The 55,475-nt window shown below is 61.5% G+C and carries 57 protein-coding genes and 1 other RNA gene (1 of these 58 running past the window's edge); 36 read left to right on the forward strand and 22 right to left on the reverse strand.

Going from position 1 to position 55,475, the window contains the following annotated elements; genetic code table 11:
• Positions 1–277: 277 nt before the first annotated feature.
• Positions 278–484 carry a hypothetical protein gene (locus tag PMI03_RS04215; RefSeq protein WP_007690216.1) on the forward strand — a complete coding sequence of 69 codons (207 nt, stop codon included), beginning with the start codon at positions 278–280 and terminating at the stop codon, positions 482–484.
• A gap of 59 nt (positions 485–543) precedes the next feature.
• On the opposite strand, the gene PMI03_RS04220 is transcribed toward PMI03_RS04215, so the two are convergent.
• Entirely contained in the window at positions 544–1,899 is a 1,356-nt protein-coding gene (locus PMI03_RS04220) for an ATP-binding protein (protein ID WP_007690218.1), read from the reverse strand.
• Between the two features lie 3 nt (positions 1,900–1,902).
• Entirely contained in the window at positions 1,903–2,622 is a 720-nt protein-coding gene (locus PMI03_RS04225) for a response regulator (RefSeq protein ID WP_007690220.1), read from the reverse strand.
• A gap of 343 nt (positions 2,623–2,965) precedes the next feature.
• Between PMI03_RS04225 and PMI03_RS04230 the strand changes: the two genes are divergently transcribed.
• The 6 genes from PMI03_RS04230 to PMI03_RS04255 all read left to right on the forward strand — a co-directional run bounded on the left by PMI03_RS04230 (position 2,966) and on the right by PMI03_RS04255 (position 8,962).
• Complete coding sequence (locus PMI03_RS04230) at positions 2,966–3,802, forward strand: pseudouridine synthase (protein WP_007690222.1); 837 nt, start codon at positions 2,966–2,968, stop codon at positions 3,800–3,802.
• On the forward strand, positions 3,789–4,469 hold the full coding sequence (locus tag PMI03_RS04235) for a phosphoribosyltransferase (protein ID WP_007690224.1): 681 nt from the start codon (positions 3,789–3,791) through the stop codon (positions 4,467–4,469). Before PMI03_RS04230 ends, PMI03_RS04235 begins: the two co-directional genes overlap by 14 nt.
• 113 nt (positions 4,470–4,582) lie before the next feature.
• Positions 4,583–5,527, forward strand: coding sequence for a phosphoribosylaminoimidazolesuccinocarboxamide synthase (locus tag PMI03_RS04240; protein ID WP_034516994.1), 945 nt, complete (start codon positions 4,583–4,585; stop codon positions 5,525–5,527).
• 351 nt (positions 5,528–5,878) lie between these two features.
• Positions 5,879–7,333: an efflux transporter outer membrane subunit gene (locus PMI03_RS04245; RefSeq protein ID WP_007690226.1), complete on the forward strand. Its 1,455-nt coding sequence runs from the start codon at positions 5,879–5,881 to the stop codon at positions 7,331–7,333.
• 521 nt (positions 7,334–7,854) lie between these two features.
• A complete protein-coding gene (locus tag PMI03_RS04250; protein WP_034516897.1) occupies positions 7,855–8,052 on the forward strand; it encodes a hypothetical protein in 198 nt (65 codons plus the stop codon).
• Positions 8,042–8,962 carry an SH3 domain-containing protein gene (locus PMI03_RS04255; RefSeq protein WP_007690228.1) on the forward strand — a complete coding sequence of 307 codons (921 nt, stop codon included), beginning with the start codon at positions 8,042–8,044 and terminating at the stop codon, positions 8,960–8,962. Before PMI03_RS04250 ends, PMI03_RS04255 begins: the two co-directional genes overlap by 11 nt.
• A gap of 220 nt (positions 8,963–9,182) precedes the next feature.
• Here PMI03_RS04255 and PMI03_RS04260 read toward each other — a convergent pair whose 3' ends face one another.
• The 3 genes from PMI03_RS04260 to PMI03_RS04265 all read right to left on the reverse strand — a co-directional run bounded on the left by PMI03_RS04260 (position 9,183) and on the right by PMI03_RS04265 (position 10,078).
• Complete coding sequence (locus tag PMI03_RS04260) at positions 9,183–9,425, reverse strand: DUF982 domain-containing protein (protein ID WP_007690231.1); 243 nt, start codon at positions 9,423–9,425, stop codon at positions 9,183–9,185.
• Positions 9,426–9,679: 254 nt separating this feature from the next.
• Positions 9,680–9,802 carry a hypothetical protein gene (locus tag PMI03_RS31465; RefSeq protein ID WP_007690233.1) on the reverse strand — a complete coding sequence of 41 codons (123 nt, stop codon included), beginning with the start codon at positions 9,800–9,802 and terminating at the stop codon, positions 9,680–9,682.
• 87 nt (positions 9,803–9,889) lie between these two features.
• Positions 9,890–10,078 (reverse strand): hypothetical protein, encoded by a 189-nt coding sequence (locus tag PMI03_RS04265; RefSeq protein WP_007690234.1) that lies wholly within the window; start codon positions 10,076–10,078, stop codon positions 9,890–9,892.
• 357 nt (positions 10,079–10,435) lie between these two features.
• Here PMI03_RS04265 and PMI03_RS04270 point away from each other — a divergent pair, with 357 nt between their 5' ends.
• The 6 genes from PMI03_RS04270 (at position 10,436) to PMI03_RS04295 (ending at position 18,961) form a co-directional block, all read left to right on the forward strand.
• On the forward strand, positions 10,436–12,808 hold the full coding sequence (locus PMI03_RS04270) for a transglycosylase domain-containing protein (protein WP_039973621.1): 2,373 nt from the start codon (positions 10,436–10,438) through the stop codon (positions 12,806–12,808).
• Positions 12,809–13,101: 293 nt separating this feature from the next.
• Positions 13,102–15,021, forward strand: a complete 1,920-nt coding sequence (gene dnaK / locus PMI03_RS04275) for a molecular chaperone DnaK (protein ID WP_007690238.1) — start codon at positions 13,102–13,104, stop codon at positions 15,019–15,021.
• 83 nt (positions 15,022–15,104) lie between these two features.
• Positions 15,105–16,253, forward strand: coding sequence for a molecular chaperone DnaJ (dnaJ, locus tag PMI03_RS04280; protein WP_007690240.1), 1,149 nt, complete (start codon positions 15,105–15,107; stop codon positions 16,251–16,253).
• A 296-nt stretch (positions 16,254–16,549) separates the two neighbouring features.
• Entirely contained in the window at positions 16,550–17,677 is a 1,128-nt protein-coding gene (gene recF, locus PMI03_RS04285) for a DNA replication/repair protein RecF (RefSeq protein ID WP_007690245.1), read from the forward strand.
• A gap of 37 nt (positions 17,678–17,714) precedes the next feature.
• Positions 17,715–18,485, forward strand: a complete 771-nt coding sequence (locus PMI03_RS04290) for a molybdopterin-synthase adenylyltransferase MoeB (RefSeq protein WP_007690249.1) — start codon at positions 17,715–17,717, stop codon at positions 18,483–18,485.
• Entirely contained in the window at positions 18,482–18,961 is a 480-nt protein-coding gene (locus tag PMI03_RS04295) for a GNAT family N-acetyltransferase (protein WP_007690251.1), read from the forward strand. The genes PMI03_RS04290 and PMI03_RS04295 overlap by 4 nt, the downstream gene beginning before the upstream one ends.
• 9 nt (positions 18,962–18,970) lie before the next feature.
• Here PMI03_RS04295 and PMI03_RS04300 read toward each other — a convergent pair whose 3' ends face one another.
• A complete protein-coding gene (locus PMI03_RS04300; protein WP_012650708.1) occupies positions 18,971–19,783 on the reverse strand; it encodes a class I SAM-dependent methyltransferase in 813 nt (270 codons plus the stop codon).
• An 85-nt stretch (positions 19,784–19,868) separates the two neighbouring features.
• Positions 19,869–20,870: a D-glycerate dehydrogenase gene (locus PMI03_RS04305; RefSeq protein WP_007690255.1), complete on the reverse strand. Its 1,002-nt coding sequence runs from the start codon at positions 20,868–20,870 to the stop codon at positions 19,869–19,871.
• A gap of 190 nt (positions 20,871–21,060) precedes the next feature.
• On the opposite strand from PMI03_RS04305, the gene PMI03_RS04310 reads away from it, so the two are divergent.
• Positions 21,061–21,600, forward strand: coding sequence for an SH3 domain-containing protein (locus PMI03_RS04310; RefSeq protein WP_007690257.1), 540 nt, complete (start codon positions 21,061–21,063; stop codon positions 21,598–21,600).
• An 86-nt stretch (positions 21,601–21,686) separates the two neighbouring features.
• Positions 21,687–22,298, forward strand: coding sequence for a cadmium resistance transporter (locus PMI03_RS04315; protein WP_309574319.1), 612 nt, complete (start codon positions 21,687–21,689; stop codon positions 22,296–22,298).
• 80 nt (positions 22,299–22,378) lie between these two features.
• On the opposite strand, the gene PMI03_RS04320 is transcribed toward PMI03_RS04315, so the two are convergent.
• Positions 22,379–23,371 carry an adenosine kinase gene (locus PMI03_RS04320; RefSeq protein ID WP_007690259.1) on the reverse strand — a complete coding sequence of 331 codons (993 nt, stop codon included), beginning with the start codon at positions 23,369–23,371 and terminating at the stop codon, positions 22,379–22,381.
• A 406-nt stretch (positions 23,372–23,777) separates the two neighbouring features.
• Here PMI03_RS04320 and PMI03_RS04325 point away from each other — a divergent pair, with 406 nt between their 5' ends.
• Together PMI03_RS04325 and PMI03_RS04330 are read left to right on the forward strand one after the other, a co-directional pair.
• Positions 23,778–24,722, forward strand: coding sequence for an AEC family transporter (locus tag PMI03_RS04325; RefSeq protein ID WP_007690260.1), 945 nt, complete (start codon positions 23,778–23,780; stop codon positions 24,720–24,722).
• Between the two features lie 141 nt (positions 24,723–24,863).
• Positions 24,864–26,024: a patatin-like phospholipase family protein gene (locus PMI03_RS04330; protein ID WP_007690261.1), complete on the forward strand. Its 1,161-nt coding sequence runs from the start codon at positions 24,864–24,866 to the stop codon at positions 26,022–26,024.
• A 70-nt stretch (positions 26,025–26,094) separates the two neighbouring features.
• Here PMI03_RS04330 and PMI03_RS04335 read toward each other — a convergent pair whose 3' ends face one another.
• Positions 26,095–26,682 (reverse strand): cytochrome c family protein, encoded by a 588-nt coding sequence (locus tag PMI03_RS04335; RefSeq protein WP_007690262.1) that lies wholly within the window; start codon positions 26,680–26,682, stop codon positions 26,095–26,097.
• A 151-nt stretch (positions 26,683–26,833) separates the two neighbouring features.
• Here PMI03_RS04335 and PMI03_RS04340 point away from each other — a divergent pair, with 151 nt between their 5' ends.
• Both PMI03_RS04340 and PMI03_RS04345 read left to right on the forward strand, forming a co-directional pair.
• Positions 26,834–27,589: a 3-deoxy-manno-octulosonate cytidylyltransferase gene (locus PMI03_RS04340; RefSeq protein WP_007690268.1), complete on the forward strand. Its 756-nt coding sequence runs from the start codon at positions 26,834–26,836 to the stop codon at positions 27,587–27,589.
• A 23-nt stretch (positions 27,590–27,612) separates the two neighbouring features.
• Positions 27,613–28,467 carry a prephenate dehydratase gene (locus PMI03_RS04345; RefSeq protein ID WP_007690270.1) on the forward strand — a complete coding sequence of 285 codons (855 nt, stop codon included), beginning with the start codon at positions 27,613–27,615 and terminating at the stop codon, positions 28,465–28,467.
• 172 nt (positions 28,468–28,639) lie between these two features.
• On the opposite strand, the gene PMI03_RS04350 is transcribed toward PMI03_RS04345, so the two are convergent.
• From PMI03_RS04350 to PMI03_RS04370, 5 genes are all read right to left on the reverse strand, one after another.
• On the reverse strand, positions 28,640–29,008 hold the full coding sequence (locus tag PMI03_RS04350) for a VOC family protein (protein WP_007690273.1): 369 nt from the start codon (positions 29,006–29,008) through the stop codon (positions 28,640–28,642).
• A gap of 122 nt (positions 29,009–29,130) precedes the next feature.
• Complete coding sequence (locus tag PMI03_RS04355) at positions 29,131–29,352, reverse strand: hypothetical protein (protein ID WP_007690275.1); 222 nt, start codon at positions 29,350–29,352, stop codon at positions 29,131–29,133.
• Between the two features lie 84 nt (positions 29,353–29,436).
• On the reverse strand, positions 29,437–30,123 hold the full coding sequence (locus tag PMI03_RS04360) for a YafY family protein (protein WP_007690277.1): 687 nt from the start codon (positions 30,121–30,123) through the stop codon (positions 29,437–29,439).
• A gap of 13 nt (positions 30,124–30,136) precedes the next feature.
• A complete protein-coding gene (nudC, locus tag PMI03_RS04365) occupies positions 30,137–31,096 on the reverse strand; it encodes an NAD(+) diphosphatase (RefSeq protein WP_007690278.1) in 960 nt (319 codons plus the stop codon).
• A complete protein-coding gene (locus tag PMI03_RS04370) occupies positions 31,093–31,503 on the reverse strand; it encodes an HIT family protein (RefSeq protein ID WP_007690280.1) in 411 nt (136 codons plus the stop codon). The genes nudC and PMI03_RS04370 overlap by 4 nt, the downstream gene beginning before the upstream one ends.
• Before the next feature lie 91 nt (positions 31,504–31,594).
• Between PMI03_RS04370 and ffs the strand changes: the two genes are divergently transcribed.
• From ffs to PMI03_RS04380, 3 genes are all read left to right on the forward strand, one after another.
• Positions 31,595–31,691, forward strand: an RNA gene (gene ffs / locus PMI03_RS30690) — signal recognition particle sRNA small type.
• 47 nt (positions 31,692–31,738) lie between these two features.
• Positions 31,739–33,616, forward strand: a complete 1,878-nt coding sequence (locus PMI03_RS04375; RefSeq protein WP_007690283.1) for a DNA polymerase III subunit gamma/tau — start codon at positions 31,739–31,741, stop codon at positions 33,614–33,616.
• Between the two features lie 106 nt (positions 33,617–33,722).
• Positions 33,723–34,046: a YbaB/EbfC family nucleoid-associated protein gene (locus PMI03_RS04380; protein ID WP_007690284.1), complete on the forward strand. Its 324-nt coding sequence runs from the start codon at positions 33,723–33,725 to the stop codon at positions 34,044–34,046.
• A 21-nt stretch (positions 34,047–34,067) separates the two neighbouring features.
• Here PMI03_RS04380 and PMI03_RS04385 read toward each other — a convergent pair whose 3' ends face one another.
• The gene (locus tag PMI03_RS04385; RefSeq protein WP_007690286.1) at positions 34,068–34,541 is read right to left on the reverse strand and encodes an Lrp/AsnC family transcriptional regulator; all 474 of its coding nucleotides are present in this window, start codon (positions 34,539–34,541) and stop codon (positions 34,068–34,070) included.
• Between the two features lie 112 nt (positions 34,542–34,653).
• On the opposite strand from PMI03_RS04385, the gene PMI03_RS04390 reads away from it, so the two are divergent.
• Complete coding sequence (locus PMI03_RS04390; RefSeq protein ID WP_007690288.1) at positions 34,654–35,190, forward strand: alpha/beta hydrolase; 537 nt, start codon at positions 34,654–34,656, stop codon at positions 35,188–35,190.
• A 56-nt stretch (positions 35,191–35,246) separates the two neighbouring features.
• Here the strand turns inward: PMI03_RS04390 and PMI03_RS04395 are convergent, their stop codons facing one another.
• Complete coding sequence (locus PMI03_RS04395) at positions 35,247–35,873, reverse strand: MOSC domain-containing protein (protein WP_007690289.1); 627 nt, start codon at positions 35,871–35,873, stop codon at positions 35,247–35,249.
• Positions 35,874–35,930: 57 nt separating this feature from the next.
• Here PMI03_RS04395 and recR point away from each other — a divergent pair, with 57 nt between their 5' ends.
• The 12 genes from recR (at position 35,931) to PMI03_RS04455 (ending at position 50,186) form a co-directional block, all read left to right on the forward strand.
• Complete coding sequence (recR, locus tag PMI03_RS04400; RefSeq protein WP_007690290.1) at positions 35,931–36,536, forward strand: recombination mediator RecR; 606 nt, start codon at positions 35,931–35,933, stop codon at positions 36,534–36,536.
• Positions 36,537–36,550: 14 nt separating this feature from the next.
• Entirely contained in the window at positions 36,551–37,816 is a 1,266-nt protein-coding gene (locus PMI03_RS04405) for a lytic murein transglycosylase (RefSeq protein WP_007690291.1), read from the forward strand.
• Positions 37,817–37,976: 160 nt separating this feature from the next.
• Positions 37,977–38,582 (forward strand): ribosome maturation factor RimP, encoded by a 606-nt coding sequence (gene rimP / locus PMI03_RS04410; RefSeq protein WP_007690292.1) that lies wholly within the window; start codon positions 37,977–37,979, stop codon positions 38,580–38,582.
• A gap of 60 nt (positions 38,583–38,642) precedes the next feature.
• Positions 38,643–40,247 carry a transcription termination factor NusA gene (gene nusA / locus PMI03_RS04415; RefSeq protein ID WP_007690293.1) on the forward strand — a complete coding sequence of 535 codons (1,605 nt, stop codon included), beginning with the start codon at positions 38,643–38,645 and terminating at the stop codon, positions 40,245–40,247.
• Positions 40,244–40,933: an RNA-binding protein gene (locus PMI03_RS04420; RefSeq protein ID WP_007690295.1), complete on the forward strand. Its 690-nt coding sequence runs from the start codon at positions 40,244–40,246 to the stop codon at positions 40,931–40,933. Before nusA ends, PMI03_RS04420 begins: the two co-directional genes overlap by 4 nt.
• Positions 40,934–41,034: 101 nt before the next feature.
• Entirely contained in the window at positions 41,035–43,761 is a 2,727-nt protein-coding gene (infB, locus tag PMI03_RS04425) for a translation initiation factor IF-2 (RefSeq protein ID WP_007690297.1), read from the forward strand.
• Positions 43,762–43,836: 75 nt separating this feature from the next.
• Positions 43,837–44,256 carry a 30S ribosome-binding factor RbfA gene (gene rbfA / locus PMI03_RS04430; protein WP_007690299.1) on the forward strand — a complete coding sequence of 140 codons (420 nt, stop codon included), beginning with the start codon at positions 43,837–43,839 and terminating at the stop codon, positions 44,254–44,256.
• 12 nt (positions 44,257–44,268) lie between these two features.
• On the forward strand, positions 44,269–45,201 hold the full coding sequence (gene truB / locus PMI03_RS04435) for a tRNA pseudouridine(55) synthase TruB (RefSeq protein ID WP_007690301.1): 933 nt from the start codon (positions 44,269–44,271) through the stop codon (positions 45,199–45,201).
• A 97-nt stretch (positions 45,202–45,298) separates the two neighbouring features.
• Positions 45,299–46,150 (forward strand): alpha/beta fold hydrolase, encoded by an 852-nt coding sequence (locus PMI03_RS04440; RefSeq protein ID WP_007690303.1) that lies wholly within the window; start codon positions 45,299–45,301, stop codon positions 46,148–46,150.
• A 152-nt stretch (positions 46,151–46,302) separates the two neighbouring features.
• The gene (gene rpsO, locus PMI03_RS04445) at positions 46,303–46,572 is read left to right on the forward strand and encodes a 30S ribosomal protein S15 (protein WP_007690305.1); all 270 of its coding nucleotides are present in this window, start codon (positions 46,303–46,305) and stop codon (positions 46,570–46,572) included.
• A gap of 382 nt (positions 46,573–46,954) precedes the next feature.
• Complete coding sequence (gene pnp / locus PMI03_RS04450; RefSeq protein WP_007690308.1) at positions 46,955–49,087, forward strand: polyribonucleotide nucleotidyltransferase; 2,133 nt, start codon at positions 46,955–46,957, stop codon at positions 49,085–49,087.
• A gap of 82 nt (positions 49,088–49,169) precedes the next feature.
• Positions 49,170–50,186 (forward strand): class I SAM-dependent methyltransferase, encoded by a 1,017-nt coding sequence (locus PMI03_RS04455; RefSeq protein WP_007690310.1) that lies wholly within the window; start codon positions 49,170–49,172, stop codon positions 50,184–50,186.
• Between the two features lie 254 nt (positions 50,187–50,440).
• Here the strand turns inward: PMI03_RS04455 and PMI03_RS04460 are convergent, their stop codons facing one another.
• The 5 genes from PMI03_RS04460 to fabA all read right to left on the reverse strand — a co-directional run bounded on the left by PMI03_RS04460 (position 50,441) and on the right by fabA (position 54,494).
• Positions 50,441–51,022 carry a dienelactone hydrolase family protein gene (locus PMI03_RS04460; protein WP_007690313.1) on the reverse strand — a complete coding sequence of 194 codons (582 nt, stop codon included), beginning with the start codon at positions 51,020–51,022 and terminating at the stop codon, positions 50,441–50,443.
• Between the two features lie 225 nt (positions 51,023–51,247).
• The gene (locus PMI03_RS04465; protein WP_007690316.1) at positions 51,248–51,838 is read right to left on the reverse strand and encodes a GNAT family N-acetyltransferase; all 591 of its coding nucleotides are present in this window, start codon (positions 51,836–51,838) and stop codon (positions 51,248–51,250) included.
• Between the two features lie 53 nt (positions 51,839–51,891).
• The gene (fabI, locus tag PMI03_RS04470; protein WP_007690318.1) at positions 51,892–52,698 is read right to left on the reverse strand and encodes an enoyl-ACP reductase FabI; all 807 of its coding nucleotides are present in this window, start codon (positions 52,696–52,698) and stop codon (positions 51,892–51,894) included.
• Between the two features lie 4 nt (positions 52,699–52,702).
• Positions 52,703–53,926 (reverse strand): beta-ketoacyl-ACP synthase I, encoded by a 1,224-nt coding sequence (gene fabB, locus PMI03_RS04475; protein WP_007690319.1) that lies wholly within the window; start codon positions 53,924–53,926, stop codon positions 52,703–52,705.
• 52 nt (positions 53,927–53,978) lie between these two features.
• On the reverse strand, positions 53,979–54,494 hold the full coding sequence (fabA, locus tag PMI03_RS04480) for a 3-hydroxyacyl-[acyl-carrier-protein] dehydratase FabA (protein ID WP_007690321.1): 516 nt from the start codon (positions 54,492–54,494) through the stop codon (positions 53,979–53,981).
• Positions 54,495–54,789: 295 nt separating this feature from the next.
• Here fabA and irrA point away from each other — a divergent pair, with 295 nt between their 5' ends.
• On the forward strand, positions 54,790–55,209 hold the full coding sequence (irrA, locus tag PMI03_RS04485; RefSeq protein ID WP_007690323.1) for an iron response transcriptional regulator IrrA: 420 nt from the start codon (positions 54,790–54,792) through the stop codon (positions 55,207–55,209).
• 16 nt (positions 55,210–55,225) lie between these two features.
• Here irrA and PMI03_RS04490 read toward each other — a convergent pair whose 3' ends face one another.
• Positions 55,226–55,475, reverse strand: the 3' end of a protein-coding gene (locus tag PMI03_RS04490) for a trimeric intracellular cation channel family protein (protein WP_007690325.1). It continues 386 nt past the right edge of the window; only the last 250 of its 636 coding nucleotides appear in the window; its start codon lies beyond the right edge, outside the window; the stop codon is at positions 55,226–55,228.

The raw sequence follows: 55,475 nt of genomic DNA on the forward strand, positions 1-55,475 counted from the left end.
TACTAGGGGATTTGTCGGGGTGCGGAGATGCGAGCCGCTTCTCCCAGCCAATCCCGTGAAAAATCTTGTCCAACTGGTCAAAATTTTCGATTTTCAGCGGCAAATGAACCGTCCGCCGCCTTTAGCACGGTCGCAACACCCCTTCTTACCATCAAACCAAAGGCAATAGAGCTTTGCGATGGCGAAGCGCGGCTGGATCTCTTTGTTGCCATTCCCCCTATAAAATAGCGGTATTAGTTAAGGAATTTCTGTTATATAAATAAGGTGGGAGGACATCATGGATACAACAAGCTCAAAGAGCATCGTCGAAGTCAGTGTCGATAGCGCCGCCGGACGGAAGGCGCTCGGTATCATGAACATGCGTCAGGCATTGGACCTGCCTGACCTGCCGAGCTTCACCTATACCCATCCGGATCCGCGAAAAGCCGCCGCTGGCGTCGTCGTCAGCCGTGAGGAGCTAGCACGCTTTCTGACCTGCCATTGATCGCTCACGCATCAATGGCCTAAGTCGCGCATCGCGCGATCCCTTTGGTGTGCCCCGCTTCAGGCGGCAATCCGATCACTCACCGCAAGCGGCAGCAATATTATGGCGTCGAGCCCGCCGCCGCTGCGATCCTCCAGGCAGAGCGCGCCATTATGCGTATCGAGGATCTGCCGGACGATCGTCAATCCGAGACCACTCCCCCCGAGATCGCGATTGCGCGATTCCTCCAGCCGGATGAAAGGTTCAAGCACGTCCTTGCGCCGCTCCGCCGGAATGCCCGGACCACGATCGCCGATGATGACGGCAGCATGATCGCCGCGACATTCGACACGGACATCGGCGCTGGCGCCATAGCGCAGCGCATTGTCGATCAGATTATCGAGCACCCTCGCCAGCGCCGTCTGCGGTATCGTCACCTCCAGCTCCCGTCCGAGCGGTGAGAACGAGACAAGGCCTTGAGCATCCTGACGCTCGGCAACGAGAGTACGAACAGTGCCGTCGAGATCGGTGATATCCCTCCCCGCGGAAACGACCGTGCTGCGGGCAAAACCCAATGCCTCCTCGACCAAGCGCTGCATGGCCTCGACATCGGCGATCGCCCGCTCACGATGCGGCGTATCCGGCATCATCTCCATGCGCAGGCGAAAACGGGTCAGATAGGTCCTCAGATCATGAGAGATGGCGCCGAGGATCAGGGTGCGGTTGTTGACCAAGGCGGCGATGCGCAACTGCATGCCGTTGATGGCACGGATCAGCAAGCGCAGCTCGCAGGCACCGCGCTCGGGAATATTGATCGGCTGCAGGCCCTTGCCGATGGAATTGACCGTGCGTGACAGCCGCGTCAGCGGCCGGGTCTCGCGCGCCACCGCAACAATGGCGATCACCGCCACCAGCACGCCGAGAAGTCCGGCCATGAAGCCCACGGGCATTCCGTACAATCGCACGGTCGGCGTATCGGCCAGGTTGAAGACCGCGACCTTGCCGCTGGTAAGACCGATCGAGACTTCGATGGTCCGGTCGGATGCACCGACCGAAAACCAGCTTCCCTGCGGCCGTTCGGGAAGCGCGCGCAGGCGGAAATAACGGTTGCCGAGCGCCATGCTGGCATAGTCGCGCGCCAGTTTGCGGTCGAGAGCCGGATCGGTAGCCGCATCGTTTGGCGCTGGCGTGACGATATCGGCCAGGCGCAGATCCAGACCGGCGGCATTCAGTGCTCGCACGGCCTGTTCCTGCGTTTCCGGCGGAATGGCATCAAGGAGGCGCAGCGTCGACTTGATCTGCGTCGCCGGCGAAAACTCGTGGCTGAGCGGCGTGTCCGGCTTCAGGCTGGCGGCAACGAAAGCGGCGAGCTGGATGATGAACAGCGCCACGGCGACGATCATGATGATACGCGAAACTAGACCGAGTTTCAGCATGGCTCAGACATCCCTTACATCAGCGGTCAGGAGATAGCCGGCATTGCGCACCGTGGTAATGATCTGCGCGCCGTCCGGCAAATACTGCGCGAGCTTGGTGCGCAGGCGCGACACCGTTACGTCGATGGTGCGATCGAACGGGTCGGCGCCCCGCCCGCGCGTCCAGTCGAGCAACTGATCACGCGACAGCACCCGGCGCGGCCGCTCGAGGAAGCAGACGAGCAGGTCGAACTCGGCGGTCGTCAGGCGCATCGGGCCTTCGCCTTCCACCTCGATCGCCCTGCCGTCGAGATCGACGATGAGGCCGGCAAAGCTCTTGCGCCGTCGCGAACCGACCACCTCCTCCGGGCGCTCCGGCCCGGCACGGCGCAGAATGGCGCGGATGCGCGCCAAAAGTTCGCGCGGATTGAAGGGCTTGCCGAGATAATCATCGGCGCCCATCTCCAGGCCGAGAATGCGGTCGATATCCTCCGACTTCGCCGTCAGCATCAGGATCGGCACGCGGCTGCGCGTCCGAATGCGGCGGCAGGCCGACAGACCGTCCTCGCCCGGCAGCATTAGATCAAGAATGATGAGATCGGGAAAGCCCCTGGCCAGCGCGCGATCCATGGCGGCAGCACTGTCGACCGCCTCGACGGTATAATCCTCACGGGTGAGGAACTCCTCAAGGAGTGCTCTTATTTCGCGGTCGTCCTCGACCAGAAGCAGCGATGCAGAAGCCATGGCTTATCCATGCGAGGCAAAGGGCGTCTTTGACAACAGGGAAACGACCGGCGTTACAAACTGTAACAAATTTCCACTTTTCTGAAAAATCCCGGAAACAGACGCTAGGCAGGTTTATCGCCGTCCCTCCGGAGCGAGGGGCGGCATCGGCCCCGATGTCGTCCTACCCGACCCCATCGCCGCTCCGGACCCTCGGCAGGGCTCGCGTCGACAAGACGCGAGCCCTCGCCTGTCGTCATGCATTTCCCCATTCCAGGATTTGCGTCGTGGCGATCCTCATGCGAAAGGATTGGCATCGTCAGGCCGGCGCGCCTGACCATGGCGACGCAAGGACGAGGCAAGGGTGAGCCAAAGACATTCTCCGCAAAGATCGGGCAAGCCGGCAAAGGGCCGGCAGGAGAGCGACGGCAAACGCGTGACCTTGCCGCGCGCGCTATCGAAGCTCGGCTATTGTTCCCGCACGCAGGCGGAGGCGCTGATTGCGGCCGGCCGCGTGACCGTCGACGGTCGGGAGATCACCGATCCCACCGCCTGGATCGATCTCGACCGTGCGCGGATTGCCGTCGACGGCGAGGCAATCGCTGCGGAAAAGAAGCTCTATTTCATGCTGAACAAGCCGCGCGGGCTGGTGACGACGCGCGACGATCCCGAGGGCCGGCCGACGGTCTATGATTGTCTGAGGGACATCGACGCCCGGCATCTGGCGCCGGTCGGGCGGCTGGACAAGGCAAGCGAAGGGCTGCTTCTCTTTACCAATGATACCGTGCTGGCGCAGGCGCTGCTCGATCCGATCAGCCATGTGGGCAAGATCTATCATGTGCAGGTCAACACCATCATGGAGCAGGAGCTGCTGGACCGGATGGAGCGCGGTGTTATCGACGACGGCGAGCTTCTGACCGCGACCGCCGCCCGCCTGCTGCGCAGCGGCGATCGCAACGGCTGGATCGAGGTTGAGCTCAAGGAGGGCCGCAACCGGCAGATCCGCCGGATGCTGGAGGTGCTCGGCGTCGAGTGCCTGCGGCTGGTGCGTGTCGCCTTTGGCGACATTGCGCTTGGCGACCTTGCAAAGGGCGCGGTCAGGGCGTTGACGGAGGCGGAGGTTCTCGGACTTCGCCGTCGCGCAGGCATGGAAAAGACCGGACGAAACGGAATGAAGGCCGGACGCAATGCAGCCCCATGATTTTTGGCAGGAGCTTCATCCGCCGAAGAGCTTTCCGACATCGGGTGAATTCCGCGATGTCTATGTGGCGGAACTGCCCGACGGGCGGCAATTGCGCCTGCCGATCCGCAGGCTCGCCGATGGCGAGCATGCGCTGGCGTCGTTGATCATCAATCAGGCAGGTTTTTCCGTACAGGAGGCTCTGGCGCAAGCGCTGGCTGAGCGCATCGCAGCTTATGATATCGATGTCGTCGCCGGGCTGCCGACGCTCGGGCTGACGCTGGCAGGAGCGGTCGCCCGGGCACTCGGCCATGATCGTTATGTTCCGCTCGGGACGTCGCGCAAGTTCTGGTATCGCGAGGAACTGTCGGTGCCGCTGTCCTCTATCACCACACCCAACCAGGAGAAGCGTCTTTATATAGATCCGCGCATGCTGCCGCTCCTTGAGGGCAAGCGGGTGGCGCTAATCGATGACGTGATCTCGAGCGGCGCCTCGATCGTCTCGGGGCTGGAGCTTTTGAGCGCATGCGCCATCGAACCCGTGGTTATCGGCGCGGCGATGCTGCAATCCGAGCGCTGGCGGGAGCGGGTCGATGCATCGGGCACGACATGGAGCGAGAGGATCGTCGGCGTGTTTTCGACACCGATCCTCGACAGGGCTGGAGACGACGGCTGGCGCCGGCCCTGATCGGCTGGTTCCGGGTTTGAGGTCGCGCTTTACTTGACATCGGCGGAGCACAAATTAAGGGTCCAGTCATGAAGCGTCCGCGGGGCGGATGCACGAGCCCGCTGGTGACCGTGTTGCGAATTCTCTCCGAAGCCCATTTTCCGGAACTGCCCAATTACTACCGCGGCAAGGTGCGTGAGAACTACGACCTGCCGGATGGCAGCCGCATCATCATCAGCACGGACCGGCTGAGCGCCTTCGATCGCATCCTCACCTGCATTCCCTATAAGGGCCAGGTGCTGACGCAGACGGCACGCTACTGGTTCGAGGCGACCAAGGACATCTGCCCGAACCATGTCATCGCCTATCCCGACCCGAACGTGGTCGTCGGCAAGCGGCTGGACATCCTGCCGGTGGAAGTCGTCGTTCGCGGCTATCTGGCCGGCACCACCGGCACCTCGATCCTGACACTCTATAAGAAGGGTCAGCGCGAAATGTACGGCATCACACTGCCGGACGGCATGCGCGACAACCAAATCCTGCCGACGCCGATCATCACCCCGACCAGCAAGGAATTCGACGGCGGCCATGACGAACCGTTGACACCGACGCAGATTGTCGAGGGCGGGCTTCTGACAAGTGAGCAATGGCAGACCCTGTCGGACTATGCGCTGGCCCTATTTGCACGCGGCCAGGAAATCGCCAGCAAGCAGGGGCTGATCCTCGTCGACACCAAATATGAATTTGGCACCGATGAAAACGGCACCATCATCCTCGCCGACGAAATCCATACGCCGGACAGCAGCCGTTACTGGCTGGCCGACAGCTACCAGGACAGTTTCGACAAAGGCACCCGCCCCGCAAGCTTCGACAAGGATTTTGTCCGCGCCTGGGTGGCCGAACGTTGCGATCCGTATAAGGACGATATCCCGGAGATCCCGCTCGACCTCGTCGAGCAGACCTCGAAAGTGTATATCCGCGCTTACGAAGCGATCACGGGCAAGTCTTTCGTCCCCGATGACCGCGGCGCAACACCGCGCGACCGGGTTCGCGCAAGCCTTGAGCGCTATTTCCCGTAAGAGCCGGTCGATCGTCGCTGCGACCGCGTTTCAGGGCGGGGAGCCGCCCTGAAGTTGCATATTGCGCCGAGTTTCAGGCTTCCCACCGCCTTAGGTAGCGGCGGAAAGGGTATGTTTTTTGCAACACTTTAAAATTTTTTTACCAAAAGCCTGATATTTGTCACGATCCCACATATGTTCGCCGACGAGAAATGGCAAAAGGCACTGTGCTATTGCAAAACTCGTTGCTAGATTGGCGCCGAACTGCTTCGGACCATTTGTTGTATTGCGTAGGCAGGAGCGCCGACACATATGGGGTCACGTCGACCCCGTTAAATAGTGATCATGTAAATTGAATTGTGGGATAATGTGATGGTATCCATTCGTACTGCCGCCCCCGCCCTGCTTCTTTTTCTAGCAGGTTGCGTCAGCGGCCCCGATCATAAGCCACCGGAAATGCCTCTCCCGGCCAAATTCTCGGAGGGTGGTACGAAGATCAACGGCGATCTGGCCGGGTCTCAATGGTGGACCGCCTTCGGTGACTCCAAGCTGAACGCCTTTGCAGCGCAGGGACTTGCCGAAAACCTCAATATTCAGCAGGCGCTGGAACGCATCAACCAGGCGCAGGCCGCGGTCATTACCGCCGGCGCCGGCGGACTGCCGAGCCTTACTGCCTCCGGCGATCATACGACCAACGGCCAGAAGGGCAGCCTGCGTACGCAGAGCGAAACGCAGAACTCCACCACTGGCGGAGCTTCGGTTTCGTGGCTGCTCGACCTCTGGGGTCAGTATCGCCGCGCCAAGGAAGGCGCCGTCGCATCGCTCGACGCGGCCTATTCCAGCGTCGACACCGCTCGCCTGACCTATCTGCAGGATCTGGCCAACAGCTACGTCAACGCCCGTTACTACCAGGCTCGCATCTCGATCGCGCAGGACAACTTGAAGTCCCGTCGCGAGACGCTGGCCCTGACCAAGTTCCAGCTCGAAGCCGGTGCTGCTTCCCGCCTCGACGTCGTCCAGGCCGAAGGTCTCGTCAATTCGACGCTTTCCGAAGTTCCCGGTCTCGAAATCAGCTATCGTCAGTCCGTCCATCATATCGCAACCCTGCTCAACGTGTCGTCGGCAACCGTCATCGCCCAGATGCAGGGCGGCGGCAGGCAGCCGGTATTCCGCGGCCGCGTCAATTCGGGTATCCCAGCCGACCTGATCCGCAACCGGCCTGACATCCGCGTTGCCGAGCGCAACCTCGCCAACGCAACCGCCCAGATCGGTGTAGCGGAAGCGCAGCTCTTCCCGACGATCACCCTCAGCGGCGCTATCTCGCCGTCCTATGTCCACACGTCGTCCAGGAGCGGCAGCCTGACGACCTGGTCGTTCGGCCCAACTCTGACGCTGCCGATCTTCGACGGCGGCGCGCTTCGCGCTAACGTCAAGACCGCCGAATCGTCGAGCCGCGAACTGTATATCGTCTGGCAGCAGACGGTGCGATCGGCTGTAGAAGACGTCGAAAACGCCCTGTCGGCCGTCAGCCGCGATGCACAGACTGTCTCGGCGCTGCGTGCGCAGGTGAAATCCTACCAGGAAGCCCTGCAGCTCTCTACGGCAAGCTATAAGGACGGCGCCTCCTCGCTGCTCGACGTTCTCGATGCACAGCGCAACGTTTCGACCGCGCAGGAAAGCCTTGCAACGGCTATCCAGCAGAGCGCTATCGATTACATCTCGCTGAACGTCAACATCGGCGCCGGCTATGTTCCGGCCGAAAAGGGACCTGTTGCCGCAAAGTCGGCCAAGGTCGTTAAGGTCGCCGAAAAGAAGGCCGTCAACTAAAGCATATCGTCCGGCTCCGCCGGGCGCTTCTTCCCATGAAACCGCCGCGGGCAACCGCGGCGGTTTTTCTTTGGCCAGAACAAAGTGCAAAATAAAATGGCGCGCTCCGCTTCCGCAAAGCACGCCACCAACAGTCAATAAACAAAAAGGCCGGAACTAACCGGCCTTTCGTCATCCATCTTCACATCAGTGCCAGTACATCCGTGGTCAAAGTTTAAAGATAGATACTGCAGCCAGATTGATTGCGAAAGGTTAACACATGGTCAACGCCACTTTCGCAATGTCCAAGTAATGCAAGAGGCTCGCCTTGAGGCGCGCCACGCATTTACCGGCTGCATGACTGAAACCTATATCGGGTGGGAATGCGGTGATTTCAAGGTCGATAGAACGAAAGTCTCGATGCCGCGCGAAATAATAAGCAAACCTTCCTAAATATTCCCGGAGATTTTGACGGCCTTTCGCGCACCCGTTCAAGCTGCATTCATGCAAACCCTCTTAAAACCTAGGAAAAGATTGAAAGAATGGCGTTGGATCTTCCAAAATCCCGTGAATGCGCCAGCTTTGATCTTCTCGAAACTGGAAACGGCATGCCGGATCCTGTAACCGCATCGAACGCCTCTTGCGGATATGCGAAGCAGGCAGGCAACAACAATCGGCGCAGCCGCTGGGCAATCCATGAAGCCGGCGGCGCGCAGGGGGAGAGCATTCATGAGACATAAGCTTCTCGCAGCCTTCACGCTGACGGCACTCGTCGCGCTACCGGCGCTCGCGCAAGCCGCGGAAGGTTTTGCCACCGCCAACGTCAACATGCGGTCCGGCCCAAGCACGCAATATCCGGCGGTAACCATGATCCCCGCCGGCGTGCCGCTGGAGATCAACGGCTGCCTCAACGAAACGCCCTGGTGCGACGTCTCCTTCGTCGGCGGACGCGGCTGGGTCGCCGGCCGTTACATCCAGGCAACCTATCAATCGCGCCGCATCTATGTCGGCCCGCAATATTACCGCCCGCTCGGCATCCCGACCATCACCTTCAATGTCGACGACTATTGGGGTCGCTATTATCGCGGCCGCGACTTCTACCGCGATCGCGACCGCTGGCGCCGGGGACCGGGCTGGAGCGACCGTCGCCCGGATTCGGGCTGGGATCGCCGCCCCGACCGTAATCCCGGCTGGGATAATGATTCGGATCGCAATTGGGACCGCCGCCCGGACCGCAATCGTGATTGGAGCAACCAGCCGGACAATAATCAGGACTGGGGCCAGCAACGCCGCGATCGCAATCGCGATTGGGGCAACCAACAGGACAACAATCAGGACTCGGGCCAACAGCGTCGGGATCGCAACCGCGATTGGAACCGGCAGCCGGACGACAATCAGGGTTGGGGCGGTGGTAACCGGCAAGACCGCCGGCGCGACGACAACCGCCAGGACAATCAACAGCGCCGTCCAGAACCCCAGCCGCAGCAGGCGCAGCCGCAACCCCAGGCACAGCCTCAGCCGCAGCCTCAACGGCAAGACAATCGACGCCCGAATGCCGGTGCGCCAGGGCCCTACAGCCCCGACCATGTCGATCCCTGCCCGGCGTCGCAACCCGATTGCCGTATGACCCCGAGAGGCTTCAATCGATAGTCGCCTCGAGCGACAAGTAGCAAAGGCCAGCGACCCACGTCGCTGGCCTTTTTCATTGGCCCGCGCCCATGGCCGCAAAGCGGCCCGTCGACAATGCGTGGTCAAAGGAAACGGATGATTTAATAGGGAGAGCACGCACTCGCAGGTTGCGCGACAACGCCCGGCATACGCCGGTCCAGAAGGCTTGAGCGATCAGGCGGCGTCAAGGCGCCGCGCTGCCTCAATGGGTTTTCAAATGCGCCTCGCGCATCGCTGAAATGAATATCTCCCGGGCTTCCTCAGCGGATTTCCGCCCGTCGATCGCGGCACGGCAGACGCTTCGGGCGGCCACATAGAACGGGCCACGTCGATCCGGCCAGAGGTTGGCCATGCAATTCAGCGCCTCGGAAGGGCCGGTGACTGTCTGGAAACTGCCTTGAGTGAAGCCGATCTCGATCGGATTGCTCCATTTGATGTGTCGCATGAATACTCCTCCTCACGCGCTATCAATTGCTTGGGGCCATCCAGCAAGACAGCCACAAGCAGTTACTATAGCCTCAATCAGAGCATTCGAAAATATGGAACTTATCAGGCGCGGCACATGAAGGTGGGATGGTCCGAAGAGGTTAATTTGACGTCTGCATGCTGGGGATCGGGTCTGTCATGTTTCACGCCAGGATACCGCTTCATGGCGTGAAAATTTACGAAAAGACGAGGTCGGAATCTGGATGTTCCCGCCTACTTGTCCCGCGCAATGCGCTTTGCGTCATCGGCTGAAAAGCCGGCACGGCGGGCAAGCTCTTCCAGCCCGAATACTCGGTCCAACAGATCAACCAGCCATAATTCAAAGCGTTTCCACATGGTAAGCCTCCACCGCAGTAGACCCTGTCGTTGTAACGATCCCGCGATGAACACCCCATGAACACCGCCCCGGCCTACCGAACAGGCTCAGCGAAACAGAGGTGGCCGTTGCGCGTTCGATAGCAATTCCTGCTTGGTGGCGAAGTCGCCGAACAGCTTTTTCAGCCGGACTTCTTCGTCCTTGCAGATCCGGTGCCGCCGCGCGAAATCCTCGACACTCCAGACCTCCCGCAGCTTGGTCTCGCCAACCTTCTCTATCGCAATATGTGAACTCATTGCGCTCGCCCTCTTGTTTTTGTGAAAAGAGAATGCCCGAGAAGAGGAAAAGTTCCTTGCACGATCCCGTCATGAAAGGACACAAGCCGCCACCGCGATTGGCGGTTGAGGATTCTTAATCCCTCCTTAAATCGCCGCATTTACAGTTCACCTCGGGCTTCGACATTTTCACGATCATTTCGTGGGCGAATGCCGGCGGCGCATAAGCTTGAAAATCATGGTCGATTTTCAAGCTTATGCGCCGGTAAAAGCGCTGGCTGCGTCCCTTGTGTGTCCCAAACGGATGCGAGGGCAGTCGTGGCGACGCCGGCATCAGATATCGATCCATGGAACCATCAGGGGTACGACCAGTCCGCAATGGCAGGCAAAAGCAGATCAAGCCAGAGGATAGAACCATCCTTCTCAAGCGGTAAGGAACGTAGCGATGATGGTTTCAGCGCCGGCGAACGCATTGCCGGCGGCGGACGCTCATCGGGACGGGAAAGTTCCAAGCGCGACAGCTCCCCTGAGCCAGACAAGCCACGCCGCTCGAGCCGCCGGCGCAAGCAGCAGAGACGGCGCTCCGGCGGTGGCTTCTTCGGCTTCATCCGCTCCGCGATCTATTGGGGCATCGTACTCAGCATCTGGGCCGGCATCGGGCTCGCGGGTCTGGTGGTTTACTACGGATCGCGCATGCCGAGCGCCAGCACCTGGGCCATTCCCGAACGGCCGCCGAACGTCAAGATCGCCGATCTCGACGGCAGCATCATCGCCAATCGCGGCACGACCGGCGGCGAGGCCTTGGCGCTGAGCGACATGTCGCCCTATATTCCCGAGGCACTGATTGCCATCGAGGATCATCGTTTCTATTCCCATTTCGGCTTCGATCCGATCGGGCTTGGCCGCGCGGTGGTGACAAACGTGCTGACCGGCCATGCCGTCCAGGGCGGTTCGACGCTGACGCAGCAGCTCGCCAAGAACCTCTTCCTGTCGCCGGATCGCACGCTGGAGCGCAAGGTGCAGGAGGTGCTGCTCGCCATCTGGCTGGAGCACAAGTTCACCAAGGACCAGATCCTGGCGATGTATCTGAACCGTGTCTATTTCGGCTCGAACGCCTATGGCGTCGAGGCTGCATCGCGGCGCTACTTCAACAAATCGGCGCGTGACGTGAACCTTGGCGAAGCAGCCATGCTCGCCGGCCTCGTCAAGGCGCCGTCGAAACTGTCGCCGGCGCGCGATCCGGCCGCTGCCGAAGCGCGCGCCCAGCTCGTGCTGCAGGCGATGCGCGACCAGGGCTTCATCAGCGAAGCCGATATCAAGACGGCGATGTCGCAGCCGCCGACACGGGCAAAGAGCTATTGGAGCGGGGCTGAGAACTACGTGGCCGACATGGTCATGGGCCAGCTTCCCGGCCTGATCGGCGGCGACGTCAAGGAAGACCTGACCGTCGACACCACCATCGACATGTCGCTGGAAGAAAAGGCCGAACAGGCTTTGAACGACGTGCTCGCCAAGGACGGCAAGAAGCTCAGCGCCTCGCAGGCCTCGCTCGTTTCCGTCGACGCAACCGGTGCGATCCGCGCGCTGGTCGGCGGCCGGGATTATGCGCAGAGCCAGTTCAACCGCGCCGTCACCGCCAAACGCCAGCCGGGCTCGGCCTTCAAGCCCTTCGTCTATACTGCAGCACTGGAAATGGGCCTGACGCCGAACTCGATCCGCAACGATGCGCCGGTGAAGATCGGCAACTGGGCGCCGGAGAATTACGAGCAGAAATATAGCGGCCCGGTCACGCTTGCGACGGCCGTCGCCCACTCGCTAAACACGGTCGCCGCCCAGCTTGCGACGGAAGTCGGACCGGATCAGGTGATCAAGGTCGCCCACAGGCTTGGCATCGAATCCGATCTGCAGGCCAACGCCTCGATCGCGCTCGGTACGTCGGAAGTGTCGCTGCTGGAGCTGACCTCGGCATATGCCTCCTTCATGAACGGCGGCTTCAAGGCGACGCCGCATGTGATCACCAAGGTGACGACCGCTTCCGGCAAGGTGCTCTACCAGGCGAATTTCGACAATCCGCCGCGGGTTCTCAACGCCGACGTCGTCACCAACATGAATGCGATGATGGCTGGCGTTATCAATTTCGGCACCGGCAAATCCGCCCGCATCCCCGGCTGGCAGGCCGCCGGCAAGAGCGGCACGACGCAATCCTTCCGCGACGCGCTGTTCGTCGGCTTCACCAGCCACCTGACGACGGGCGTCTGGTTCGGCAATGACGACGGCAAATCGATGAAGAAGGTGACGGGTGGCGGACTGCCGGCCAAGGCCTGGAAGGAATTCATGGTCGCCGCCCATAAGGGCCTGAGCCCGACCCCGATCTTCGGCGGCGGCCAGATCATCGACAACAGCGTGCCGATGGCGCAATCCGCACCCGGCGCCAACCAACCGGCGACGATCGACGGTATTATTTCCGGCACGCTCGGAGGCGACGGCGGCCAGGTCGCGCATCAAGGCCAACCGACGCTCCAGCAACGGCCTGCACAGCAGCCGATCCAGCAGCAGGGCAATCAAACCGCCGCGAACGACGATCTGGAAGATCTGCCGCCCGCAAACCTGGCCAATGACAATAACCCCTACAGCGCCAACTCCTACGATACCGGCGATATCCCGCCGGCCGACATCGGCGATACCGCTCCGACACCGGCAACGGCAAGGCCGCATCGCACCTCGCTGCTGGACGTTATTCTGGGGCGATAAGACAGCGATTCCCGCGATTGTCGCTTGCATGGTCAAAGCAAGGCTGATCTGATAGATGGTCGCGCCAATTCTCCAGGTCCGCAGGCGCAATGCGGCACTGTGGAATTTGAGCGACAAACCATTCGTTTTGCTGGATTCCGGGTGATTTCCCGCCTTGCAGTCAGTAAAACCGCTACTTATATACGCGGCATCACCGCAGTCATGGCTGCGCAATCCTCAAGACCATCCCGTAAGGGGCTGTCAATGGAATGCCTGACAGGGGTTCCGATAGCTTGCTTCAAGGAGAGAATGACATGGCAAAAGTAATTGGTATCGACCTTGGAACGACAAATTCCTGCGTCGCCGTCATGGACGGTAAAGACGCGAAAGTCATCGAGAATGCCGAAGGCGCCCGCACTACCCCCTCAATGGTAGCCTTCACTGAAGACGGCGAACGTCTCGTCGGCCAGCCGGCCAAGCGCCAGGCGGTCACCAACCCCACCAATACCCTCTTCGCTGTCAAGCGCCTTATCGGCCGCCGCTACGAAGATCCGACCGTTGAAAAAGACAAGCACCTTGTTCCTTTCAATATCGTCAAGGGCGACAATGGCGACGCCTGGGTCGAAGCCCACGGCAAGGGCTATTCGCCCGCGCAGGTTTCCGCAATGATCCTTCAGAAGATGAAGGAAACCGCAGAAGCCTATCTCGGTGAAAAGGTCGAAAAGGCCGTCATCACCGTTCCGGCCTACTTCAACGACGCGCAGCGCCAGGCAACCAAGGATGCCGGCCGCATCGCCGGTCTTGAAGTCCTGCGTATCATCAACGAGCCGACCGCTGCGGCCCTCGCCTACGGCCTCGACAAGAAGGACGGCAAGACCATCGCCGTTTACGACCTTGGCGGCGGCACCTTCGATATCTCGATCCTGGAAATCGGCGACGGCGTCTTCGAAGTGAAGTCGACCAACGGCGATACCTTCCTTGGCGGTGAAGACTTCGACATGCGTCTCGTCGAATATCTCGTTGCCGAGTTCAAGAAGGACAACGGCATCGACCTCAAGGGCGACAAGCTTGCTCTGCAGCGCCTCAAGGAAGCTGCCGAAAAGGCGAAGATCGAACTGTCCTCCGCGCAGCAGACCGAAATCAACCTGCCCTTCATCACGGCAGACGCCACCGGCCCGAAGCACCTGACGCTGAAGCTGACTCGCGCCAAGCTGGAAAGCCTGGTCGACGACCTCGTGCAGCGCACCATCGCGCCGTGCAAGGCCGCCCTCAAGGATGCCGGCGTTACGGCTGCCGAGATCGACGAAGTCGTTCTCGTCGGCGGCATGAGCCGCATGCCGAAGGTACAGGAAGTCGTCAAGCAGCTGTTCGGCAAAGAGCCGCACAAGGGCGTCAACCCGGATGAAGTCGTCGCTCTCGGCGCCGCCATCCAGGCCGGCGTTCTGCAGGGCGACGTCAAGGACGTCCTGCTCCTCGACGTGACCCCGCTGTCTCTCGGCATCGAAACGCTGGGTGGCGTCTTCACCCGTCTGATCGAGCGCAACACCACGATCCCGACGAAGAAGTCGCAGACCTTCTCGACCGCCGACGACAACCAGTCGGCCGTGACCATCCGCGTCTCGCAGGGCGAGCGCGAAATGGCCGCCGACAACAAGCTGCTCGGCCAGTTCGACCTCGTCGGCCTGCCGCCGGCACCGCGCGGCATGCCGCAGATCGAAGTCACCTTCGACATCGACGCCAACGGCATCGTCCAGGTTTCGGCCAAGGACAAGGGCACCGGCAAGGAACAGCAGATTCGCATCCAGGCTTCGGGCGGTCTCTCCGACGCCGACATCGAGAAGATGGTCAAGGATGCCGAATCGCATGCTGCCGAAGACAAGAAGCGCCGCGAAGGCGTGGAAGCCAAGAACCAGGCCGAAAGCCTGATTCATTCCAGCGAGAAGTCGCTGAAGGACTTTGGCGACAAGGTCACCGAGGCCGATCGCAACGCGATCTCCGAGGCGATTGCAGCGCTGAAGACGGCAACCGAAGCATCCGAGCCGGACGCTGAAGACATCAAGGCCAAGACCCAGACGCTCATGGAAGTGTCCATGAAGCTCGGCCAGGCTATCTATGAGGCCCAGCAGTCGGAAGCTCCTTCCGCTGATGCCTCGGCAGGCGGCCACCACGACGACGTCGTCGATGCCGACTACGAGGAAATCAAGGACGAGGACGACCGCAAGCGGTCTGCATAAGCGCGAACCGAAAGGTTCTCTAGGAAACTTAGCTCCGGCTGCCTTTTGGCAGCCGGAAATCCATTTCCGGGGTCTAATCCTTAATGGCAAAAGCGGACTACTACGAGACATTGGGCGTCTCCAGGACAGCGGACGAAAAAGAGCTCAAGAGCGCTTTTCGCAAGCTGGCAATGCAATTTCATCCGGACAAGAACCCCGATGACAATGACGCCGAGCGCAAGTTCAAGGAAATCAACGAAGCCTACGAAACGCTCAAGGACCCGAACAAACGCGCGGCCTATGATCGTTACGGCCACGCCGCCTTCGAGCATGGCGGCATGGGCGGCGGCGGTTTTGGTGGCGGCGGCTTCGGCGGCGGTGGCGGTTTCTCCGACATTTTCGAGGATATCTTCGGCGAGATGATGGGCGGCGGCCGTGGCCGCGCACGCTCCTCCGGCGGTCGCGAACGCGGCGCCGATCTTCGCTACAACATGGAAATCTCGCTCGAGGAAGCATTTACGGGCAAGACCGCGCAAATCCGCGTGCCCACCTCAATCACCTGCGACGTCTGCTCCGGTTCCGGCGCCAAGCCGGGCACACAGCCGAAAACCTGCGGCACCTGCCAGGGCTCGGGCCGCGTGCGCGCCGCGCAAGGCTTTTTCTCGGTCGAACGTACCTGTCCGACCTGCCACGGCCGCGGCCAGACCATTCCAGATCCCTGCGGCAAATGCCACGGCCAAGGCCGCATCACCGAAGAGCGCTCGCTCTCAGTCAACATCCCCTCGGGCATCGAGGACGGCACCCGCATCCGCCTGCAAGGCGAAGGCGAAGCCGGCACGCGCGGCGGGCCATCGGGCGATCTCTACATCTTCCTTTCCGTCAAGCCGCATGAATTCTTCCAGCGCGATGGCGCCGACCTTTATTGCGCGGTGCCGATCTCGATGACGACGGCGGCCCTTGGCGGCACCTTCGACGTCGCGACGCTTGACGGCACGAAATCGCGCGTCACCGTCCCTGAGGGCACGCAGGTCGGCAAGCAGTTCCGCCTGAAGGCCAAGGGCATGCCGGTGCTGCGCTCCAGCCAGGTCGGCGATCTCTACATCCAGATCCAGATCGAAACGCCGCAGAAGCTGACCAAGCGCCAACGCGAGCTGCTGCAGGAATTCGAACAGATCTCCTCGAAGGACAATAATCCCGAATCAACCGGCTTCTTCGCCCGGATGAAGGATTTCTTCGACACCTTTAGCGATTAAGCAGCGAATCACACTGCTTCTCATAAAACCGGCCGGTGATTCGGCCGGTTTTTTCGTTTGCAGCCGAATCATCACCCGCCCTCATGGTTCGAGACGGCCCTGCGGGCCTCCTCACCATGAGGACTAACCCTCTCGTCCGAGTCGCAGTTCACTCCACCCTCATCCTGAGCCTGTCGAAGGGCGAGGGTGGCCCAATGCCGCTCCGAACGATCTACGCCGAGAACAACCGGCAAAATCCTTGCACTCGGGCGGGGTTCGGCATACCCCTCGGCCATCGACACGAATCCGGATGACCGATGCCGCACAAGGTTTTCATCTCGCGCCTGAAGCTGACCGACTTTCGCAATTATGCGGCGGCGGCGCTGACGCTTGACGAGCGGCATGTGGTGCTGACCGGCGACAACGGCGCCGGCAAGACCAATCTGATGGAGGCGGTCTCGCTACTCTCGCCCGGGCGCGGCCTGCGGCGTGCGGCCTATGCGGATGTCGTCCGCGTCGCTGCACCGAACGGGTTTTCGATCTTTGCCGAGCTTGAGGGCATGGAGGACACTGTCGAAATCGGCACCGGCGTCGACACGAGCGACGAGACGACGGCGCGCAAGCTCCGGATCAACGGCACGCCGGCCAAGACGGTCGACGAGCTGACCGATCATCTGCGCGTGCTGTGGCTGACGCCGGCCATGGACGGGCTGTTTACCGGCGGCTCCTCCGAGCGCCGCCGTTTTCTCGACCGGCTGGTACTATCGCTCGATCCGGCGCATGGCCGCCGCGCCAGCGATTTCGAGCGCGCCATGCGCAGCCGCAACAGGCTTTTGTCCGAAAGCCGCTTCGATCCCTCCTGGCTTGCCGGCATCGAGGAACAGATGGCGAGCCTCGGCATTGCCATGGCGCTTGCCCGGCAGGAGATGCTCGGCCTTCTCACCCGGTTGATCGCCGAGACGCGTGAGGCGACGCCCTTTCCTTCGGCGGCACTTGAGCTTTCCGGTTTTCTCGACGGACAGTTCGACCGCCCTGCACTCGATCTCGAGGATGCTTACGCCGGGATGCTGCGCGAAGGGCGGTACCGCGACGCGGCCGCCGGGCGCACGCTGGATGGACCGCACCGGACAGATCTCCTGGTGCGCCATCGCGAGAAGGACATGGAGGCGGAACGCTGCTCGACGGGCGAGCAGAAAGCGCTGCTGGTCGGCCTCATCCTCGCCCATGCTCGCCTCGTCGGCAATCTCACCGGCCATGCACCGGTCCTTCTGCTCGACGAAATCGCGGCACATCTGGACGAAGGCCGACGCGCCGCCCTCTTCGACCTGATCGACAGGCTCGGCGGACAGGCTTTCATGACCGGCACCGACAGGGCGATGTTTTCAGCACTTGGCGAGCGGGCGCAATTCTTTACCGTCGCGCATGGCGGCATTACAAAATCGTAGCGGCGAATTTTCTGCGGAGCGTGATATTATCATTGCCATGGACCCTTTGACCCCAGACGAAATCGCCCGTTATCAGCGCCATATCCTGCTTCCCGAAGTGGGCGGCGCGGGCCAACAGAAATTGAAGGCGGCGCACGTTCTGGTGATCGGCGCCGGCGGGCTCGGCGCACCTGTACTGCAATATCTCGCCGCCGCCGGCGTCGGCACCATCGGCATTGCCGATGACGACCGCGTCTCGCTCTCCAACCTGCAACGGCAAGTGATCCACGATACCGGCACGATCGGCGAGCTGAAGACGCAGAGTGCGGCCGACGCCATCGCGCGGCTTAACCCGCATGTACGCACGATCCGTTTCGAGGAGCGTTTTTCGACGGAGACCGCCGCGCGGCACCTCGCCGGCTTCAACCTCGTCGTCGACGGCTCCGACAATTTCGATACGCGCTATGCCGCCGCCGATGCCGCCGAACTGGCCCGCCTGCCGCTGGTGACCGGTGCAGTCGGCCGGTTCGACGGATCGGTGACGACGCTAAAGCCCTACGAGGACGGTGCGGACGGTGCCCTGAACCCCGGTTACCGCGACCTCTTTCCGACGCCGCCGCCCGAGGGCCTCATCCCCGCCTGCGCCGAGACCGGCATCATCGGTGCGCTCACCGGCGTCATCGGCACGCTGATGGCGATGGAAGCCATCAAGCTGATCACCGGCACCGGCGAACCGCTGATCGGCCGGCTGCTGCTCTATGACGGCCTTGCCGCCCGCTTCGATACGATCCGCTATCGCCGCAAGCGCGCCAGGGCCGCCGCCGAATGAGCGATGTTACCATTCAGTGCCTCGACGACAGCTTCGAGCATTGGGATGAGCTGCTCGCGCTCATCCTTTCCTCCTTCGCCTATATGAACGGCCGGATCGACCCGCCCTCCTCGGCGCTATCGCTGACACCGCAATCACTGAAGGAAAAAGCGGGGACTGAGATCAGCTATATCGCGCTCGACGGCAATCGATTAGCTGGCTGCATATTCTGCCGCCCAGAGGCCGAGAGCCTCTATATCGGCAAGCTTGCCATCCTGCCGTCGGAGCAGGGCAAAGGGATCGGCCGACAGCTATTGACGCTTGCGGAGACAACGGCGCTGGAGCGCGGGCTCAACGCATTGCGGCTGGAAACACGGATCGAGCTGACCGACAATCACGCGACTTTCGCACGCTGGGGATTCCGGAAAACTGCCGAGAACCGTCATGCGGGTTTCGATCGCACGACATCGATCGAGATGCGCAAGACTCTAATCTGAGGCACGTAGCTAGGCCACGGCCACGATGACGTGAGCTTGAATTTTGGCGGCAACAGCGCCCTCGCTATGCCTGCCTGTAATCACGGATGTGGCATAGTCGGTTGCGGCGTTCAGTTTTCCCGCTTCCCTCGCCTCGATCTCGTTGCGAAGAAGAGTTCCCTGACAATAGGCAACGGCCGGTATGCGCGGCGAGGATGCACGGCTTTGTTCGGCTCTCGTCTCAATCATCACCCGGGAGAAACCTGCCTCCTCCAGCTCGCTGCGGATCAGTGCCGTATCGTGGTAGCCGTGCGGCGTGCGTGCCAGAAAGCGCGGCGGATCTTTCGGAAACATCTCAGCGAGAGCATTCGTCACGTCATTCGCAAATACATTTTCCTCAATCCGATCCCATACGTTGAATAGAAAATGCCCTCCGGGCTTCAGGACCCGCTTTGCTTCGCGGTAGGCAGATACGCGGTCGGGAAAGAACATCGCGCCGAACTGACAGCAAACGAGATCGAAGGCCGCATCTTCGAACGGCAATGCCATAGCATCCGCCTGATGCCATTGGATGCGACTGTCGGGACCTTGTCTCGAAGCGGCATAGTCGAGCATCGGCTGGTTGAGATCGGTGACGATATAGCTTGCGTCGGAGGATAGTTTAGGCGCCAACAAGCGGGTCACGACCCCAGTGCCCGCGGCGATCTCCAAGACGGCACTTGGCGCCAGGGACGCTGCTCGTCGTGCAAGATCCACGGCGAACGGCTCGAAAATCAACGGCACCATATAGCGGTCGTAGTTTTCCGGGATAGAGCCGGCGAATACTTTGTCCGTTTCCAGCATTGCCATCACCCGTCGTGCGTTTGATAGCCCGCGAGTATAGCACATAATTGTCCGCTTGGTCGTTTTCGACCGAAGGCGATCTAGCTCAGCGGAACGGCAGAACGCGATTCGGCGGGCGGTGGCCGTCGATGAAGGTGCGGATGTTGATGATCACCTTGTCGCCCATGTCGATGCGGCTTTCGAGCGTGGCCGAGCTCATATGCGGCAGCAGGACGACCTTGCCCTCGTTGGCGAGCTTCACCAGTTTCGGATTGACGGCCGGCTCGTTCTCGAAAACGTCGAGGCCGGCGCCGGCGATCTTGCCCTCGCGCAGGATCTTGATGAGCGCCGTCTCGTCGATGACGTCGCCGCGCGACGTGTTGACGATGTAGCTGGTCGGCTGCAGCAGCGCGAGCCGCCGCGCCGAGATCAGGTGGAAGGTCGCAGGCGTCGACGGGCAATTGACCGAAACGATATCGACGCGAGCCAGCATCTGGTCGAGGCTGTCCCAATAGGTCGCCTCGAGCTCGTCTTCCGTTGCCGTGCTGACGCGCTTGCGGTTGTGATAGTGGATTGATAGGCCGAAGGCCTTGGCGCGGCGGGCGACGGCGGTGCCGATGCGGCCCATGCCGACGATGCCGATGCGCTTGCCGTGAATGCGGCGGCCGAGCATCCAGGTGGGCGACCAGCCGGCCCATTCGCCGGGCTTGTCCGTCAGCACCCGCGCACCTTCGGCAAGCCGACGCGGCACGGCAAGAATCAGCGCCATGGTCATGTCGGCCGTGTCCTCGGTGAGCACGTTCGGTGTGTTGGTGACCGTAATGCCCTTGCGGGCGGCGGCTTCGACGTCGATATGGTCTGTGCCGTTGGAAAAGCTGGCGATCAGCTTCATCTGCGGTCCGGCTTCCTCGATCAGCGCCGCGTCGATACGGTCGGTGACCGTCGGCACCAGCACATCGACCGTCCGCACGGCTTCGGCGAGCTCTGCCTGCGTGCGCGGCACGTCGTCAATGTTGAGTTCGGCATCGAACAGCTCGCGCATCCGCGTCTCGACCGCATCGGGCAGTTCGCGCGTGACGTAGACCTTCGGTTTTTTCTTCGTCGTCATGGCGAGCGCGGGTGCCTTGTTCAGATGTTTTTAACCAAGAAGCAGGATAATTTTCCCGTTCCGGGCATTTCTACCAGACCCGCAGGCGAAGACAAACAAAACTCGCTGGCGGCGCCGAGGATTTGCCGATGGTCGGAGCAAATAGGCAGCCTGACAGCGCCTTGATCATGATGAACGAACGGAAACCCCTATGCGTGGCAAAGTATTGAAGTCCTGCGCTGTTTTCGCGATCGGCCTGATGATGGCCGGCGCCACCGCCGATCTTGCCGCGGCCCAGGCCGCCAAGGGACCGAGCGGATTGCCGCTGCCGCGCTTCGTCACGCTGAAGTCGAAGCGCGTCAACCTGCGCGTCGGACCAAGCGCGGACTATGCCGTCTCGTGGCTCTATCTCAAGCAGGGCTTGCCGGTCGAGATCATCCAGGAATACGACAATTGGCGGCGCGTGCGTGACGCCGACGGCACCGAGGGCTGGGTCAACCAGTCGCTGCTGTCCGGCCAGCGCTCGGCGCTGGCAGCCCCATGGATGAAGGGCAAGGGTAAGGCAGTGTTCGTCAACATGCGCCGCGATGCCCAACCGTCCGGCACCGTCATCGCCAAGCTTCAGCCGGGCGTAATGATGAACGTCCGCGAATGCACCGGCGACTGGTGCCTTGCGACCGCCGACGGCACGGAGGGCTGGGTGGCACAGTCCGAGATCTGGGGTGCTTATCCCGGCGAAGCCTTCAAATAAGCAGCCCTCAAGCTTCGTGACAGCCGCGGCTGCGTGACGTTCGCGGCGCGGCAATTGCCTGGCATCGGAAGCGGAAAGCGGTGATCGTGGACAATATCGTCGGGATTCTCGGCCTTGCCGTCGTCCTGTTCGCATCGACCAATATCGACGACATCTTCGTGTTGCTCGGCTTCTTCGTCGATCCAAAATTCCGCACCCGACAGATCGTGATCGGCCAGTATCTCGGCATTGCCGCCCTTTGCGGCGTAAGCCTGCTGGCCTCCATGATCTCCCTTGTCATTCCCGCTGCCTATATCGGCCTCCTCGGCTTGGCGCCGATCTTTCTTGGCCTGAAAAAGCTGTGGGAGTGGAGGAAAGGCTCCGAGATCGACCACGATCCGGAGGATCATAGCGGTGCATCTATCGGGCACGGCAAGATCGCAGCAGTCGCGATGGTGACGATCGCGAATGGCGGCGACAATATCAGCATCTACACACCACTCTTTGCCACGCGCACCATGGGCGAAATCGCGGTGATCGCCGTCGTCTTTACCGTCCTGACGACCCTATGGCTCAGTGCGGCGCATTTTCTGATCAATCATCCGAGAATCGGCGCACCGATCAGACGCTACGGGCATCGAGTCGTACCCATCATGCTCGTGGCGCTCGGAACACTCATCCTTTACGAGGCCGGAACCATTCGGTTGTTGTGCCGATAGCGCCCCTTAGTTCGACAAAAAACCGCCCGCAACGATCTGTTGAGGACGGTTTCAATTCGATTGGAAGCGCGTGAGGACTTTTAGAGAAGCCCGAATTCCCTGGCGGCTTCCGACAATGATTTCATCGGCCGGGGGCCGATCTGCTCGATGACGATCGCAGCTGCGAGGTTGCCGAGCTTGCCGCAATCTTCAAGGCTGCGACCCTGGGTATAGCCGAAGAGGAAACCGGCGGCGAAGAGATCACCGGCGCCGGTGGTGTCGACACGCTCCTCGATCGGGTGGGCATCGACGACATAGCGCTCATTGCCGCGCACGATGACGGCCCCGTCCTTGCCGGTGGTGACGGCCGCGATCTTGCAGTCGGCGGCGATCAGTTGCAGCGCCGTGTCGAAATCCTCGGTCTCGTAGAGCGACAGGGCCTCGTCACGATTGGCAAAGACGATATCGACGGTACCAGAGCGCATCAGGTCGAGGAATTCGCCGCGATACCGGCCGACGCAAAAACTGTCGGAGAGCGTCATCGACACTTCCCGGCCATGGGCATGGGCAATGCGGGCACATTCGCGGATCGCTTCCTTGGCGCGCGGCGGATCCCAGAGATAGCCTTCGAAATAGGTGACCTTGGCATCGGCGACGACATCGGGTTCGACATCTTCCGGGCCAAGCTCGACACAGGCGCCGAGATAGGTGTTCATCGAGCGCTCGCCGTCTTCAGTCACGAAGATCATCGAGCGGGCGGTCGGCGGGAACGTGCCCTTCGGCCTCGTCTCGTAATGCACGCCCTGGGCGCGGATGTCGTGCTCGAAGATCTCCCCGAGCTGGTCTTCCGCGACCTTACCGAAATAGGCGGCCCTGCCGCCGAAATTCGCCACGCCCGCCGCCGTATTGCCGGCGCTGCCGCCGGAGGCTTCAAGCGCCGGACCCATGCGCGAGTAGAGAAGTTCGGCACGCTCGGCATCGATGAGATTCATCGCCGCCTTGGTGATCTTGTTGTCGATCAGGAATTGATCGTCGCAGCGCGCGATAATGTCGACGATAGCATTGCCAACGGTCAGTACATCGAAACGAGTCATCAAAAAGGAGCCCCGGTATTGGTGATAGCCGTTAATCGGTATTATCGGTTTTTCGCAAGTTTGGAAGAAGAATCCGCTTATCGCCGGACAACTAAATTCCGATCAGTCATTTGCCTGTCACTTTCCATCTGTAAATGCTTATCAAGCGGCTGGCATGGGACGTTCTCAAGGCATCCAAGGCCAGTCTGGGAAGGTATGATACCTTCCGCCTCACCGGTACGCGCGCCGACCACGGATGAACTGGCGGCTTGTGCACCGGGAGGACTCCGGCGGGAACCGGACGCTGAAAAGCGGGCATAGCCCGCTTTTTTTGTGCCAGCCTGCTTTTCGGCTTTCCACGATGCGGCAAGCTGTTACAACTCTGGGATCATATCCTTGGATCCCACGCCAGATACTCCTTGCCAGCATGTCCGAAATCTTTTCCGATGTTCTCCCGGTTTTCCTGCTGATCCTTGTCGGCTGGGTGATCGTGCGTACCGGCATATTGACGGCCAGTGTCGGCGAGGCGATGAGCGAGTTCGTCTTCAAGATCGCCGTGCCGCTCCTGCTGTTTCAGACCATCGCGGAAGCGGATTTTCGCGGTGCTTCGCCATTCCGGCTGTGGGCCGCCTATTTCGCCGGCGTTGCGGTTACCTGGACGGCCGGCCATCTGGTGGCGACGCGGCTGTTCGGGCGGGATGCCCGCATCGGGGTGCTCGCCGGCGTGTCCTCCGCCTTCGCCAACACCATTTTCATCGGCCTGCCGCTGGTGGGACGCACGGTCGGCCCTGATGGCATCATGGCGATGTCGATCCTGATTGCCGTGCATCTGCCGACCATGATGATCGCCGGCACGCTGCTGATGGAACAGGCCGAACGCAAGGAAAATGGCGGCGCCGGCCGCAGCACGATCGAGCTCCTGCAACAGGTCGGCAAAAACCTCATCCGCAATCCGCTGGTCATCGGGCTTCTCGGCGGGCTTGTCGTCCACCTCATCGGCATTCCCTTGCCGGCAACGCTTGGCACCGTCGTCGACAACATCGCCAATATCGCCGGCCCGGCCGCCTTGATTTCGCTCGGCATGGCGCTCCGGCAATATGGGGTTTCGGGTAATCTCGGCATCGCCAGCGTCATGGCGGCCTTCAAGCTCGTGCTCCTGCCGGCTTGCGTGCTTGCAGCAAGCTATCTTCTCGGCCTCAGCCAGGAATGGCGGGCCGCCCTGGTGCTGACTGCCGCCGTTCCAACGGGCGTAAACGCCTGGCTGATTGCCAATCGCTTCGGCGTCGGCCACAGTCTCGCTGCATCGACGATCACGCTGACGACCGCGCTCGGCGCATTCTCAGTGTCACTTTGGGCCTATTTGCTCGGCTAGGGTATGCCGCATGCTTATGCGGATTCATCTCCGCCCGATGCTGCGACGATATATCTCCGCCTTCGGAGAAGCAGGCAGGAAAATGGTCATATATTTGCACATCGCCACCGCTATGGATGGAGCGCAGCAAAGGATGGAACCATGAATATTGCAGCGCCACTCACCACCAATCCGGCTTCGGCCTATGCGCAGAAGGTTTTCGTGCTGCAGGGCGGCGGTGCGCTCGGCTCCTATCAGGCGGGCGCCTTCGAGGCGCTGAGGGAACAGAATATCGAGCCGGACTGGATCGCCGGCATCTCGATCGGCGCCATCAACGCCGCGATCATGGCGGGCAACGTGCCCGGCGAACGGCTGGAGAAGCTACGCTCCTTCTGGAACAAGGTCAGCGTCCAGATGCCGGTCGACCTCCTGATGGAGAAGCAGCGCAACACCAATCCCTTTTACCGCACCGTCAGCAGCTGGTGGGTCTCCACCTTCGGCGTACCCGGCTTCTTTTCGCCCTGGCAGATCCCATCCTGGTTTCAGGCGCGCGGTTCGGCGGGTGCGACCAGCATCTACGATACCGAGCAACTGCGCCAGACCCTGCTCGACCATGTCGATTTCGACCGCATCAACCACGGTCCGGTCCGGCTCAGCCTCGGCGCCGTCAATGTCCGCACTGGCAATTTCGCCTTCTTCGACAACCGGGACGTCCAGATCAAGCCCGAGCACGTCATGGCAAGCGGCGCGCTGCCGCCCGGCTTCCCGGCCATCAAGATCGGCAGCGAATACTACTGGGACGGCGGCCTGGTCTCCAACACGCCGCTGACCTACGTGCTGCGCAATGGCGCAGACGTCGATACGGTGGTCTTCCAGGTCGACCTCTTCAGCGCGGCCGGCCCGCAGCCGCAGGATCTCGAAGAGGTGGAGGAGCGGCGCAAGGACATTACCTATTCCAGCCGCACCCGGCTCAATACCGACCTGTTTCTCGAGCGCCACCGCCTGCGCCGCACCATCTCGGAGCTTTACGCGCGCCTGCCGGAAGAAGCCAAGGCCGACCCCGCGATCCAGAAGCTGAAGGCGCAATGCTCGGACTACGGCGTTACCATCATCCACCTGATCTACCGCAATAAGCAGTTCCGCTCACATTCGAAGGATTACGAATTCTCGGCGCTGTCGATGCACGAGCATTGGGAGACGGGCCTGCGCGATGCGCGCAAGGCACTGCTGGCGGAGGATTGGCGCGTACCGCCGAACGCCGAGGACGGGCTCAAAGTCTATGACATCGACCAGAGAACGCGGTCGCGCCGGCATTCGGTCTGAAGAGCCACCCGAACGGCAAAAACCCGGCCGAGACGGCCGGGTTTTTGGCAATCATTCGCCTGGAATTGCTCTAGTTCGTCGCAGCCGGCGCCGGCGCTGCATTCGGGTCCGGCAGCGGCACCGGCGTATCAGCCAGCGTGCGCAGATAGGCGATCAGGTCGGCGCGGTCCTTTTCCTTCGGCAGGCCGGCAAAGCCCATGGCCGTTCCGGAAATGAACTTCTTCGGCGCGGCTACGAAGTGATAAAGATGATCGTAGGTCCACTTCTCCGCGCCGTCCTTGGAAAAGCCTTTGATGGCGGCGGAATAGGCAAAGCCCTCATGTTCGGCGACCGGACGGTCGACGATGCCCCAGAGATCGGGGCCAACCTTGTTTGGCCCTCCCTTTTCCCCGGAATGACAGGCCTGACACTTCTTGAAGATCGTTTCGCCGACCTTGGCGTCTGCCGTCTGCAGCAATTGCGCGATCGGCGTTTCCTTTGCCTCGGCAGCCTTGCCGCCGGCATCCCCGGCCGGTGCTTCGGCGGCGACAATTTCGAAGCCGGGCTTTTCCGGCGTCTCTGAATGGAAAATAAATCCTGACGCGAGCGACACGGACTTCAGCACGAAAAGTGTGGCTAGAAGTGCCCCGACACCCATGTTCACGTAGGATGAATTCATCTGCTATGCTCCCCTCGCCTCCGGCAGTGACTGCCGGCCCATCTTGAATTCGCGCGAAACCTATGTCTTTTGGCTGTTTCTTGCAACTCTGTAAACGGTCTCCACCATGAGACGTTTTGACACTTTTACGGCGAGAATAGAAGGCCCAACGATGACAGATTCCAACTTAGACAAGACGCTGGTGCTCATTCCGGCCCGGATGGCCTCCACGCGCCTGCCGGGCAAACCGCTCGCCGATATTTGCGGCCTGCCAATGATCGTACAGGTTGCCAAGCGCGCGCGCGAGGCGGCGATCGGTCGCATCGTCGTCGCCGTCGATCATGACGATACCTATGCCGCCGTTGCCAATGCCGGTTTCGATGTCGTCATGACGGGCATGGATCATCAATCCGGCTCCGATCGCATCCATGAAGCGCTGCGGGCCGTGGATCCGGATGGCCGCGCCGAGATCATCGTCAATGTCCAGGGCGACCTGCCGACCATCGATCCCGAAACCATCCGCGCCTCGCTGCGCCCGCTCGAAAACCCTGCCGTCGACATCGCGACGCTGACCGTCGAGATCAAGGACGAGGAAGAAAAGACCTTGCCGAGCGTCGTCAAGGTCGTCGGCTCTGCTATTTCCGAAAGCCGGCTGCGCGCACTCTACTTTACCCGCGCCACCGCCCCTTACGGCAAGGGGCCGCTCTATCATCACATCGGCCTCTATACCTATCGCCGCGCCGCACTGGAAAAGTTCGTCAGCCTCGGCCCTTCGCCGCTGGAAAAGCGCGAATCGCTGGAGCAATTGCGGGCGCTGGAAGCCGGCATGCGTATCGATGTCGAGATCGTTGACACGATCCCGCTCGGTGTCGATACTGCCGCCGACCTCGAAAAGGCCCGACGCATCCTTTCCGGCGCCTCTCGCTGACATCCCCCCTTAAAGGCAGTCCCATGACCACCAAGACCAACAAGATCTCCTTCCAGGGCGAGTATGGCGCCAATTCCGACATGGCCTGCCGCGACATGTTCCCGACGATGGAACCGCTGCCGTGCCAGACCTTCGAGGACGCCTTCACCGCAGTCGATAGCGGCGAGGCCGATCTCGGCATGATCCCGATCGAAAACACGATCGCCGGCCGCGTTGCAGACATCCACCACATGCTGCCCGAATCGCACCTGCATATCGTCGGCGAATATTTCATGCCGATCCGCTTCCAGCTGATGGTGCTGCCGGGCGTCAAGAAGGAAGAGATCCGCACCGTCCATAGCCACATCCACGCGCTCGGTCAGTGCCGCAAGATCGTGCGCGCCAACGGCTGGAAGCCGGTCATCGCCGGCGATACAGCGGGCGCAGCCAAGCTGGTGCAGGAAACCGGCGACCGTACGATGGCGGCGCTGGCGCCGCGGCTGGCCGCCGACCTTTACAAGCTCGATATCGTCGCGGAAAATGTCGAGGATACCGAGGACAACGTAACGCGCTTCGTCATCCTGTCGCGCGAGGAGAAATGGGCGGAGCGCAGCTCGCCGGAAGAGAAGATCGTCACGACCTTCGTCTTCAACGTCCGCAACATTCCGGCCGCCCTCTACAAGGCGCTCGGCGGCTTTGCCACCAACGGCATCAACATGACGAAGCTGGAAAGCTACCAGCTCGGCGGCCGTTTTGTAGCGACGCAGTTCTACGCCGATATCGAGGGCCATCCGACCGACGCGAATGTGCAACGCGCGCTGGAGGAATTGCGGTTCTTCTCGGAGAAGGTCCGGATATTGGGGGTCTATAAGGGACATCCGATGCGGGGGCAGCTTTAATAGCTGCCGCGAGCTCGGGGGCCACCTCGTCCTTCGAGGCTTCGCTCTTTGAGCTCCGCACCTCAGGATGAGGTGGAGCACGCCGCGCGGCTGAGCGCAAAATACCAGCCCTCATGGTGAGGAGGCCCAAAGGGTCGTCTCGAACCACGAGGGCGGGTGACTGCTATGCAGCTTACTTATCCGGCTCGCAAACCCTCAGCCTATGACCATCCGGATCCAACACGACGAAAGTCGGGCCGAAATCCAGCGTCGTCAGCTCCTGCGCGACCGGCAGGCCACGTGCCTTCCAGTCCTTGTAATGTGCCGCCACCGCCCCTTCGCCCTCGACCATGAAGGCGAGTTCGCCGCGGCTGCCGATGGCCGACGGCTGCGGTTCGACGCTGCTACGGCGCCAGAGGCCCAGGGTGAAACCGTTGTCGAGCGGGAAGGCCACGAAATTCGGCGCGGCAACGGCCGGCTCGCGGCCGAGCAGATCGCGATAGAAGGGTATGCTTTCGGCCGGGTCCTTGACGTAGAAGATAATGAGATTCGGGCTGGTCATTGGGATATTCCTCCTGATGTTAGGGATATGACGGCAATATCGGTCCCGGCCGACAGGTCATGACGGACCTTGCCGGAGCAAATGATTGTCGAAAGGTTGACTGGGATGCTTCTCAGATGCGCCTATCGCAGGCAGCTGTCCTCGCGATACGGGGCGCACCCGTCGAGAAAACCGAGATCGCGTTTCATAAAGTCGGGTGTTTCGTCGAGATCGAGGCGAGAACTGTGCCGCGCGAAACGGCCAAGTGCCGCCTGCGCAAGCCGTTGCAGCCAAGCCTGCGCCAGCGACGCATCAACTGCAGAACGATGCGTGTCCTCTCTGGCGATGAAACTGGGGCTTTCCATGATCGGTCCTCCTTCCTGTGTGGAATAGGAGCGATAATAACCGTCCATACTGACAGTTTCTGGCAGTAGTATGCTGCTCAGGGATCAATCGTGGACCATGCCCTGCTGCTTGTGCCATTCCTTCGCCAGCACGACGCGTCGTCGCGGGTAGCGGGTCTCGAGCACCGCGAAATCGACAATGCGATCGGCGCGGAAATGACGAAAATCCTGGCGCAGTTCGCACCAGCCCATGACCATGCGGACTTCATCGAAATAGCCGAGCGCAAAGGGCCAGATGCGCCGGGTCGAAATGGTTCCATTCACATCGCCATAGGTGAGCTGCACGATGCGTTCGGAGCGGATCGCCTTGCGCATGAGGGAGAGGTCGGCCTTATCCTCCAGCGCGCGGCGGGTAGCGACGACCAGCGTCGCCTGCTCGACCGTCTCGCGCATGTCATCGGGCAGGACGGCGGCGATCTTGGCAAGCGCATCCGCGCCGGCGGCGGCAAGGCGCTCGTCCGCCGCGCGCGCCACCCAGCGGGAGCCGAGCACCAAGGCTTCGATCTCGTCCTGGGAGAACATCATCGGCGGCAGCATGAAGCCGGGTTTCAGGACATAGCCGATGCCCGGCTCGCCCTCGATCATGGCACCCTGCGACTGAAGGCTGGCGATATCGCGATAGAGCGTACGCAGGCTGACGCCGGTTTCACCCGCCAGAACCGCGCCGCTGACCGGACGGCGATAGCGCCGGAGCGTCTGCAACAGGGTCAGCAAGCGTTCCGAGCGCGCCATGACAAAGGAGGACCTATCGTTTCCATTCCACCCAGTCGCGCATCAGGCGATGGGCGATGGCGCCCTTGGGCGGGGAGGTATTGCCGGAGGCCGAGACGCGATCGAGCATCTCGAGCGTTTCTTCCGGCGTGAACCAGCGGCAATCGTCGAGCTCGGTGGCGTCGATATGAATCTCCGTCGACTTCGCCTCGGCATAGCAGCCGATCATCAGGGAATGTGGCATCGGCCAGGGCTGCGAGGCGTGGTAACGCACGCGGCCGGTCTGGATGCCCGATTCTTCATGCGTCTCGCGGCGCACGGCATTCTCGATGGTTTCGCCCGGCTCGACGAAACCGGCGAGACAGGAATACATGCCCGGCGCGAAATGGTGGCTGCGGCCGAGCAAGCAGAGATTTCTCTCCTCGTCGACCGTCAGCATGATGACGACGGGATCGGTGCGCGGGAAGATCATGTGTTCGCAGGCGGTACAGACCCGCTTGTAACCGCCGATGCGGCTTTCCATCACCGAGCCGCAGCGGCCGCAGAAGCGGTTGTCGCTGTTCCAGCGGATGAGGCTCATGCCCTGCGCCGCCTCGCCGAGAATTTCGCCTTCAAGCAGGAAATCGCGCCAAAGCGAGCGCATGTCGGCGGGCTTGTAGTGGCTGGCAAGCTCGTCGGCATTGATCCGCACCGGCACGGCCAGCCGCGGCTCGCCGGTCTTGCGGTAGCCGAGCAGTACGGCCGCTTCCCAGTCGGGATCGAGCTCCTGCAATTCGTAGCGCGCAAACAGCGGATCGAGTACCTGCCCGTCATGCTTCAGAACCAGCTTGTCCCTGGCAAAAGCAAGGATATGCGTGCCTTCCTTCGAAAGTGCGCGCTGGATCGTTTCCTCGTCACGATGCTCGGCGTCCCGGTTTAGCTGGTTTTCCGCAAAGGCGGTGAGGCTGCTGGCTTCCGGGTGAGGCGCATCCGAAGAGAAGATCGAGTGGTTCATTGTGAAAGCGTGTCCCGCAACTTGGCTATGAAGCTGTTCATGTCTTCGTCCGTATAGGGTTCCGCCTTGCCGTGGCCCCAGATCGGACCGGGCCAGTTCGCGTCCCCTTCGAACCGTGCAATCACATGAACATGAAGCTGTCGGACGATATTTCCAAGAGCCCCGACGTTGATTTTTGTCGCCCCGGTCACCGTCTTCAGGGCAGCGGCCACCTTGTTGGTCTCGAAGGTCAGCAGAACCTGGTCTAGCGGTGTCAGTTCGAATATTTCCGATATGCCGGGCCGGCGGGGCACCAGCACCAGCCACGGCCAGCGGCTGTCCTTCGACAGGCGCACGTCGCAAAGGCCGGTGATCGTCACGGAAACGCTGTCATTCGCCAGACGATCGTCGAGCGTAAATTCCTTCAATGAGTGATCCTCCGGTGTTTTTTCAAATGTTTAGCAGTTTTTTTTGGCCTTGGCTTGCTTTTGATGACGATATTGCCGATATGTGCCTCCGGGAGGTTGGTGGTGGACGAGCCACTCGCCAACCGGGTCAGGTCCGGAAGGAAGCAGCCCCAACGAGCCCGGCACGGGTCATCGTGCCAGCCTCCCACCCTTTTTGAAAGCAAGGCCCGGCTTTCTGCGGGCAATAAGCAGGGCCATGAGCGACACCGAGCGACAAGCAAAAGATGCCGCTTCGACCGGCACCGGTTACCGGGTGCTGGCCCGCAAATATCGGCCCAAGGATTTCACAGACCTGATGGTCGGCCAGGAGCCGATGGTTCGCACGCTGACCAATGCGTTCGAGACCGGTCGTATTGCCCAGGCCTATATGCTGACTGGCGTGCGCGGTGTCGGCAAGACGACGACGGCCCGTATTCTGGCGCGCGCGCTGAACTATCGAACCCCTGAAATCGATCGACCGACCATCGACCTGCGCGAGCCCGGCGAACATTGCCAGGCGATCATGGAAGGCCGGCATGTCGACGTCATCGAGATGGATGCCGCCTCCCATACCGGCATCGACGATATCCGCGAGATCATCGAGCAGGTGCGCTACCGTCCGGTTTCGGCGCGCTACAAAGTTTACATCATCGACGAAGTGCACATGCTGTCGACGGCCGCCTTCAACGGATTGTTGAAGACACTGGAAGAGCCGCCGGAGCATGTGAAGTTCATCTTCGCCACCACCGAAATTCGCAAAGTGCCGATCACGGTCTTGTCGCGCTGCCAGCGCTTCGATCTGCGCCGCATCAGCGCCTCGGATCTTGTGGGACTGTTCACCACCATCGCCGGCAAAGAAGGCATCGAGGCGGAGCCGGAAGCGCTCGCCATGATCGCCCGCGCCGCCGAGGGATCGGCCCGTGACGGCCTGTCGCTGCTCGACCAGGCAATCGCGCATGGCAGCGGCGTGGTCGTGGCCGACGCCGTTCGCTCGATGCTGGGTCTTGCTGACCGCGCCCGCATCGTCGATCTCTTCCACCACATCATCAAGGGCGATGTCGCAGCCGCTTTGGCGGAATTCAACAGCCAGTATGAGGCAGGCGCCAATCCCGTCGTCGTACTGACAGACCTTGCCGATTTCACCCATCTCGTCACCCGCCTGAAATATGTGCCTGACGCTGCCAACGATCCATCGCTGAGCGAAGTCGAGCGCAACAAGGCCGCGGAATTCGCGCAAGGCGTCGCCGTGACGACGCTGTCGCGCATCTGGCAGATGCTCCTGAAGGGCATACCGGAGACGGAAAGCGCTGCGCGCACGGCCGGTGCCGCCGAAATGGTGCTGATCCGGCTGGCGCATGCCGCCCATCTGCCGGCGCCGGAAGACGCGGCGCGGCGGCTTGCCGAATTCTCCGACGGCAATGGCAATGGCGGCGTGCGTCCCTCGCCCAGCGGTCATGGCAATGGCGGCGGAACGCAGGTTTCTTATCAAGGCAATGTGATGGCCCGCGCCGTCGAGACAGCTCCGCCGCGACCGACGCCACAGGCGCCTGTCGCCATGCTGCGCGCGGTTCCGAATACGCAGCCGGACTCCGCCCCCGTCGGTCGCATCGAACAGAAGCCGGTTGAAGCGCCGAAGCCGCTGATTGCCATCAATTCAATGACCGACATTGCCGAACTGGCCGGCCAGAAGCGCGATCCGAAACTGAAAGCGATGGTGCGCAGCTTCGTTCGTCCGGTGCGGCTGGAACCGGGTCGGCTCGATGTCAGCCTGACGCCGGGCGCGCCGGGCACGCTCTTGAACGAGCTTGCCGTCAAGCTGAAGGAATGGACCGGCATCCACTGGATCGTCAGCCTCAGCCGCGACGAAGGCGAGCCGACAGTGGTGGAAGCCGAAGCGAATGCGCAGCGGCAGCGGGTTGCCGATGCTCGGCAAGACCCCGACGTCGCGGCGATCCTGTCGCAATTTCCAGGCGCCAAGATCATCGACGTTCGCGTGCGTGCGCCGGATGTGGAGGAAGAGGAACAGGTCGCCGCACCGGCCGCCGCCGAATCCGACGAAGGCGATATTCTGCCGGGCGACGACATCGAATTCTAAGGGCACGATACCGAACCAAAGAGCCACGCCGTAAAATCTGTTGGGCGGCTTTCGAAACACATTGTACTAAATCATAATGAAAGACGCGGAAGAAGGACGAGCGACGATGCGCGACATCATGGGCATGATGGGCAAAGTGAAGGAAATGCAGGCCAAGATGGAGAAGATGCAGGCGGAGATCGCCGACATCCGCGTCGAAGGCAAGGCAGGCGGCGGCCTCGTCACCGTCACCGTCAACGGCAAGGGCCTGATGCTGGGCATCAAGATCGATCCGTCGCTCTTCAAGGAAGACGACGTCGAAATCCTCGAGGACCTGATCGTCGCCGCCAACAAAGACGCCCAGGACAAGGCCGAGGCGATCACCGCCGAAAAGACCCGCGAACTCACCGCCGGCCTGCCGATCCCGCCCGGCTTCAAGATGCCTTTCTGATTGGCACACTCCTGAAAAGATTCAGCGCACCGTCTTGCGGATGAGTTCGCGGCCGATCGGTTTAGCCGGCTCGTTCCGCAACACCAGCGATGTCGTCACGGCGCCGTGCCGGGCGATGGAATCGACGATGGTTTCAAGGTCGGTCGGCGACGGCACCAGCACCTTGAGCAGGAAGCAATCCTCTCCGGTCAGCCGCAGGACCTCGATGATCTCCGGCATTTCCGAGAACTGCTTGAGGTAGGGGCGGATATGCTCATGCGTCGTCCGCAACCGGATCACGGCCATCATGCCGAGGCCGACGGCGGTGGGATCGACGATGGCACGATAGCCGGCGATGATGCCGCGTTCCTCAAGCCGCTTCAGGCGCTCGGATGCGGCCGGCTGCGACAGGCCGACACGGCGGCCGAGTTCGGATACGGAAATCCGCCCATCCTGCTGCAGGATCTCGATCATCGACAGATCGGTCGGATCCAGTTCTCTCTCGAAGCTTTCCATGTCTGAACCTTCAATTCATCGGCGGACATAAATTTTATCCGATGGATTGCAATGTCAATGGCGGGAGCGACATGCCAATCTCGCGCCGTCAACAGACCGCGAGAGGAAAGATATGAGCGATATCATTGTGTTGCCCGGCCTTGGCGGGTCCGGGGAAGGCCACTGGCAAACCCTGTGGGAGCAACAGGACCCGCGACTGCGCCGGTTTCAGCCGGCGAGCTGGGACAGGCCGGAGCTTACCGACTGGATCGCCGCGCTCGATCGCGAGATTGGCCGGGCGAAGACGCCGCCGATCCTCATCGCCCATAGCCTTGCCTGCCAGTTCATCGCACATTGGGCGGTTTCCGCGAAAACGGAAATCCTCGGCGCATTTCTCGTCGCGGTGCCGGATCCGACCGGCGAGGTCTATCTGGGTGGAGCCCCGAGCTTCGCCAATCCGCCACGCCAAAGGCTGCCGTTTCCATCGCTCCTTGTTACCAGCACCGACGATCCCTATGGCCCGTTCGACTATGCGAAGGAAAGCGCCTCCGTCTGGGGCAGCGAACTCATCGATGTCGGCCCGCTCGGCCACATCAATTCCGCCTCGGGGATCGGTGATTGGCCAGAGGGCCAGGCTCTTTTCCGGCGCTTCTCGGCCGGGCTTGGCTGAAAGACCAAAGCCAGAAGCGTCCTTGGAGTTGTCGCCGCGATCTCCGTGTGGAAAGCCTAGGAACCGGCGGCTTCGCTTTCGAGCATCGCCCGCAGCTTATGATGAATGGGGGTGGAGAGATAGCGCGCCCGGTCCTGCGGCGACAATCGCTGGCCGTGGGTGGCGATCATTTCCGGCATGGTGACCCTGGCGCCCGCATAGGGGATATGGGTCACCGCCATTCCGGCGGCGACCGTTCCGGCCGTCTTCACGCGGCAATAAATGCCTGGACGACGCGCCTGGAAATAGCGCTTGACGAATTTCGGATCGCCCATCTTTGCCGCGAAGGTGGCGCAGGGAACGCGGGCCGAGGTGACTTCCAAAACAAGATCGCCAGCTATAAACCTGTCGCCGACGGCGATCTCGCAATTGTCCAGCCCGTCGATGACGAGATTCTCGCCGAACGCGCCGGGCTCCAACCGGCGTCCGAGCTCGCGCGACCACCAGTCCAGCGTCAGCGATCCCTCGACATAGGCAGCCTGGTCCACCCCGCCATGATGCACCCGATTGCAGATCGCATCGCCGATCAGGCCTTTGGCATCGATCATCACGGCGGCGCCGACGGCATGCTTGTTGATGCCGGTCTTGCTTTTCCTGCCGGGGAGCATTTCGGCCGCGCCAATGCAGACGGCGAGAATTTTCATGGGGCGATCATCCCTTCCGTGATTCCGTTCCCGCAACTTATCGGCTAAAAGCCTCCCATGGCAAAGCGAGTCACCGGCCCCGAAATCGAAAAGCTCATCCAGCTCCTGGCGAAGGTGCCGGGCCTTGGCCCGCGCTCGGCGCGCCGGGCCGCATTGCACCTGATCAAGAAGAAAGACCAGCTTCTCGGCCCTCTCTCCCACGCCATGGGCGAGGCCTATGACAAGGTGAAGATCTGCTCGCGTTGCGGCAATGTCGACACCGTCGATCCCTGCACCGTCTGCACCGATGGCCACCGCGACCAGTCCGTCATCATCGTCGTCGAAGATGTCGCCGACCTCTGGGCGCTGGAGCGCGCCGCCGCGATGAATGCCGCCTATCATGTGCTTGGCGGCGTTCTCTCCCCGCTCGACGGCGTCGGCCCCGACGATCTCAACATTCGCGGCCTGATCCAGCGTGTCGGCGAAGGCGGCGTCCGCGAAATCATCATCGCCGTCAACGCCACCGTCGAAGGACAAACCACAGCACACTATATAACCGACCAGCTCGCCGGCCTGGAGGTGAAGATCACCCGGTTGGCCCACGGCGTGCCTGTCGGCGGCGAGCTCGACTATCTCGACGAGGGCACGCTGACGGCGGCGCTCAGGGCGCGGACGGCGATTTGAGGGAGGGACTGCCTATGAGGAGAGTGACAGAGGGGGGTATCTCCCGGCATATTCTAGGCCTCCTTATTCTCCTCCTAGCCCTTCTCCCCCTCCCCGCCTTCGCCGCCTCGAAGGCCGATGTCGAAGCCCAGTTCCAGACCTGGATCCAAAAAGATCTCTGGCCCGAGGCAAAAAAGGATGGCGTTTCCGAAAAGACCTTTCGTGCCGCCTTTGCCGGCGTGACGCTGAACTGGAGCCTGCCCGATCTCGCCCCGCCCGGTTTTCCGAAGCCCAAGGAGCAGAAGCAGACCCAGGCGGAGTTCTCCTCGCCCGCACCCTACTTCAACGAGGGGCGCCTGCAGAGGCTTGCGGTGACGGGGCGCAGCTTCGCCTCGCAATATGGCCCGGTGCTGAAACGGATCGAAAAGGTCTATGGCGTGCCCGGCCCGATCCTGCTTGCCATCTGGGGTCGCGAGACCGGCTTCGGCGCGGCGAAACTGCCGAATTCGGCGGTGCAGGTGCTGGCGACCAAGGCCTTCATGTCGACCCGCAAGGAGATGTTCCGCACCGAGCTGATTGCCGGTCTGCGCATTCTCGAGCATGGCGACGTCGCGCCCGATCAGTTCATGGGATCCTGGGCAGGCGCACTTGGCCAGCCGCAGTTCATGCCGACCAGCTACCTGAAATATGCGGTCGATTTCGACGGCGACGGCCATCGCAACATCTGGACCTCCGTGCCGGATACGCTCGCTTCCATCGCCAACTATCTGGTGCAGAAGGGCTGGCAGCGCGGCCGTGGCTGGGGTTACGAAGTGACGATCCCGGAGAGTGTCTCCTGCGCGCAGGAAGGGCCTGATCTCGCCAAGCCGATTTCGCAATGGACGTCGCTCGGGATCGCCAGGATCGCCGGCAAGGCGTTTCCCTCCGACGAACTGCGCGCCGGCGGCATGATGCTGGTGCCGGCCGGCCGCGACGGGCCGGAATTCATCGTCACGCCGAATTTCTACACCATCAAGGAATACAATAATTCCGACCTCTACGGTCTCTATATCGGCAATCTCGCCGACCGCATCGCCTATGGCTCCGGCGCTTTCCAGGGCCAATGGGGTGATGTCGGCAAGATGCTGCGCTCCGATGTCGCCGGCATGCAGAAGACTTTGGAGCGCAAGGGCTATGACGTCGGCGGCACCGACGGATTGCCGGGTTACAAGACAAGGCGGTCGATCGGCCAATGGCAGCAAAAGAGCGGCCTGAAGCCGACCTGCTATCCTGACAGCTCGATGCTCGGCGTGCTGAAATAAGCGGCAGAGCGGGGTTCGGGCGCGAATGCCTTGCAATTTGGCCGGAACGGGATTATATCCGCTTCAAATTCTTGATCGTGTGATGAAGAGTGGGCCGCAAGGACCCGCTCTTTTTTATTACCTCGATCTCCCAATTGCAGCACCCTGCAGGAGTGAACGCTTGTCGGAAGTGACAAACGCAGACAATATCAATGAACCGCGGCTGATCGTCGAAACCGGCCTTGACCAGCGCATCGCCGCCATCATCGAACCCGTGATCGTCGGCATGGACTATCGTCTGGTGCGTGTTCGCCTCATGAACCAGAACGGCCTGACTTTGCAGGTCATGGCTGAGCGCAACGACGGCAGCATGAACGTCCAGGGCTGTGAAGAGATCTCAACAGCGATTTCGCCGGTGCTGGATGTGGAAGATCCGGTCGATAAGGCGTATCATCTGGAAGTCTCTTCGCCCGGCATCGACCGCCCGATGGTGCGCAAGTCGGATTTCGTCCGCTGGAACGGCCACATCGTCAAGTGCGAGACCTCGATCCTGGTGGACAACCGCAAGCGGTTCCGCGGCAAGATCACCGACGTCAATGACGATGGCTTTACGATCGAGCGCGATCAGGTCGCTTATGGCGAAGAACCGAAGGTCACCATTCCGTTCAGCACGCTGGCCGAGGCCAAGCTGATCCTGACGGACGATCTTATCCGTGATGCGTTGCGCGCCGACAAGCAGGCCAAGGCCGAGGCTGCGAACCAGAACGAAGCGGACGAAGAAGAATAAACCGATCAACGAACCGCCTAACGGGACGGGAACCCCAGGGCAGGAAGACGGAGACTAAACATGGCAGTCAGTGCGAACCGGCTAGAACTTCTGCAGATTGCAGATGCAGTGGCGCGCGAAAAGGTCATCGACCGCGAGATCGTGCTTGCCGCGATGGCGGACGCGATTCAGAAGGCCGCGCGCTCGCGTTACGGCACGGAATCGAACATCCGCGCCGACATCAATCCGAAGACCGGCGAAATCCGTCTGCAGCGCCTGCTCGAAGTTGTCGAAAAGGCCGAAGACTATTCCACGCAGATCCCGCTGGAACTGGCCCGCGACCGCAACCCGGACGCAGCCCTTGGCGACTTCATTGCCGATCCGCTGCCGCCGATGGATTTCGGCCGCATCGCCGCCCAGTCGGCCAAGCAAGTCATCGTGCAGAAAGTGCGCGAAGCCGAGCGTGACCGCCAGTTCGACGAATTCAAGGATCGCGTCGGCGAAATCGTCAACGGCACCGTCAAGCGCGTCGAATACGGCAACGTCATCGTCGATCTCGGCCGTGGCGAAGGCATCATCCGCCGCGACGAAATGATCCCGCGCGAGAACTTCCGCTACGGCGACCGCGTTCGCGCTTATGTTTACGACGTGCGCCGCGAACAGCGCGGCCCGCAGATCTTCCTGTCGCGCACGCATCCGCAGTTCATGGTCAAGCTCTTCACCATGGAAGTGCCGGAAATCTACGACGGCATCATCCAGGTGAAGTCGGTTGCCCGCGATCCGGGCTCTCGCGCCAAGATCGCCGTTATTTCCAATGACTCGTCGATCGATCCGGTCGGCGCCTGCGTCGGTATGCGCGGTTCGCGCGTTCAGGCCGTCGTCGGCGAATTGCAGGGCGAAAAGATCGACATCATTCCGTGGTCCAACGAGCCGGCGAACTTCGTCGTCAACGCGTTGCAGCCGGCGGAAGTCTCCAAGGTCGTTCTCGATGAGGATGCCGAGCGCATCGAAGTCGTGGTTCCGGACGAACAGCTGTCGCTGGCCATCGGCCGCCGCGGCCAGAACGTCCGCCTCGCTTCGCAGCTGACCGGCTGGGACATCGACATCATGACGGAAGCCGAAGAGTCCGAGCGCCGTCAGAAGGAATTCAACGAGCGCACCAACCTGTTCATGGACGCGCTCGACGTCGACGAAATGGTCGGCCAGGTTCTGGCCTCGGAAGGCTTTGCCGCCGTGGAGGAACTGGCTTACGTCGAACTCGACGAAATCGCCTCCATCGACGGTTTCGACGAAGAGACTGCCCAGGAAATCCAGCAGCGCGCCCGCGAATATCTGGAGCGCCTGGAAGCCGAAATGGACGAAAAGCGCAAGGCGCTCGGCGTTGCTGACGAACTGCGTCAGATCAACGGCATGACCGCACAGATGATGGTCGCCCTCGGTGAGGACGGCATCAAGACGATCGAGGACTTCGCCGGCTGCGCCGCCGACGATCTCGTCGGCTGGAGCGAGCGCAAGAACGGCGAAACTAAGAAGTTCGAAGGCCTGTTCTCCAAGCTCGAAATCTCGCGCGTCGAAGCCGAACAGATGATCGTACAGGCTCGCCTGTCGGCCGGCTGGATCACTGAAGCCGATCTCGCCACCGAGACCGAAGAGGTCGCGGAGGATGAGACCGAGCAAGAAGCATGACGAGCACCACCGAGCCGAACGCGGCGCCTGAGGACGACGATCTCGGGACTGACGTGAACGGACGCATGTGCATCGTAACACGCGAAAGCGGATCGCCGGATGAGCTGATCCGCTTCGTCGCCGCTCCGGACGGGACGATCGTTCCCGATCTGAAGCGGCAGCTGCCGGGACGCGGCTGCTGGGTCAAGCTCGACCGGGCGCTGGTGGACAAGGCAGTGGCGAAGAAATTGTTTGCCCGCGCCCTGAAGGCGGAGGTGACGGCACCGAGCGATCTCGGCGCCACCGTCGACCGCCTTCTTGTGGCGCAGCTTGCCGGGATGATGCACATGGCGCGCAAAGCGAGCCAGTTCGTCAATGGCTCGTCAAAGGTTGATGGCGCCGTTCGCAACGGTTCGGCACTTGCCGTGTTCCACGCGATCGATGCCGCCGCCGACGGCGTTCGCAAGATCGACCAGGCAAGAAAGGCCTGGCATCTCGGGATGGAGACCGAAAAGGAAATACCGTCATTCCGTGTCTTCACGGAGGCGGAAATGGAAGAACTGATGGGCCAGAACGCTTTTATCCATGCCGCAGCGCTTGCAGGGCGGGCGGGTCAGGGTGTAGTGAAGCGCGCAAACCTGCTCGAACGGTACCGCAACGGCGGTCAGTCCCGGGCAACGGGCGGCGCTGGCCGGCGAAAACAATGACGCGGTCACCGGTCGATACCGGACGCCTCATTAAGGTACATGCATTGAACGACAGGGTCTAACGGACGTTTCCGAGCCCTGTCCGAAGGAACGGGAACGGAATGACCGACAATCAAGACGACAAGACGCTGAGTGCATCGGGTAAGAAGACCCTCACCCTGAAGCCTTCAGGCGTGAACCAGGGCACCGTGCGCCAGGACATGGGCCGCGGTCGCACCAAGGCGGTCGTGGTTGAAACCCGCAAGCGCCGCCCGCTACGCCCAGAAGACGAGAAGCCGATCGTTGCGACGCCGACAGCAGCCGCAGCGCCATCCGTGACGCGTGTCGCGGAACCGACGCCGCAGCCGCCGCGCCCGCCGCAGCCAGCTCCGCGCATTCATCAGCCGGGTGGCCAACAACAGCGGCCACAGCAATCCAACCAGAACAACCAGCAGCGCCCGCAGCAGGAACGTTCGTCGCGCCCGGTGGTTCTGAACCATCTGTCTGCCGGCGAAATGGATGCGCGTCGCCGCGCGCTTGCCGAAGCCCAGATCCGTGACGCCGCCGACGCGGTTCGTCGCGCCGAGGAAGAGGCCCGCCGCGCTGAGGAAGAGGCCGCTCGCCGCATCGTCGAGCAGGCTGAAGCCGCCCGCCGCGCCGAGGAAGAGGCCGCTCGCGCCCTCGAGCCCAAGGTCGAGACGCCTGAACCGGTGGAAGCAGCGAAGCCCGCTGCCCAGGCGACTGCGGCTCCCGTCGTTGCCCGTCGTCCGGATGCGGCTCCGCAGCCGGCGCGCCCAGGCGCTCCTGCCGCTGAAGCTCCGGCCAATCGCCGCCGGGTCAATGAAGAAGAAACCGATCGCGGCCCGCCGCGTGGCGGCGCCCCCGCTCGTGGCAAGGTCGTGCGTCCGGAACCGGCAAAGCCGGTTACCACTCGTCCGAAGACGGATGAAGAGCGCCGCCGCGGCAAGCTGACGGTTACGACCGCCAATGTCGACGAAGATGGCAGCGCCCGCGGCCGCTCGCTCTCGGCCATGCGCCGTCGCCAGGAAAAATTCCGCCGCAGCCAGATGCAGGAAACGCGCGAGAAGATCACGCGTGAAGTTGTGCTGCCGGAAACCATCACCATCCAGGAACTGTCGCAGCGCATGTCCGAACGTGCCGTCGACGTCATCAAGTTCCTGATGAAGGAAGGCCAGATGATGAAGCCGGGCGACGTCATCGACGCCGATCTGGCCGAACTCATCGCCGGCGAATTTGGCCACACGGTCAAGCGCGTTTCGGAATCCGACGTCGAACTCGGCATCTTCAATGTTGGCGACGAAGACGGCGAACTGGTTTCCCGTCCTCCCGTCGTCACCATCATGGGTCACGTCGACCACGGCAAGACCTCGCTGCTCGACGCCATCCGCCACGCCAATGTGGTGGCTGGTGAAGCCGGTGGCATCACCCAGCATATCGGCGCCTACCAGGTTGAGCAGAACGGTCACAAGATCACCTTCATCGACACGCCCGGCCACGCCGCCTTCACAGCAATGCGTGCTCGTGGCGCCCAGGCGACCGATATCGCCATTCTGGTGGTCGCGGCCGACGACAGCGTGATGCCGCAGACGATCGAATCGATCAATCATGCGAAGGCAGCCGGTGTTCCGATCATCGTCGCGATCAACAAGATCGACAAGCCTTCCGCCGATCCGCAGAAGGTTCGCAATCAGCTGCTGCAGCACGAAGTCTTCGTCGAAACCATGGGCGGTGAAGTGCTCGACGTGGAAGTTTCCGCGAAGAACCGCACCAACCTCGACAAGCTGCTCGAAGCCATCCTGCTGCAGGCGGAAATCCTTGATCTCAAGGCCAATCCGAACCGCACCGCTGAAGGCACCGTCATCGAAGCCCAGCTCGACCGTGGCCGCGGCTCGGTTGCCACCGTCCTCATCCAGAAGGGCACGCTGCGTCCGGGTCAGATCGTCGTTGCCGGCGATCAGTGGGGCCGCGTGCGTGCTCTGGTCAACGACAAGGGCGAGCATGTGAAGGAAGCCGGTCCGGCGACCCCAGTCGAGGTTCTCGGTCTTTCGGGTGCACCGCAGGCTGGCGACAAGTTCGCCGTCGTCGAAAACGAAAGCCGTGCCCGCGAAATCTCGGAATATCGTCAGCGCCTGACCCGCGACAAGGCGGCTGCCCGTCAGTCCGTCCAGCGCGGTTCGCTGGAACAGATGATGATGACGCTGCAGACCACGGGCACGAAAGAATTCCCGCTGGTCATCAAGGGCGACGTGCAGGGTTCGATCGAAGCCATTGCCGGCGCGCTGGACAAGCTCGGCACCGACGAAGTTCGTGCCCGCATCGTGCATTCCGGCGTCGGCGGCGTGACCGAATCCGATATCTCGCTGGCCGGAGCATCCGACGCTGCGATCATCGGCTTCAATGTCCGCGCCAATTCACAGGCTCGTACGCTTGCCGAGCGTGAAGGCATCGAAATCCGCTACTACAACATCATCTACGACCTGGTGGATGACGTGAAGGCAGCGATGTCGGGCCTGCTCTCTCCTGAACGTCGCGAAACCTTCCTCGGCAACGCCGAAATCCTCGAGGTGTTCAACATCACGAAGGTCGGCAAGGTCGCGGGTTGCCGCGTCACCGAAGGCAAGGTCGAGCGTGGCGTCGGCGTCCGCCTGGTGCGCGACAACGTCGTCATCCACGAAGGCAAGCTCAAGACGCTCAAGCGCTTCAAGGACGAAGTCTCCGAAGTCAACATGGGCCAGGAATGCGGTATGGCCTTCGAAAATTACGAAGACATCCGCGCCGGCGATACGATCGAATGCTTCCGCGTCGAGCATATCACCCGCACGCTGTAACAGCGCGAAGTTGAAACAATGGGACGGGCGCCGGAACATGCAGTCCGGCGCCCGAATCTTTTGGGACCAAAGCAAATGGCAACAAGACCAACTACTTCCGCGCCTTCACAGCGCATGCTTCGCGTCGGCGAACAGGTGCGCGCCGCGATCACGCAGGTCCTGCAGCGCGGCGAAGTGCGCGACGACCTGATCGAACGCACCGTGATCTCCATTTCCGAAGTGCGTATGTCGCCGGATCTGAAGATCGCCACCGCCTTTGTGACGCCGCTCGGCGTCGCCGACCACGACCTCATCATCGATACGCTCAATCGCCACACGAAATACATCCGTGGCCGTCTCGGGCAGCACCTCCGGCAGATGAAATACATGCCGGAAATCCGCTTTCGCGACGATACCAGCTTTGACAATTACAAGAAGATCGATGCGTTGCTGCGGTCGCCGGAGGTCCAGCGCGACCTCAAGGACGACGACACCGATACCGACGAAAACCGATAACAGAGACAGAGAATGTCCAAACCACGCAAGCCCAAGGGCCGTCCGATTTCGGGCTGGCTGATCCTCGACAAGCCGGTTGATTTCGGCTCGACCGAGGCCGTTTCCAAGATCAAATGGCTGTTCAAGGCGCAGAAGGCGGGCCATGCCGGCACGCTCGATCCGCTTGCCTCCGGCATGCTGCCGATCGCGCTCGGCGACGCCACCAAGACCGTTCCCTACGTCATGGACGGCCGCAAGATCTACGAATTCACCGTCAGCTGGGGCGAGGAACGCGCCACGGACGACCTCGAAGGCGAGGTGACGCAGAGTTCGGACAAGCGTCCAAGCGAAGACGAGATTCGCGCGCTGCTGCCAAACTATACGGGTGTCATCAACCAGATCCCGCCGCAGTTTTCCGCGATCAAGATCGCCGGCGAACGCGCCTACGATCTCGCCCGCGAAGGCGAAACGGTCGAAATTCCGTCGCGCGAAGTCGAGATCTTCCGCCTGACGCTGCTTGCTTGCCCGGATGCCGACACGGCGCATTTCGAAGTGGAATGCGGCAAAGGCACCTATGTCCGGGCGCTTGCCCGCGATTTCGGCCGCGATCTCGGCTGCTACGGCCATATTTCCGGCCTGCGCCGCAGCTTCGTCGCCCCCTTCGCCGAGGAGGCCATGGTGCCGCTCGCCGATCTGGTGGCGCTCGAGGCGATCGAGGACGCGGATGAGCGGCTTGCCGCCCTGGACGCGCTGCTGATCGACACCGCCGAGGCACTGTCATCCCTACCGCATCTCGTCATCAATGACGATCAGGCGCATCGCCTGAAGATGGGCAACCCTATTCTCGTGCGCGGCCGCGATGCCCCGGTTGCCGAAACAGAGGCCTATGCCACCGCGCGCGGCAAGCTGATCGCCATCGGCGAGATCGGCGAAGGCGAATTCCGCCCGAAGCGGGTTTTCGGCTGACCGCTATTCGGCCAGCCGAAAATGGCGGTACTTGCGAGACAACAGCGATGCGATATGTTTTCTGACGGGCTATGAAGGCCCGTTCAAGGGGGAAGATATGCGCGGAGTTACAATCGGAATACTGACGTTTTTTTCGCTGTTTCTGACGGTTGCCAGCGCCCATTCCGCCGAGCGGTGGGCAGCACTTCCGGCTTTTCCTCCAATGCCGGAGCCGAAGACGAGCGGCATGGCCGATGTCAACGACATCAAGATGTATTATGCCGAATATGGTGAGGGTACCCCGATCCTCTTCATCCATGGCGGGCTTGGAAATGCGGATGTCTGGGGCCGCCAGGTCGCTGATTTCGCTAGAGATCACCTAGTCATCGTCGCCGACAGCCGCGGGCATGGTCGCTCCACGCGCAGCCAGCAACCCTTCGGCTATGATCTGATGACCTCGGATTATGTCGCGCTTCTCGACTATCTGAAGATCAGCAAGGTAACGCTCGTCGGATGGTCGGATGGCGGCATCATCGGCATCGACATGGCAATGAAGTACCCCGACAAGCTGACGCGCGTAATCGCTCAGGCGGCAAATGTCACGACCGATGGGGTGAAACCTGACGTGATGAACAACAAGACCTTCAGCAACTACATCGATGTCGCCGGCGAATATTACAGGAAACTGTCGCCGACGCCGAACGAATACGATGCTTTTGTCAACCAGATCTCGGAGATGTGGGCAACGCAACCGGCATGGATGGCAGCCGACCTTGGAAAGATTGCGGTACCGGTCACGCTTGCCATCGGTGACCACGACGAGGCGGTTAAGCTCGACCATACGCAGATGATGGCGAAGGAAATTCCTGGCGCGAAGCTCGTCATCCTGAAAGACGCCAGCCATTTCGCCATGCTGCAAGATCCTGAGGGTTATGATGCGATGATCCGGAATGCCATGGCGGGGCGCTGAAAGCCGCCTGGGGGAGAACCCTCTTTCCATTACCGCTTATTTGGTTTATAGGCAGCGCCAGCATCGGGCCTGCTCGATTGCATTCGCGGCCAATGCTGGACGACATCCCGGCGTTTGGCGACTTATTTCCTCCTCATAGAAAGGACCATCCGATGTCGATTACTGCTGAGCGCAAAGCTGCGCTGATCAAGGAATACGCCACCGTCGAAGGCGATACCGGTTCTCCGGAAGTCCAGGTTGCTATCCTGACCGAGCGCATCAACAACCTCACGGACCATTTCAAGGACCACAAGAAGGACAACCACTCCCGTCGTGGCCTCCTGACCATGGTCTCCAGCCGCCGTTCGCTTCTTGATTATCTCAAGAAGAAGGATGAAGGCCGCTATTCCAAGCTGATCGGTAGCCTCGGCATCCGTCGCTAATGAATTTTCCGGCGGGCGTTCACCTGAACGTCCGCCGGATGCTTTTGGGGCATACCTGCTCCGCCCGAACATGATCTCGAAGAATGCGAAGCAGTTTTCGGACGAGATCATGGTACAATGGAAGACCTGTTTGTGCGGCGCGCTCCGTTTGCGCTAGACAAAACAGACCCGGCAGCCCGGATGGGCCGGTGCTGCCAACAACAACCGTTGACCTGTCATGGGGCAGGATTGCCGGATGCTTTCAGCCGAAGCCGCAAGCTTCGGCCGATCCTTGAAAGCCTCTCGTTGTCTTGCCCGTGATGCGTCACATTCGTGCGGTTGAAGATGCGCCTTGCCGACCCCCGGCGACGGCGCCTTTTCCCGCATCACGCAAGGACAAGATATGTTCGATATCCATACCGTCGAAATCGAGTGGGCAGGCCGCCCGCTGAAGCTCGAAACCGGCAAGATCGCCCGCCAGGCCGATGGCGCCGTCATGGCGACCTACGGCGAGACCGTGGTTCTTGCCACCGTCGTTTCGGCCAAGTCGCCGAAGCCGGGCCAGGATTTCTTCCCGCTCACCGTCAACTACCAGGAAAAGACCTACGCAGCCGGCAAGATCCCTGGCGGCTACTTTAAGCGCGAAGGTCGTCCGAGCGAAAAAGAAACCCTGGTTTCCCGCCTGATCGACCGCCCGATCCGCCCGCTCTTCCCGGAAGGCTACAAGAACGACACCCAGGTCGTCGTCACTGTTATCCAGCATGACCTCGAAAACGATCCGGACATCCTGTCGATGGTTGCCACCTCGGCTGCCCTGACGCTGTCGGGCGTTCCGTTCATGGGCCCGATCGGCGGCGCCCGCGTCGGCTACATCAACGGCGAATACGTGCTCAACCCGCATCTCGACGAGATGGACGAATCGAGCCTCGACCTCGTCGTCGCCGGCACGCAGGAAGCCGTGCTGATGGTTGAATCCGAAGCCAAGGAACTGTCCGAAGACGTCATGCTCGGCGCGGTCATGTTCGGTCATCGCGGCTTCCAGCCGGTCATCGACGCGATCATCAAGCTCGCCGAAGTTGCCGCCAAGGAGCCCCGCGACTTCCAGCCGGAAGATCATTCCGCTCTCGAAGCCGAGATGCTGTCGATCGCCGAAGGCGAGCTGCGCACCGCCTACAAGAACACGCAGAAGGCTGAACGCTACGCTGCCGTCGACGCCGTCAAGGCGAAGGTCAAGGCACACTTCTTCCCAGAAGGCGTCGAGCCCAAGTATTCCGCCGAAGTCATCGGCGCGGTCTTCAAGCACCTGCAGGCCAAGATCGTTCGCTGGAACATCCTCGACACCAAGAGCCGCATCGACGGCCGCGACCTGTCGACCGTTCGCGCGATCGTCTCGGAAGTCGGCGTCCTGCCGCGTACGCACGGTTCGTCGCTGTTCACCCGCGGTGAAACGCAGGCGATCGTCGTTGCCACCCTCGGCACCGGCGAAGACGAGCAGTATGTCGACAGCCTGACCGGCATGTACAAGGAACGCTTCCTTCTGCACTACAACTTCCCGCCCTACTCTGTCGGCGAAACCGGCCGCATGGGTTCCCCGGGCCGCCGCGAAATCGGCCATGGCAAGCTCGCATGGCGCGCTGTTCGCCCGATGCTGCCGACGGCGGAACAGTTCCCCTACACGCTGCGCGTCGTATCCGAAATCACCGAGTCCAACGGCTCGTCCTCGATGGCAACCGTCTGCGGCACCTCGCTGGCGCTGATGGATGCCGGCGTACCGCTCGCAAAGCCGGTTGCCGGTATCGCCATGGGCCTGATCAAGGAAGACGAACGCTTCGCCGTTCTCTCCGACATCCTGGGTGACGAAGATCATCTCGGCGACATGGACTTCAAGGTTGCCGGCACCGACGGCGGCATCACTGCCCTGCAGATGGACATCAAGATCGAAGGTATCACCGAAGAGATCATGAATGTCGCCCTGAACCAGGCCAAGGGCGGCCGTCTGCACATCCTCGGCGAAATGGCCAAGGCCATCTCCGAAAGCCGCGGCCAGCTCGGCGAATTCGCACCACGCATCGAAGTCATGAACATCCCGGTCGACAAGATCCGTGAAGTCATCGGCTCCGGCGGCAAGGTCATTCGCGAAATCGTCGAAAAGACCGGCGCCAAGATCAACATCGAAGACGACGGCACCGTCAAGATCGCCTCGTCCTCCGGCAAGGAAATCGAAGCGGCCCGCAAGTGGATCCACTCGATCGTTGCTGAGCCGGAAGTCGGTCAGATCTACGAAGGCACTGTTGTCAAGACCGCCGACTTCGGCGCTTTCGTCAACTTCTTCGGCGCCCGCGACGGCCTCGTGCATATCTCGCAGCTCGCTTCCGAGCGTGTTGCCAAGACCCAGGACGTCGTCAAGGAAGGCGACAAGGTCTGGGTCAAGCTGCTCGGCTTCGACGAGCGCGGCAAGGTCCGCCTGTCCATGAAGGTTGTCGATCAGGCGACCGGCCAGGAACTCGCCGCCAAGAAGGACGACGCGGCCGAATAAGCTGCGCCTTCACTTAAGTTCCGGGGCGCGGAATTCGTTTCCGCGCCCTTTTTCTATCCGCTGACCGCACGAGATCACACCCATGAGCCGCGACGCCCTGAAGACCCTGTTCCATCCCTTTGCCTCCGGCACCGTCGCCACGCCCGGCGAAGGCGAGCGCATCCTGTTTCTCGGCGCGGAAGCGGGTTTTTCCCTGCCTGCCGACTTTGCAGCGGAACTTTCCGCCGTCCAAGGCTTCCGGCCCTTCTACCGTCAGCTGCAGGCGCAGCGGATCGAGGTGACGCCGGAGATCGAGGGCGCGGATTATGACGGCGCGCTGGTGCTCTGCACCAAGCACAAGGGCGAGAACGAGGCGTCTATCGCCACGGCGCTGTCGCGCGTGAAAGCGGGCGGCCTTATCGTCGTTGCCGGCGGCAAGGAAGACGGGATCCAGCCGCTGCGCAAGCGCGTCGAAGGCTTCGGCCTCGAGGTCAACCATATGCCGAAATATCACGGCGTCGCCTTCTGGTTCGCGCGCCCGGCCGATATCAGCGCGCCGACCGCACAGCTGGTGAAGCCTGCTACGCGCGTCGACGGCCGTTTCACCACGACGGCGGGCATGTTCTCGCATGACCGCATCGATGCCGGCTCCGAGCTGCTCGCCTCGCGCCTGCCAACCGATTTTTCCGGCGACGCCGCCGATTTCGGTGCCGGCTGGGGCTATCTCTCGGCGGAACTGGCGACCAAGTCGCCACGGATTGCCCGTATCGACCTCTACGAGGCCCACTACGACGCGCTGGAAGCCGCGAGGGCTAATCTCCTCGCAAACTGCCCGAAGGTCGCCCAGCGCTTCTTCTGGCACGATCTGGCCGGCGAGCCGGTCAAGGACAAGTACGACCTGATCATCATGAACCCGCCCTTCCATGAGGGCCATGCCGCCGAACCTTCGCTTGGCCAGGCGATGATCAAGACGGCGTCCTCAGCGCTGCGCAGCGGCGGCCGCCTGATGCTGGTCGCCAATCGCGGCCTGCCCTACGAGCCGGTGCTGGCTGAAAACTTCAAGGAAAGCGGCGAGACCTGCCGCAATGCGCGCTTCAAGGTGCTGTGGGCGAAGAAGTAAGCGGCGGATCGGACGTCAAATCCGGTGATAGACCCTATGCACGACAAGATTTCGGAGCGTAGCTTTATTATTCGATTTGGTGCCGATCCTCGGCATGAGCCAGAGTCGGTTCACCACAATGACAGCTTGGCCTTTGCTCGAAAGTGCATATGGGCGCTTCGCGATATTGGTATGCCCGAAGCCGCTGAGAAACTGTAAGCGCGGTTGCGGGATCACCTTTCGAACCTGAGCTCAAGCCAAAACGCCGGCATGGATCAAACGCGATCCAGGAACCCACGCACTCGGATGGTCAGTAGCGCGGTCGCATCTGCGTCGTAGGACGGGAGAGAGTTGTCGGCGAAGTAGTGCTGATCGCCGGGGTACAGGAAAAGCTCCGCGTCCTCGACCTTCTCCACGATCTCGCGGGCAGCGTCGATGTCGCCCTCGCCGACGAAGATTGGGTCGTTGTCCATACCGTGAATCTGGACCGCGACGCCGTCCGGCCAAGGTCCGAAGGCCCACTCGCCACTGATCGGCATGCAAGAGTAGAAGAGCAGGGCTCCGCGGGCTCCGGGCCGTGTCTGTGCCAGCTTCTGCGCCGGCAGCACACCGAACGAGAACCCGGCATAGACGATCTCGGGAGGTAGTTCGTCGGCGAAGCGGACGCCCCGCTCCCGCATGTCTTCGAATCCGATCTCACCGATATAGGCGAGACCCTCATCAATGCTCCGGAACGTGCGTCCGGCGAACAGGTCCGGCGTGTGCACGATGTGACCGCTGGCCCGTAAGTCGTCGGCGAAGGCGCGCACACCCGGGGTCAGCCCCTGTGCGTGGTGGAACAACAAGACCTCGGCCATGCGGAGCCTCCGGGTTGGATGGTCTGGCACGCGTTCGGCCACTTTACAGAGTCACCGCCTCGCCGGGAAGAGTGCGGACGCGTTACAGAAATAACGTCGGCAAACTGCCAGACGCCCCATTGAATTGCCTTTGAGCAAGCACGGAAGTCCACCAATCTGAAAATGCCGCTGATGTCTTGCTGCATGGGACCGGGCTACCCCTACGACATCGCGAGCGAAAGCCCGCTACGTGCCCGCTCCATCCGCCCATTGGTGGCTGAGAACGGCATAGATATATTCGTCGCCCCAGACACCGTTGAAACGGTCATTTTCAATCAGATGCGCCTCGCGCCGCAGGCCGAGCCGTTCGACGACGCCGACGGAAGCGTTGTTTTGTGCATCCAGCCGCGCGAAAATCCGATGAAAGCCGAGTTTGTCAAAGCCCAAATCGATGATGGTCCGCACCGCCTCGGTTGCATAGCCTTTGCCGGCATAGGCCGGATTGAAGATATAGCCGACCTCGGCCTGTAGCGCGGCCTTGCTGGTGAGTTTCAGGCTGACATCACCCAACAGAGCGCCATCCTCCCGCCGAAGCACCGCCCAGCGCAAGGAACTACCATCTTCCGAGAGACACGAATTCAAGCTGGCATCGAAACGCTCTCGCAACGCCTCCGCCGACGGCGGATCGCGGTAGAGGAAACGATAGATGGAAGGCTGGGAGCGATAGGCGCTGTAGGCCTCGAAATCCTCGGGCATGAAGCCGCGAAGGATGAGACGTTCGGTGGATGCGAAGGGTTCGGCGTTCGTGAACGTCATCGAAAAGCCCGGCGGGATCATCCGAAAAGATTACCCCTCATGGCACTTCGCCGCGAGGGGTATCCAATTGCGATTTACTCTGCGTCAGCGCTGGCCAATGCTTCCAGCGTCGGCATCGAGGTGATGTTGTAGCCGGCATCGACGAAGTGGATTTCGCCGGTAACGCCTGCCGACAGGCCGGAGAGCAGATAGAGCGACGACGAGCCGACCTGGTCGATGGTCACAGACTTGCGCAGCGGCGCATTGCGCTGGTTCCACGACAGGATGGCGCGGGCGTCGGAAATGCCGGCGCCGGCCAGCGTGCGGATCGGGCCGGCGGAAATGGCGTTGACGCGGATGCCGCGCGGGCCGTAATCGGCGGCGAGGTAGCGCACGGAGGCTTCCAGAGCCGCCTTGGCGACGCCCATGACGTTGTAATTCGGGATCACCCGCGTCGAGCCGTTATAGGTCAGCGTCAGCATGCTGCCGCCGTCCGCCATCAGGTCGGCGGCGCGCTTGGCAATCTCGGTGAAGGAGAAACAGGAAATCACCATCGTGCGGGTGAAGTTGTCGCGCGTGGTGTTGGCGTAGAGGCCCTTCAGCTCGTTCTTGTCGGAAAAGCCGATGGCGTGGACGATGAAGTCCAGCTTGCCCCAGCGCGCCTTGATCTCGTCGAACACGGCGTCGACGGAGGCCAGATCCTCGACGTCGCAGGGCAGAAGGAAATCCGAGCCGACTTCGGCGGCGAGCGGCTTGACGCGCTTGCCGAGCGCTTCGCCCTGGAAGGTGAATGCCAGTTCCGCGCCTTCGGCGGCGAGCGCCTTCGAAATGCCCCAGGCAATCGAGTGATTGTTTGCGACGCCCATGATGAGGCCGCGCTTACCCTGCATGATTCCCGTCATTGCCTTATCCGTTGTAGCGCTGGAATACGAGCGTGGCATTGGTGCCGCCGAAACCGAAGGAATTGGAGAGAGCGATATCGATCTTGGCGTTGTCGATGCGCTTGCGCACGACCGGCACACCCTCGAATTCCGGGTCGAGTTCGGTGATATGGGCGCTTTCGCCGATGAAGCGCTCCTGCATCATCAGGATCGAATAGATCGATTCCTGCACGCCGGCAGCGCCGAGCGAATGGCCCGTCAGCGACTTGGTCGACTGGATCGGCGGGATTTTGCTACCGAAAACCTCACGAATAGCGCCGATTTCCTTGCTGTCACCGACCGGGGTCGAGGTGCCGTGGGTGTTGATGTAGTCGACATCGCCCTTCACGGTGGCGAGCGCCTGACGCATGCAGCGCACCGCGCCCTCGCCCGATGGAGCGACCATGTCGTAGCCGTCGGAGGTGGCGCCGTAGCCGACGATTTCGGCATAGATCTTGGCGCCGCGCGCCTTGGCGTGTTCCAGTTCCTCGAGTACCAGCACGCCGGCGCCGCCGGCGATGACGAAGCCGTCACGGCTGGCGTCATAGGCGCGCGAGGCGGTTTCCGGGTGATCCTCGTTGAACTTGGAGGACATGGCGCCCATGGCGTCGAAGAGGTTCGACATGGTCCAGTCGAGATCCTCATGGCCGCCGGCGAACATCACGTCCTGCTTGCCCCACTGGATCATCTCGGCGGCGTTGCCGATGCAATGCGCCGAAGTCGAGCATGCCGACGAGATGGAATAATTGACACCGTAGATCTTGAACCAGGTGGCGAGCGTCGCCGAGGCCGTGGACGACATCGCCTTCGGCACGGCGAAGGGGCCGACGCGCTTCGGGCTGTTGTTCTTGCGGGTAATGTCGGCGGCTTCAATCAGCGTGCGCGTCGACGGGCCGCCAGAGCCCATGATGATACCGGTGCGCTCATTGGAGATATCGCTCTCTTCAAGGCCGCTATCGGCGAGCGCCTGCTTCATAGCGACATGGTTCCAGGCACCACCCTGCGACAGGAAGCGCATCGCGCGGCGGTCCACCAGATCGGTCGTGTCGATCTTGGGCGAGCCCCAGACCTGGCACTTGAAACCATGCTCGGCGAAATCGTTCGAAAACGAGATACCCGACTTGGCTTCGCGCAACGACGCGGTAACTTCTTGCGCATCGTTCCCAATGGATGAAACGATACCCAGACCAGTGACAACAACCCGTCTCATGTCGATGACCTTTTCTAAAACGCAGTCTTTGTGGAGGCGGCAGGGCCGCGGTTCAGGCAGCCTTGTCCTTTGACAGGCCGACGCGCAGGTCGCTCGCCTGATAAATAACTTCGCCGTCGGCTTTCAAGTAGCCATCGGCAGTCCCGAGAACAAGACGGCCGCGCATGACGCGCTTGAAGTCGATGCCGTATTCGAGGAGCTTCGTGTCTGGACGAACCATGCCCTTGAACTTCACTTCGCCGGTCGACAGCGCCATGCCGCGGCCAGGCTCGCCGAGCCAGCCGAGGAAGAAGCCGGTCAGCTGCCACATGCCGTCAAGGCCGAGGCAGCCCGGCATGATCGGATTGCCGGCAAAATGGCAGGGGAAGTACCAGTCGTCGGGACGCACGTCATATTCAGCGCGAATGTAACCCTTGTCGAAAGCACCACCGGTTTCGGAAATATCTGTAATGCGATGGACCATCAGCATCGGTGGTAGGGGAAGCTGCGCATTGCCCGGGCCGAACAATTCGCCGCGGCCGCAGGACAGGATTTCCTCATAGTTGAAGCTGGATTGTCTCGTCGTCATAAAAATTCCGTTCCCCCGCATGGATGCCGTGGATGTGAAGCTTTAGTGCAAGATCGAGGGAAAATGAAGCGTAAGCATGACACGCTCATTTTGCCGCCCGATGGCCGCACTTCGCTATATGTGGTCGTCGCATACAGGAACGCTAGGGCTGCTGCCAGTGGCAAATGCGGCAAGAGCCCTATTTTTCCGGCTATTGACAGCCTTCCCACCCCATCGAAACTATTGAAAGCAATCCGTGCAAAAGTTATATGGCTTAATCAAGAATTACAGAGATCAGGAATCCGGAGTTCCCTGAATGGCGGAAGAAGCCGAAATCGCGATCGAAACCAGGCTGCGCAATGCCGGCCTGAGGCCGACCCGACAGCGCATTGCGCTCGGCGATCTGCTTTTTGCCAAGGGTGACCGCCACCTGACCGTCGAGGAGCTTCACGAGGAAGCCGTCACCGCCGGCGTTCCGGTCTCGCTTGCCACCGTCTACAACACGCTCCATCAGTTCACCGAGGCCGGCCTGATCCGCGTGCTGGCCGTCGAAAGCGCCAAGACATATTTCGACACCAACGTTTCCGACCACCACCACTTCTTCGTCGAAGGACATAATGAAGTGCTGGATATTCCGATCAGCAATCTGACGATCGCCAATCTGCCGGAGCCGCCTGTGGGCATGGAAATCGCTCATGTCGACGTCGTCATCCGCCTGCGCCGCAAGCAGCGGTAAGCCGCAAGCTTATAGTTCACATCACATCGTCGGGATGCCGGCCGGGCCTATGATGATAGGTCGGGAAGGTCCAGCCGAACCAGAGCGCACCGCCGCGCACGGCGAAGGCGGCGGCAACGCCGAGCCCTGCCGAGGCATAGAGCGGCATCATCGTCGCGTTGGCGGCAGTGAAGACGCCAGCGCCGATGAGGGCGGCGGTCACATAGATTTCCGGCCGCAGCAGCACCGAGGGCTCGTTTGCGAGCAGATCGCGCAGGATGCCGCCG

Source organism: Rhizobium sp. AP16, from assembly GCF_000281735.1.
GTDB classification, from domain to species: domain Bacteria; phylum Pseudomonadota; class Alphaproteobacteria; order Rhizobiales; family Rhizobiaceae; genus Rhizobium; species Rhizobium rhizogenes.

What these genes read in the sequence shown, in the direction of transcription:
- PMI03_RS04215 (WP_007690216.1), top strand. Translation starts at nt 278, where the DNA reads ATGGATACAACAAGCTCAAAGAGCATCGTCGAAGTCAGTGTCGATAGC.
- PMI03_RS04220 (WP_007690218.1), bottom strand. Translation starts at nt 1,899, where the DNA reads ATGCTGAAACTCGGTCTAGTTTCGCGTATCATCATGATCGTCGCCGTG.
- PMI03_RS04225 (WP_007690220.1), bottom strand. Translation starts at nt 2,622, where the DNA reads ATGGCTTCTGCATCGCTGCTTCTGGTCGAGGACGACCGCGAAATAAGA.
- PMI03_RS04235 (WP_007690224.1), top strand. Translation starts at nt 3,789, where the DNA reads ATGCAGCCCCATGATTTTTGGCAGGAGCTTCATCCGCCGAAGAGCTTT.
- PMI03_RS04245 (WP_007690226.1), top strand. Translation starts at nt 5,879, where the DNA reads ATGGTATCCATTCGTACTGCCGCCCCCGCCCTGCTTCTTTTTCTAGCA.
- PMI03_RS04250 (WP_034516897.1), top strand. Translation starts at nt 7,855, where the DNA reads ATGGCGTTGGATCTTCCAAAATCCCGTGAATGCGCCAGCTTTGATCTT.
- PMI03_RS04255 (WP_007690228.1), top strand. Translation starts at nt 8,042, where the DNA reads ATGAGACATAAGCTTCTCGCAGCCTTCACGCTGACGGCACTCGTCGCG.
- PMI03_RS04260 (WP_007690231.1), bottom strand. Translation starts at nt 9,425, where the DNA reads ATGCGACACATCAAATGGAGCAATCCGATCGAGATCGGCTTCACTCAA.
- PMI03_RS31465 (WP_007690233.1), bottom strand. Translation starts at nt 9,802, where the DNA reads ATGTGGAAACGCTTTGAATTATGGCTGGTTGATCTGTTGGACCGAGTA.
- PMI03_RS04265 (WP_007690234.1), bottom strand. Translation starts at nt 10,078, where the DNA reads ATGAGTTCACATATTGCGATAGAGAAGGTTGGCGAGACCAAGCTGCGG.
- PMI03_RS04270 (WP_039973621.1), top strand. Translation starts at nt 10,436, where the DNA reads ATGGCAGGCAAAAGCAGATCAAGCCAGAGGATAGAACCATCCTTCTCA.
- dnaK (WP_007690238.1), top strand. Translation starts at nt 13,102, where the DNA reads ATGGCAAAAGTAATTGGTATCGACCTTGGAACGACAAATTCCTGCGTC.
- dnaJ (WP_007690240.1), top strand. Translation starts at nt 15,105, where the DNA reads ATGGCAAAAGCGGACTACTACGAGACATTGGGCGTCTCCAGGACAGCG.
- recF (WP_007690245.1), top strand. Translation starts at nt 16,550, where the DNA reads ATGCCGCACAAGGTTTTCATCTCGCGCCTGAAGCTGACCGACTTTCGC.
- PMI03_RS04290 (WP_007690249.1), top strand. Translation starts at nt 17,715, where the DNA reads ATGGACCCTTTGACCCCAGACGAAATCGCCCGTTATCAGCGCCATATC.
- PMI03_RS04295 (WP_007690251.1), top strand. Translation starts at nt 18,482, where the DNA reads ATGAGCGATGTTACCATTCAGTGCCTCGACGACAGCTTCGAGCATTGG.
- PMI03_RS04300 (WP_012650708.1), bottom strand. Translation starts at nt 19,783, where the DNA reads ATGCTGGAAACGGACAAAGTATTCGCCGGCTCTATCCCGGAAAACTAC.
- PMI03_RS04305 (WP_007690255.1), bottom strand. Translation starts at nt 20,870, where the DNA reads ATGACGACGAAGAAAAAACCGAAGGTCTACGTCACGCGCGAACTGCCC.
- PMI03_RS04310 (WP_007690257.1), top strand. Translation starts at nt 21,061, where the DNA reads ATGCGTGGCAAAGTATTGAAGTCCTGCGCTGTTTTCGCGATCGGCCTG.
- PMI03_RS04320 (WP_007690259.1), bottom strand. Translation starts at nt 23,371, where the DNA reads ATGACTCGTTTCGATGTACTGACCGTTGGCAATGCTATCGTCGACATT.
- PMI03_RS04325 (WP_007690260.1), top strand. Translation starts at nt 23,778, where the DNA reads ATGTCCGAAATCTTTTCCGATGTTCTCCCGGTTTTCCTGCTGATCCTT.
- PMI03_RS04330 (WP_007690261.1), top strand. Translation starts at nt 24,864, where the DNA reads ATGAATATTGCAGCGCCACTCACCACCAATCCGGCTTCGGCCTATGCG.
- PMI03_RS04335 (WP_007690262.1), bottom strand. Translation starts at nt 26,682, where the DNA reads ATGAATTCATCCTACGTGAACATGGGTGTCGGGGCACTTCTAGCCACA.
- PMI03_RS04340 (WP_007690268.1), top strand. Translation starts at nt 26,834, where the DNA reads ATGACAGATTCCAACTTAGACAAGACGCTGGTGCTCATTCCGGCCCGG.
- PMI03_RS04345 (WP_007690270.1), top strand. Translation starts at nt 27,613, where the DNA reads ATGACCACCAAGACCAACAAGATCTCCTTCCAGGGCGAGTATGGCGCC.
- PMI03_RS04350 (WP_007690273.1), bottom strand. Translation starts at nt 29,008, where the DNA reads ATGACCAGCCCGAATCTCATTATCTTCTACGTCAAGGACCCGGCCGAA.
- PMI03_RS04355 (WP_007690275.1), bottom strand. Translation starts at nt 29,352, where the DNA reads ATGGAAAGCCCCAGTTTCATCGCCAGAGAGGACACGCATCGTTCTGCA.
- PMI03_RS04360 (WP_007690277.1), bottom strand. Translation starts at nt 30,123, where the DNA reads ATGGCGCGCTCGGAACGCTTGCTGACCCTGTTGCAGACGCTCCGGCGC.
- nudC (WP_007690278.1), bottom strand. Translation starts at nt 31,096, where the DNA reads ATGAACCACTCGATCTTCTCTTCGGATGCGCCTCACCCGGAAGCCAGC.
- PMI03_RS04375 (WP_007690283.1), top strand. Translation starts at nt 31,739, where the DNA reads ATGAGCGACACCGAGCGACAAGCAAAAGATGCCGCTTCGACCGGCACC.
- PMI03_RS04380 (WP_007690284.1), top strand. Translation starts at nt 33,723, where the DNA reads ATGCGCGACATCATGGGCATGATGGGCAAAGTGAAGGAAATGCAGGCC.
- PMI03_RS04385 (WP_007690286.1), bottom strand. Translation starts at nt 34,541, where the DNA reads ATGGAAAGCTTCGAGAGAGAACTGGATCCGACCGATCTGTCGATGATC.
- PMI03_RS04390 (WP_007690288.1), top strand. Translation starts at nt 34,654, where the DNA reads ATGAGCGATATCATTGTGTTGCCCGGCCTTGGCGGGTCCGGGGAAGGC.
- PMI03_RS04395 (WP_007690289.1), bottom strand. Translation starts at nt 35,873, where the DNA reads ATGAAAATTCTCGCCGTCTGCATTGGCGCGGCCGAAATGCTCCCCGGC.
- recR (WP_007690290.1), top strand. Translation starts at nt 35,931, where the DNA reads ATGGCAAAGCGAGTCACCGGCCCCGAAATCGAAAAGCTCATCCAGCTC.
- PMI03_RS04405 (WP_007690291.1), top strand. Translation starts at nt 36,551, where the DNA reads ATGAGGAGAGTGACAGAGGGGGGTATCTCCCGGCATATTCTAGGCCTC.
- nusA (WP_007690293.1), top strand. Translation starts at nt 38,643, where the DNA reads ATGGCAGTCAGTGCGAACCGGCTAGAACTTCTGCAGATTGCAGATGCA.
- PMI03_RS04420 (WP_007690295.1), top strand. Translation starts at nt 40,244, where the DNA reads ATGACGAGCACCACCGAGCCGAACGCGGCGCCTGAGGACGACGATCTC.
- infB (WP_007690297.1), top strand. Translation starts at nt 41,035, where the DNA reads ATGACCGACAATCAAGACGACAAGACGCTGAGTGCATCGGGTAAGAAG.
- rbfA (WP_007690299.1), top strand. Translation starts at nt 43,837, where the DNA reads ATGGCAACAAGACCAACTACTTCCGCGCCTTCACAGCGCATGCTTCGC.
- truB (WP_007690301.1), top strand. Translation starts at nt 44,269, where the DNA reads ATGTCCAAACCACGCAAGCCCAAGGGCCGTCCGATTTCGGGCTGGCTG.
- PMI03_RS04440 (WP_007690303.1), top strand. Translation starts at nt 45,299, where the DNA reads ATGCGCGGAGTTACAATCGGAATACTGACGTTTTTTTCGCTGTTTCTG.
- rpsO (WP_007690305.1), top strand. Translation starts at nt 46,303, where the DNA reads ATGTCGATTACTGCTGAGCGCAAAGCTGCGCTGATCAAGGAATACGCC.
- pnp (WP_007690308.1), top strand. Translation starts at nt 46,955, where the DNA reads ATGTTCGATATCCATACCGTCGAAATCGAGTGGGCAGGCCGCCCGCTG.
- PMI03_RS04455 (WP_007690310.1), top strand. Translation starts at nt 49,170, where the DNA reads ATGAGCCGCGACGCCCTGAAGACCCTGTTCCATCCCTTTGCCTCCGGC.
- PMI03_RS04460 (WP_007690313.1), bottom strand. Translation starts at nt 51,022, where the DNA reads ATGGCCGAGGTCTTGTTGTTCCACCACGCACAGGGGCTGACCCCGGGT.
- PMI03_RS04465 (WP_007690316.1), bottom strand. Translation starts at nt 51,838, where the DNA reads ATGATCCCGCCGGGCTTTTCGATGACGTTCACGAACGCCGAACCCTTC.
- fabI (WP_007690318.1), bottom strand. Translation starts at nt 52,698, where the DNA reads ATGACGGGAATCATGCAGGGTAAGCGCGGCCTCATCATGGGCGTCGCA.
- fabB (WP_007690319.1), bottom strand. Translation starts at nt 53,926, where the DNA reads ATGAGACGGGTTGTTGTCACTGGTCTGGGTATCGTTTCATCCATTGGG.
- fabA (WP_007690321.1), bottom strand. Translation starts at nt 54,494, where the DNA reads ATGACGACGAGACAATCCAGCTTCAACTATGAGGAAATCCTGTCCTGC.
- irrA (WP_007690323.1), top strand. Translation starts at nt 54,790, where the DNA reads ATGGCGGAAGAAGCCGAAATCGCGATCGAAACCAGGCTGCGCAATGCC.